The organism is Variovorax sp. 01T432, from assembly GCF_056398605.1.
In genome coordinates this window covers 1-55,103 of record NZ_JBFTPS010000025.1, presented here as the reverse complement: position 1 = coordinate 55,103, position 55,103 = coordinate 1, and the positions used below count along the sequence as shown (strand labels likewise).

The following is a 55,103-nucleotide window of genomic DNA, read 5'->3' as shown; positions in this document are numbered from 1 at the left end:
CTGGGCGTGGTCACCGAGATTTGCCTGCGCATCTATCCGTTGCCCGAGGCGGTGTCGGCCGCCATCTGCTCGTTCCCGAGCATCGAGGCGGCGGTGCGCACAACCATCGAGATCATCCAGCTCGGCGTGCCGATCGCTCGTGTGGAGCTCATCGACGTCAACACGGTGCGCATGGTGAACACCTACGCCAAGCTCAACCTGCGCGAGGAGCCCATGCTGCTCATGGAATTCCACGGCTCACCGGCCGGCGTGAAGGAACAGGCGGAGACGGTGCAGGAGCTGGCCAGCGGCCACGGCGGCAATGCCTTCGAATGGGCCAGCACGCCGGAAGAACGCACCCGCCTTTGGACCGCGCGGCACAACAGTTACTTCGCGGCCGTGCAGTCGCGCCCGGGCTGCCGGGTGATTTCCACCGACACCTGCGTGCCGATTTCGCGGCTGGCCGACTGCCTGCTCGAATCTGTGGCCGAAGCCGACGCCAGCGGGATCCCCTACTTCCTCGTCGGCCACGTTGGCGACGGCAACTTCCACTTCGGCTATCTGCTCGATCCGAACGCGCCCGAAGAGCGTGTGACGGCCGAGAAACTGAACCACGCCCTGGTGTCGCGCGCCCTGGCGCTGGAAGGCACCTGCACCGGCGAGCATGGCGTGGGCCTGCACAAGATGGACTTCCTGGTGACCGAAGCCGGCGCCGGCGCGATCGACATGATGCGCACCATCAAGCGCGCGCTCGATCCCAAGAACATCATGAACCCGGGGAAGATCTTCAGTCTCTGAGCTCCGCCGTCTGGCGTATGCGGTCTATCAGTCCGTTGAGCGCGTCGAGCGAGCCGAAGTGGATGGCGAGTTCACCGCTCTCCTCGACCCGGCCGCCGCGCTTGCTGCGCTTCTTGATGCGCACCTCGACTTCCGCCGCCAGGAGGTCGGCCAGTTCTTCCTCGACCCGCTGCAGATCGCGCGACTTTTCGCCCGGCCCGCGCCTCGGCGACGGCGTGAGGCTGAATTCGGCGGCGAGCTTCTTGACCAGGGCCTCGGCCTCTCGCACCGACATCTTCCGGGCGGCAATCTGATTGGCCGCGGTGATCTGCGTGCCCTTGTCGAGCGACAACAGGGCGCGGGCGTGACCCATGTCGATATCGCCGGCCATCAGCATGGCCTGCGCCGGTTCTGCCAGATTGAGCAGCCGCAGCAGATTGCTGGCCGCACTTCGCGAGCGCCCCACTGCCTGCGCCGCTGATTCGTGAGTGAGCCCAAACTCGGCGACCAGACGCTGGAGGCCTTGGGCTTCTTCCAGGGGGTTGAGATCTTCGCGTTGAATGTTCTCGATCAGCGACATGGCCGCGGCGGCCTCGTTCGGCACGTCGCGCACGAGCACGGGCACGCTGTCCAGGCCCGCGAGGCTCGCGGCGCGGAAACGCCGCTCGCCGGCAATGATTTCGAACTCGGCGTTCTTGGCCTGCGCCGCGTCCGGATCGAGGCGGCGAACCAGGATCGGCTGCATGATCCCCTGGGCCTTGATGCTCTCCGCCAGTTCATAGAGCGCGCCCTCGTCCATGCGCGTGCGCGGCTGGTAGACACCGGGCACCATCTGCTCGAGCTTCAGTGTGGTCGGGTTGGGGGGCGCGGTGTCGTCGGTGGCCGATGCGTCCGGGCCGTTGAAAGTCGGGCCCAGCAGGGCTTCGAGTCCGCGGCCGAGGCCCTTGGGTTTTTTGGTGGCCATCGAGTCAATCTTCTTTCAGTAGGTCATTCAGAATCTGTCGGCCTTCGGGCCAATCACCCAGGCCAGATTCACTGTTGATGTGGCCGCGCGCGCCGGCCTCGATGTAGCTCGCACCCCAGTTGCGCGCCATCTCACGGGAACGCCGAGCGTCGCAGTAGGGGTCGTCATGGGCGGCGATCAACACGGCGCGGAACGGCAGGGGCTGGCGCACGATGGGGGACCAGCCGGGGATCATCTGGCGCAAGTCGTCCCGCTCCAAGTCGCCCGGGGCCACCAGCAGCGCACCCCGCACCTTGCAGGCGTTGCGGGAATGGGCGGCCCAGGCGGCCACGAGGATGCAGCCGAGGCTGTGCGCCACCAGCGCAACCGAACCCGGAGCGGCCAACACCACCTCCTCCAGGCGCGCCGACCAATCGCCGCGCAGCGGTCGAGTCCAGTCATGCTGCTCGACGCGATGATCGCCGTAAATGGCCTCCCAGCGGCTTTGCCAGTGGGCCGGGTCGCTGTTCTGCCACCCAGGCAGCAAGAGGATCGTCGGAACGTTCATCGGCCCTGAGATCAAGAACCGGTGAGGCGCCGGTGGCGGAGATCAGAGTCCATTGGGATCCTGAATCGCAACGACCGGCGCGTCCATGGGCACAGGCGAGGCGGGCAACGGCGCATCACCCGCCATCGCGCTGGCGGGCGGCATCTTCTCGACCAGTTCCTGGGCGAAGGCGATGAAAGCCTGGCTACCCTTGGCCGGCGGGTCGAACACCACCCCTGGGAGGCCGTAGCTCGGCGCCTCTGCCAGACGCACATTGCGTGGGATCACGGTGTCGAACACCTTGTCGCCAAAGTGCGCCTTGAGCTGTTCGCTGACCTGCTGCTGCAAGGTGATGCGCGGATCGAACATCACGCGAAGCAAGCCAATGATCTGCAAATTCTTGTTGAGATTGGCGTGCACCTGCTTGATGGTGTTGACGAGATCGGTGAGTCCTTCGAGCGCGAAATATTCGCACTGCATGGGCACGATCACGCCGTGCGCCGCGCACAGGCCATTGAGCGTAAGCAAGCTCAGGCTTGGCGGGCAGTCGATCAGGATGAAGTCGTACTCGGCCCCCACGCCTGCCAGTGCTGTGCGCAGACGCTTTTCGCGGCGGTCCAAGGCAACCATCTCCACCTCGGCGCCGGCCAGCTCCCGATTGGCACCCAGAACGTCATAGCCACACTTCTCGGAGTGCACCCGCGCCTCGGCGACCGACGCGGACTCGAGAAGCACGTCATAAACGGTCGTCTCCAGCTGGCGCTTGTCGATACCCGAGCCCATGGTGGCGTTGCCCTGGGGGTCGAGATCGATCATCAGGACCCGTTGGCCCACTTTTGCCAAGCCGGCAGCCAGATTGACGGTGGTCGTGGTTTTACCGACGCCGCCCTTCTGGTTTGCGATGCAGAAGATCTTGGCCATGCTACCGGGACACGGCGAGTTTGACGCCGAAACCGATCAGGAAGACACCCGCCAGCTTTTCGAGAGTGCTCGAAATCCGCGGATTGGCCCGCAGACGCTCGGCCAGGAAATGCGTGAGCAGGGTCGCAATGAGTCCATAGGCGAAGGTCAGCGTCGCAATCGTCAGGGCCATGACGCCGAATGTCGTCAGACCTTGGTGGCGTGCGGGGTCCACGAACAGCGGAAAGAATGCCATGTAGAAGACGATCGCCTTGGGGTTCAGCAAGGTGATCATCAGCGCCTGACGGAAAAACTGGCGCGGGCGAATGTTGAGAATGGGCGCGGCACCAGGCTTCGCCGTCAGCATCTTGAATCCAAGCCATGCGAGGTAGCAGGCCCCCAACCATTGGACGGACTTGAATGCGGTCGGGTACGCGCTCAGCAGTGCAGCGACGCCGGCGACAGCCGCCCACATCAACACCTGGTCGCCGGCGATCAGACCCAAGGTGGCAGCGAGGCCGCCGCGAATCCCACCCTTGCCGGTGGAGGTGATCAGCGCCAGATTCCCGGGCCCGGGAATCGCCAGAAAGAGAATGATGGCCGCGACGAACGCGCCGTAATCAGCGATGCCGAACATGGGATTTGCCTGAGATGGGAGAGCGTCGAGTCTAAGCGAGGTCGGCGCGCGGGAGATCGATCAGACGGCGCGTTTTCGGATCCACACGATGCAACGCTCGGCATCAAGACCTGGAACGATGAGATGTTCCACGTGAAACACATCGACTTCGGCCGGCAGCCGTGCGATTTCATCCGTGGGCACCTTGCCCTTCATCGCGAGCCAGAGGCCTCCCGGCGCAAGCAAATGAGCGGAGCCAGCGACGAAGTCTTGAAGCGAGGCGAAGGCGCGTGAGCTGACAAGCTCGTAACTGCCCTGCAGGGCTTCCACGCGCGCGTGCAGGCCTCGCAGGTTCGGCAGCTTCAATTCGGAGGAGACCTGCTGGACAAAGGCCGCCTTCTTGGCAACGGCGTCCAGACAAGTGACATCGATGTCCCCACGCAGGATGGCGATCACCACGCCCGGCAAGCCTGCGCCAGCGCCCACATCCAGCAGCTTCGCCCTCCCCGGCCACTCCCGGCCCAGCGGCGCCACCACCGAAAGGCTGTCGAGCAAGTGGTGCGTCAGAACCGTCGCAGGGTCGCGCAAGGCCGTCAAGTTGTAGACCTTGTTCCACTTCAGGATGAGCGCGCGGTAGACCAGCAGCTGCGAACTCTGGGCATCCGTCAGTTCGAGGCCAAGCCTCCCGGCCCCCTCGCGGAGCAGCTGATCCGGGCTCATTCGGCCGCTTGCGGTTCGACCAGATGCGCCGATGCTTCGCGTACAAAGGCGCGGTGACCGCCCTTTCGAAGATGGATCGTCAGCAAGGAGATGGCCGCCGGCGTAACGCCGGAGATCCGTGAGGCGATACCCAGAGTCTCCGGCCGATGCTTCGCGAGCTTCTGCCGGACCTCGAAGCTCAGTGCGGGCACCTGGCTGTAGTCGAGATCAACAGGCAGCCGGAGATTCTCGAAGTGCGCGGCACGCTCGACCTCATCCTGCTGACGGTCGATGTAGCCCGAGTACTTGGCCGCAATTTCGATCTGCTCGATTTCCGTTGCACCCAGAGGCTCATCGGCGCTGTACTTGCCGCCGTCCAGCGACATCAGCGACGCGTAGCTGATATTGGGCCGGCGAAGCAGATCTCCCAGGTTGTACTCATGGTCGATCGCCTTGCCCAGGACACGCTCAGACTCCGCGGGCGGAAGGTTCCGGGGATTCACCCAGATGGAACGTAGCCGCTCTGTTTCACGTGAAACAACATCGCGCTTGCGCGAGAACGCATCCCAGCGGGCGTCGTCAACCAAGCCCAACTTCCGCCCTGCTTCCGTGAGCCGCATGTCAGCGTTGTCTTCCCGCAGCTGCAGGCGAAATTCAGCCCTGCTGGTGAACATCCGGTAAGGCTCCGTCACACCCTTGGTGATCAGGTCGTCCACCAGCACACCGAGGTAGGCTTCGTCGCGGCGCGGCAACCATGCCTCTTCTCCGCGGCATTGCAGCGCAGCGTTGATGCCGGCAAACAAGCCCTGGGCTGCCGCCTCTTCGTAGCCGGTGGTGCCGTTGATCTGTCCCGCAAAGAAGAGCCCCTGGATCGCGCGCGTCTCGAAACTACTCTTGAGTTCGCGGGGATCGAAGTAGTCGTACTCGATGGCGTAGCCGGGGCGCAGGATATGCGCGTGCTCCAGGCCCGCCATCGACCGCACCAGCTGATACTGGATGTCGAAAGGCAAGCTGGTGGAAATTCCGTTCGGGTAGTACTCGTTGGTCGTCAGCCCTTCGGGCTCCAGAAAGATCTGGTGGCTTTCCTTGTCGGCAAAGCGATTGATCTTGTCTTCGACGCTCGGGCAGTAGCGCGGGCCGACGCCGTCGATCTTCCCGGTGAACATCGGGCTCCGATCAAAACCCGAGCGGATGATGTCGTGCGTGCGGGCATTGGTGTTCGTGATCCAGCAGGGCAGCTGCTGGGGATGCATGTCCGCCCTGCCCATGAAGCTGAACACCGGCATGGGCCCCGCCCCTCCCGGCATGCCGTCACCGGGCTGCTCAACGCATTTCGAGAAGTCGATGCTGCGACCATCCAGGCGTGGGGGCGTTCCCGTCTTCAGCCGACCCTGCGGCAGCTTCAATTCCTTGAGGCGCGCCGACAGGCTGACGGCGGGCGGATCGCCGGCGCGCCCCGCCTGATAGTTGTCGAGCCCCACATGAATGCGCCCGTCGAGAAAGGTCCCGGCCGTCAACACCACCGTCCGCGCGCGGAACGAGATGCCGACTTGAGTGACGGCGCCCACCACGCGATCGCCTTCGATCATCAGATCGTCGACGGCCTGCTGGAACAACGACAGATTGGGCTGGTTCTCCAGCCGCCGACGGATCGCCGCCTTGTAGAGCACTCGGTCCGCCTGCGCCCGGGTCGCGCGCACGGCCGGACCCTTGCTCGAATTGAGGATGCGAAACTGGATGCCGGCTTCATCGGTGGCGATCGCCATCGCGCCACCGAGCGCATCGACTTCCTTCACCAGATGACCCTTGCCGATGCCGCCAATCGACGGGTTACAACTCATCTGCCCCAAGGTCTCGATGTTGTGTGTAAGCAGCAGCGTGCGAGCGCCCATTCGGGCCGAGGCCAGCGCGGCTTCGGTGCCGGCATGGCCGCCGCCGACGACGATCACATCGAATTCTTCGGGGTAAAGCATGGGATTGGCGCACGTACCCGCGCGCTCTCGAAAAGGGGCGCCGATTTTAATCGCCCGAGTGCTGCCGTGCACCCCTTGTGGGCATTGCAGGCATTGGCTCGATTGCTATCCTTTTGATAGCAACATCCTCAGCTGGCGATCGACACACCCTGGTTCGAAGCCTGGGGGCTTTCGCTCCGGGGGAAGACGGGCACGGGCTTCTCGATGCCGACCAGCTGGCCGGTCGGTTCGGGCTCCCTGGGAGACAGAATGCTTTCGTCCTGTCGTTCGCGCACCATCAACTCCTTGCCCGTCATGGCGACGGGTCCGAAGATGGTGCAGAACGCAACATCCTTCGCATCGCGTCCCGTCCCAACGCGCACCAGCCTGTCGGTCTTTGCCATCCGAGTGGCGTCGAAGAGCACCCACTGCCCACCCAGCCAGGCCTCGAACACAGCGTGAAAGTCCTGCGGCGGCTCGTCGAACCAGACGTATCCCACCACCAGCCGCGCCGGGATATTCAGCGCCCGGCAAAGGGTGATGCCCAGGTGCGCGAAATCGCGGCAGACCCCCGCGCGCTCGACAAACACCTCGCGGGCGGTGGTCGTCGAATTGCTGCTGCCGGGTTCATAGCTGATGCTTTCATAGATCCAGTCGGCGATAGCCTGCACCCGGCCGACGCCGGGCGGCAAATCACCGAAGAGCTGCCGCGCGCACCGCGACATCAAATCCGATTCGCAGTAGCGAGTCGGCATCAGGCAATGAAGCACTTCGTTCGGTACCTCGGTCACGGGCACTTCCGCGAGCTGGGGCGGGACCACGACATGCGAGCGGCGCACGCTCGCCTTGTAGCGGATCCTCAACGGGCCGGGCTGCGCGTCGAAGCGGATGAAACGATTGCCGCTGCCCTCGTCGCAAAACGCCTGGATCCGCACGGCTGGCTCGACGACCAGATCTTCGCTGATCAAGGCCTGCGCCGCGCTGCGTGCCGCTTCGATGTTGAGCAACAGATGCGCGGGCGCGGCCACCTCATAGTCGAGCACGGTTTCAATGTGTGAAAGATGCATGTGCTTCCCTGGGCATGGATGGCTCGCGGTCAACGAAGCTGAAGCAGGCGACCAGGGACTGCCCGGGCCCGGCCATCAGTCCAGCGCCTTCTTGACCGCACCCACGCCCAGGGCAGCCAGTACGAGGAACACGATCGCAAGAATCAGGAACAAGCCGAACAAGATCTTGGCGATCCCGGCCGCGCCCGCCGCCACGCCGCCAAAGCCGAGCGCACCGGCAACAAGGGAAACGAGTGCAAAGATGATCGCGTACTTCAACATGGATGAACTCCTTGCCCGCGGCCACCCGCGGCTGCACAGGAGCCTAAGAAGACACGGCCGCGGCCCCGATAGTCACGCTGCCCAAGGCACCGTAGGACGAGAACGCAGGGGGAAAACCGCTAGCATCGGCTTCGCTTTCCAAGAACAAGTCCACCTCGATCCATCCAAAGGAGTATCTCGAATGAAGTTGTACTACTCGCCGGGCGCCTGCTCGCTGTCACCCCACATTGCGCTGCGCGAAGCCGGTCTGGCCTTCGAAGCCGTGCTCGCCAGCACCAAGAGCCACAAGCTGCAGGACGGCACGGACTACTACAGCATCAACCCGCTAGGCTACGTGCCCATGCTCGAACTCGACGACGGCACCCGCCTGCGCGAGGGCCCGGCCATCGTCCAGTACATCGCCGATCTGGCCCCGACGAAGAATCTCGCTCCCGCCAACGGCACCCTTGCGCGCTACCGGCTGCAGGAGTGGCTGACCTTCATCGGCACCGAGATTCACAAGACCTACTCGCCCTTGTTCAACCCGAACATGCCGGAAGAGGCCAAGAACATCTCCAAGGAGAAACTCAAGAGCCGCTACCAGTGGATCAATTCCGCGCTCGAGGGCAAGGACTACCTGATGGGCGATCACTTCACCGTGGCCGACGGCTATCTCTTCACCGTCACCAACTGGGCCAAGCCCTCGAACATCGATCTCTCGCCCTATCCGAACGTGCAGGCGTGGCATGCGCGCGTCGGCGCCCGCCCGGCCGTCCAGGAAGCCCTGAAGGCCGAGGCACCAGCCAAGTAGCCCGGCAGCAGCGGGCTCATCGTCGCAGCAACGGCTTCTGCCTGGAGGCCAGCAGTGCAGCGGCCCACAGCGTGATCGCCGAAGCCACCAGCCCGCGCCCGAGGCCCCCGGCGCCATCGGAAATCCAGCCGGTGACGGTCGGCCCGACAATCTGGCCGAAGGCAAAGACGATCGTGAAGGCGCTGATGCCGGTCGCCCATTGCGCGGGTGGCAGGTTGTGCCTCACCAGCGCGGTGGTCGATGCGACCACCGACAGGAACACGGCGCCGAACAGCACACCGGAGCCCATGGTGACCAGCCACGCGGGACTCAGCACCGGCAGCAGCGTGGCGGCCCCCAGCAGGCCGTTGAGCAGCGCCTGCGGCCCGCCCCCCAGGAAACGATCCAGAAGCCCTGCCCAGAGGCGTGAAGAGGCTACGCAAGCCATGCCGAGCAGCGCGTAGAACATCGTGACCTCAGCCGGGCTTGCACCCTGCTCGCGCAAGAGGGCGATCACGAAAGTCATGTAGCCGATATAGCCGGCGCCGAACAAGCCGTACCCGGCCAGCGCCCAGCCGAAACGAAGCACGCGCACCGGTGCCACGGTCTCCCCGCGAAGCGCCGCAGCGGGCGAAGCATGGGGCTCCACGTGCATCGCGCGCGCCGCGAGACCCAGCACCGCCGTCGCCATGAAGCTCGACAGCGCCAGCGCCCACCATGCCCAGGCCCAGCCATGCGGCTCGCCCGCGGCGGCCTGCAGCACGGCCGGCACCAAGAGCGCCGACAGCGTGATGCCGAAGCCCGTTCCTCCGTAGTAGAGGCCCAACAGGAACCCGGCGCGCGAGGGTTGCAACGCACCCAGCCGCGCCGCGAGCAGACCGCCCGCGACGAACACCCATGCACTCGCCAGCCCCGCCAGCAAGCGCTGCAGCAGCAGGGCCGGCGCCGAAGTGAAGAAGCCGCTCGCCCCCATGAAGAGGCTCGCACACACGGCCCCTCCGACCAACAGGCGAAGCGGCCCGAGTCGCCGTATGAGAGCGGGCGTCATGAGCGCGCCCAGTAGATAGCCTGCTGCATTCGCCGTGTTCATGCCGCCAGCCAGCGTGTAGCTCCAGCCCAGGTCCTCGCGCATCGGCGGCAACAGCAAGCCGTAGGAAAAGCGTGTGATCCCCAGCGACACGGCCGCGCCCAGGGACAGCGCGAGCGCAAGACGCAGGACCTGCGCGGGGGTGGGCGTGGCGACGGGGGATGTCATGAGGCGCGGCCATTCTGCGGCATTCGCCTACCAGCGAGGCGACAACCCCGCGACAGCGCGGCAACCGGGGGTGGTTTACCGTCGACACTCCCGCGTTTCATCACGTTCCACGTTCCACCTCAGGCAGTACGCACCGATGACATCTCTCTTCGACCCCATCAAAGTCGGCGACCTCCAACTCGCCAACCGCATCGTCATGGCGCCGCTCACGCGCAACCGCTCGCCCAATGCAGTGCCGCGTGACATCACCGCCACTTACTACGCGCAACGCGCCAGCGCGGGCCTGCTCATCACCGAAGCAACCGCCATCAGCCAGCAGGGCCAGGGCTACGCCGACGTGCCGGGTCTCTATGGCACGGAGCAGCTCGACGCGTGGAAGCACGTGACCGACGCGGTGCATGCCAAGGGCGGCAAGATCGTGGTCCAGCTCTGGCACGTGGGCCGCATCTCGCACACCGAGCTGCAGCCCGATGGCGGCAAGCCTGTCGCGCCCTCGGCGATCACGGCACGCAGCAAGACCGTCCTCATCAAGGATGGCGTTGCCAGCTTCGTCGAAACCTCCGAGCCTCGCGCGCTGGAAGCCAGCGAACTGCCCGGCATCGTCCACGCCTACGCCGTGGCCGCGCGCAGCGCGGTCGAGACCGCGGGCTTCGACGGCGTCGAGGTGCACGGCGCCAACGGCTACCTGCTGGACCAGTTCCTGAAGAACGGCAGCAACAAGCGCACCGACGACTACGGCGGCAGCATCGAGAACCGCGCCCGTCTCCTGCTCGAAGTCACGCGCGCCGTGGTCGACGCGGTCGGCGGCGGCAAGACCGGCATCCGCCTGTCGCCCGTGACACCCGCCAACGACGTGTACGACGACCGTCCGCAGCCGCTGTTCGACTACGTCGTGAAGCACCTCGCGACGCTCAACCTCGCCTACATCCACATCATCGAAGGCGCCACCGGCGGCCCGCGCGAAATCGAAGACCGCCCCTTCGACTATGAAGCCCTCAAGTCCGCCTACCGCAAGGCCGGCGGCAAGGGCGCCTGGATGGTGAACAACGGCTACGACAAGCCCCTGGCCGAAGAAGCGCTGAAGGAAGGGGACGACCTGGTGGCGTTCGGCAAGCCCTTCATCGCCAACCCCGACCTCGTCCGGCGCCTGCGCGAGAACGCGCCTCTGAATGCGCTCGACAAGGCAACCATGTACGGCGGCAGCGAAAAGGGCTATATCGACTACCCGGCGCTTGCTTGACCTTGCCCCCGTTGGAAGGTCGACACTCCGCCATCCACCCTGATTGAAGGAGCTATGCGATGAGTCAGAAATTCCAGGTTTCGGGCATGAGTTGCGGCCACTGCGTCAGCGCGGTGCAGAACGCCGTGCAGACGATCGACCCCGAAGCACAGGTCACCGTCGACCTCGAGACGGGTCACGTCGACGTCCTGAGCCAGCAGCCGCGCCAGGACATCCTCGCGGCCATCGAAAACGCGGGCTACAAGGTGACGTAAAACCCCGGAGGGGGCGTCGCCAGGCCGCCACAGGCACCGTGAGAAGTTGAATACTTTGTGTTTCAAACGCAAAATGCGCGTTGCATTTGCACACGACAGAAAGTCCTCATGCTCGCGCGTTTGCTGCCCTCCCTGGTTCGCGGATTCGCCTATCGCCGGCGGTTCATGGAGAACCGCAGCGAGAACCTCTTCATGGGTTCTTTCAAGAGCTTCGCAGACGCCCAAGCGGGTGTGCCGGCCCTGCGGGTCCGGCACGATGCCGACAGGCCGCAGATGCCGTATTTCCCGCAGGTCTACTTCAACGACTATCCGAGTGTGTTCTGGCTCGGGCGGTCATTCAGCGAAGGCATGCGCAGCGTCTTCGGCGTGGGCGACCATGTGGGCATCAAGTACTACGCGTTCCGCCGCATGCTGAGATATCCATCCGACCTGCGCTGGACGATCTGCGACAAGCCGGAAGCGATCAGGTTCGGCCAGGAACTCGCCATCCAGCGCGACGTTGCCCACCAATTGGACTTCACCACCGATCTCCAATGCGCGAGCGGCTACGACGTCCTGTACGCATCGGGCAGCCTTGGCTATCTGCCCACGCGCCTCTCGGAAATCATCGCCAGACTGCAGATCAAGCCCAAGCGCATCGTCCTGAACGCCACCGCGGTGCACCCGGACCACACTCTGTACACGCTCAACAGCACCGGTTTCATGGTCTCGCCCTGCCGGATTCAACACCACGACGAGCTGCTCGGTGAACTGGCCGAAGCAGGCTACCAGCGTCGCGACGGTTGGCGCAACGAGGGCAAGCCGATCGTCGTCCCCTTCGTGAAGGGCGGACGCAAGCCCTATTACGCCGGTTGCTGCTTCGACCTCTTCTAGCGCCTTGTCTCTGGAGGGCGCCCGGCCCGGCATCGGCGCGCCGGACTGGACATGCCGGCAGCGGCGGCCCGCTACCATCCGCCCCATGCCTTTCAACCCCCGCATCCTCATCGCCGAAGACGAGTCGGGCATCGCCGACACCCTGCAGTACGTCCTGAAGACCGACGGCTTCGTCCCCGTCTGGTGCGCGACCGCCGAGGACGCCATCGCGCAGTTCTGCGCCGAGCCGCCGGCGCTTGCCATCCTCGACGTCGGGCTGCCGGACATGAACGGCTTCGAACTCTTCAAGCGATTGCAGGCGCTGCCGGGCGGCGCGCAGGTGCCGATGCTGTTCCTCACCGCGCGCAGCGACGAGATCGACCGGGTCGTGGGCCTCGAGCTGGGCGCCGACGACTACATCGCCAAGCCCTTCTCGCCGCGTGAGCTGGTGGCGCGGGTCCGCACCATCCTGCGACGCAGCGTGCGCGGCGGGAACGGCAATGGCATCGCCCCGGCGACCATCCAGGCAACCGCAGCGCCCGTGACGCCCTTCGCGGTCGATGTCGAACGCATGCAGATCCGCTACTACGGGCGCGTGCTCGAACTCTCGCGCTACGAACACGGATTGCTGCGCCTGCTGGTGCAGCGCCCCGGCCGGGTCTTCACGCGCGATGAACTCCTGCGGCTCGTATGGGACGACGCCAGCGACAGCTTCGACCGCACCGTCGACGCGCACATCAAGACCCTGCGCGCCAAGCTGCGCGCCGTGGCACCACAGGTCGAGGCCATCCGCACCCTGCGCGGCACGGGCTACGCGCTCAACGAAGACCTCCCCCTGAGCGTGTGACGCGCCGAACCCGCATCTTCATCGCCATCCTGCTGATCTACTCGGCAGGCATCGCCTTTCTGCTCTACCGCGTCGTCGCCGACATCGACCCGCGCTACCGCGAGTCCGCCGAGGAGTCTCTCGTCGAGACCTCGCAGTTCATGGCCAGCCTGATCGAACAGGACGTGATCGCGGGCGCCATCAACACCACGCGGCTGGAGCCCCTGTTCCGCTCCGTCTATGCGCGCGAGTTCTCGGCCCAGATCTACAACCTCCACAAGAGCCGCGTCGAAATGCGCGTCTACGTCACCGATCGCAGCGGCCGGGTGCTCTTCGATTCACTCGGGCGCCATACCGGCGCCGACTACTCGCAGTGGAGCGACGTCAGCCGCTCGCTCGCCGGCATGTACGGGGCGCGCACCACGCGCGACATCGAGCACGACCCGCTCACCTCGGTGATGTACGTCGGCGCGCCGGTGCGCTGGAACAACGAGATCGTCGGCATGGTCAGCGTCGGCAAGCCGGTGCAGAGCTTCGGCCAGTTCGTCGAGGACGCGCGCGCCCGCACGCTCTGGGTCGGCGTCGGCTCGGGCTTCGCGCTGCTGGTGCTGGCCATCATCGTGTCGGTTTGGCTGGTGCGGCCCTTCGGCCTGATCTCGGACTATCTCGCCTGGATGCGCAACCAGTCGCGCCAGGGCAGCCTGAGCCTGCCGCGCATGGCGCGCCGCGCGGTCGACACGCTGCGTGGAAGCTTTGGCGAGCTGCGCGACGCGCTCACCGGTCGCAACTACGTGGCCGACTACGTGCAGACCTTCACACACGAAGTCAAGAGCCCGCTCTCCGCGATCCGTGGCGCGGCCGAGCTGATGCAGGAGCCCTCGATGCCGCAGGCCGAGCGCGAACGCTTCCTCGCCAACATCACGCACGAGACGCAGCGCATCCAGGAGATCGTCGACCGAATGATGGAACTCACCGCCCTCGAGACGCGGCATGCGCTGGAGCGCACCCAGCGCGTGGCGCTGGTGCCGCTGCTGCACGACGTGGCGACCAGCGCGCAAGCCTCGGCCGCGGCGCGCGATGTGCAAGTGCGCGTGGTCGCCGAGACCGGCGCCACCGTCGAAGGCGATCCCTTCCTCCTGCGGCGCGCCATCAGCAATCTGCTGGACAACGCCATCGACTTCTCGCCTACGGGCAGGGAGGTGGTGCTCGCCCTGAACACCACCTCGCGCCTCGCAAGGATCACGGTCCGCGACCACGGCAAGGGCATCCCCGATTACGCCAAGGAGAAGGTCTTCGAGAAGTTCTATTCGCTCGCACGCCCGCACAGCCAGAAGAAGAGCACGGGCCTTGGCCTGGCCTTCGTGAAGGAGATCGCGGCGCTGCACCGCGGCCGCATCGAACTCGGCAATGCGCCGCGCGGCGGTGCGCTCGCGACGCTCACGCTTCCTCTCACCGGCGCTTGATGCCCCAGCGCCGCAGGCGCGGCTACCGGAACAGATCGAGGATGCGGTTGCGCTCCTCGGGCGGCGCCACCGGACTCACCGGCGCGCCGGCGAGGTCCTCCGCCGCCTGCGTCGGCGCCATGTCGAGGCCCAGGCTCGCGACGCTGCGGCCCGGTGCGTAGTCGTCGTAGTACCACTCGCCGTCCACCTGGACCACACCGGGCGGCGCCTGCAGCTCGGTCACCGGGACGCCCTTGATGGCCGTCTCCATGTAGCCGATCCACATCGGCAGGCTCAGGCTGGCGCCGGTATCGCGGTCTCCCAGCTTGCGCGGCGTGTCGTAGCCCATCCACGCGACCGCCACCATCGTGGGCTGGAAGCCGGCGAACCAGGTGTCGACCGAGTCGTTGGTCGTGCCCGTCTTGCCATAGAGATCGTCCCGCTTGAGCGCCTGGTATGCCCTGCTGCCCGAGCCGCCCTTGACCACGCTCTGCAGCAGGCTGGCCATGATGAAGGCGTTGCGCTGCGGAATCGCGCGCACCGTCTCGTCCAGCACCGGCGGCCGGGTCTCGACCAGCACCTTGTCCTTCCAGTCGGTGACGCGCATCACAAGAGAGGGCTGGACGCGGTAGCCGCCATTGGCAAACACCGCATAGGCCGAGGCCATCTGCATCGGCGTGACCGATCCGGCACCCAGCGCCATCGGCAGGTAGGGCGGGTGCTTGTCGGGCGCGAAGCCGAATCTGCCGATCCAGTCCTGCGCGTAGTGCGTGCCGATCGACTGCAGCACACGGATCGTCACCATGTTCTTCGACTTCTGCAGCGCGCGGCGCAGCGACATCGGGCCTTCGAAGCTGCCCTCGTAGTTCTTCGGCTCCCAGGGCTGCCCGCCGGTCGCGGCGGCGTCGAAGAAGAGCGGCGCATCGTTGACCACGGTGGCCGGCGCGAAGCCCTTCTCGAGCGCGGCCGAGTAGATGAAGGGCTTGAAGCTGGAGCCCGGCTGGCGCCAGGCCTGCGTCACATGGTTGAACTTGTTCTTGCCGAAGTCGAAGCCACCCACCAAGGCCTTGATCGCGCCGTCACGCGGATCGAGTGCGACAAAGGCGCCTTCGACCTCGGGCAGCTGGGTGATCTCCCAGCCGCCCTTCGACATCGCAGCGACGCGGATCACCGCGCCGCGGCGAATCCGGACATGGGCCGGTGCGCGGTCGGCGAGGCCGGAACGCGCGAGCTGGAGGCCTTCGCCGGCGATCCGCAGCACCTCGCCATTGCCGCGCACCGCCTGGACCTCCTTCGGCCCGGCCTCGAGCACGACAGCCGACATCAGGTCGCCGTTGTCCGGGTCGTCGGCCAGTGCCTCGTCGACCGCATCGTCGATTCCCTTGGCATCGGAGGGCAGGTCGACGAAGGCCTCGGGCCCACGATAGACCTGGCGCCGCTCGTAGTCCAGGATGCTCCTGCGCAAGGCCTTGTACGCCGCGGCCTGGTCCACCGCGACCAGGGAGGTGTAGACCTTGAGGCCGCGCGTGTAGGTGCTCTCGCCGTACTGCGCATACATCAGCTGGCGCACCGTCTCGGCGGCGTACTCGGCATGCAGGCGCTTCGGGTCGGCGGGATCGCGCAGGCGAAGCGTCTCCGCCTTCGCGACTGCCGCCTGTTCGGCCGTGATGAAGCCCGCCTCCTGCATGCGCTCGATCACGAGGCGCTGGCGGCTGCGCGCGCGCGTCGGGTTGTTGATGGGATTGTTGGTGCCCGGAGCCTTCGGCAGACCCGCCAGCATCGCGGCCTCGGCGATCGTGACCTCCTGCAAGGGTTTGCCGAAATAGGTCTGCGATGCGGCGGCGAATCCGTAGGCGCGATTGCCGAGGAAGATCTGGTTCAGGTAGATCTCGAAAATCTGGTCCTTCGTGAGCTGGTGCTCGAGCTTGAAGGCCAGCAGCACTTCGTAGAACTTGCGGGTCAAGGTCCGCTCCGAGCTGAGGTACACGTTGCGCGCCACCTGCATGGTGATCGTGGAGGCGCCCTGCTTCCTGCCGCCCCTCATGTTGACGACCAGGATGCGCAGCAAGCCCCTGTAGTCGACACCGCCATGCTCATAGAAACGCGCATCCTCGACTGCGAGCACCGCGTCCTTCATGACCTTGGGGATGGTGTCGATCGGCATGAGCTTGCGGCGCTCTTCGCCGAACTCGCCTATCAACGCGCCGTCCGCCGAAAAGACCTGCAACGGCAGCTTGGGCCGGTAGTCGGAGAGCTCCGAGCTGTCCGGCAGCTTCGGATAGACCACCGCCACCGCAACGGCCGCGACGAGCACCAACATGCCAGCGGCGGCGGCGCCCGCCAGGAGCAGCCGCTTGAACCGGATCAACCAGGGAGACTTGGACATCGCGGACCTTTCAATCATCGCGGTGATGATCGCCGCGCCATCGGAAGCCAGTGTGAAGTCCCGCGGCCACCGCACTTCACACAGGCTTCACACACGGCCTCATCGCCTTCCTATTGGCTTCTCGCCCGGCGCGGACAGTGGCTCCGTGCAAGTTCGCACGGCACCCCGAGTGACCATCGCCATGGAAGCCACCCATACCCTCCCTCCCCCCGACGGCCGCTGGCTCTGGTTCGCAACCGTGAGCCTCGCCGCGAGTTGCTTCGCGCTGCTCATCGCGCGTCCCGTGCATGCACAGGAGTCTGCCGGCCCGCGCCTGAAGACCGAGAGCCCGTACTTCTTCGTCAAGAGCGACGACCCGGGCATCGACCGGCTCCCGCTCAAGGGCACCGAGGTCGATGTGAAGATCGCCGGTGTGATCGCCGACGTGCGCGTGACGCAGACCTACCGCAACGAAGGCCAGCGCGCGATCGAGGCGAAGTACGTGTTCCCGGGCTCGACGCGCGCGGCGGTCGGCGGCCTCAGCGTGCGGCTCGCCGACCGTCTCATCACCGCGCAGATCCGCGAGAGGCAACAGGCGCGCATCGAATACGACAGCGCGAAGCGGGAAGGCAAGACAGCGGCGCTCCTGGAGCAGCAACTGCCCAACGTGTTCCAGATGAATGTCGCGAACATCCTGCCGGGGGACGAGGTGAAGGTGGAACTGCGCTACACCGAACTGCTGATACCGGAAGGCGGCAACTACCAGTTCGTCTTCCCGACGGTGGTCGGCCCGCGCTACAACAGTCCGCAATCGCGGAATGCGGATGCCAAGTGGGTGGCGCAACCGAGCTTGCAAGCCGGCGTCGCCACGACCACCGCCTTCAGGCTCAAGGTCGCCCTCGACATGCCGATGGGCATCAAGGAAGTGCGCAGCGCCACCCATGAGATCGACGTCAGCCAGCGCGACGGCGACGGGCACGCGGACATCACACTCGCCGCCGGCAGCGAGCCCGCCAACGATCGCGATTTCGTGCTCGACTACCGCCTCGCCGGCGAGAAGATCGAATCGGGCCTAATGCTCTACAAGGGCCCGGGCGGAAGCGAGGGCAACAGCGCCGAGAACTTCTTCCTCGCGATGATCGAGCCACCCAAGTCGGTGGCCGCCAGCGCCATTTCGCCGCGCGACTACATCTTCGTCGTCGACATCTCCGGTTCGATGCACGGCTTTCCCCTGGACACCGCCAAGGTGATGCTCGAACGGCTGATCGGCGGCCTGCGGCCCAGCGACACCTTCAACGTGCTGCTGTTCTCGGGCAGCAACAGGATGCTCTCGCCGCGATCGGTGCCGGCCACTCGCGCGAACATCGAGCAGGCGCTCGCCACGATCAAGAACTACAGCGGCAGCGGCAGCGGCAGCACCGAGCTGATCCCGGCGTTGAAGCGCGCCTATGCCGAACCCAAGGGGGAGAACGTCTCGCGCACGGTGGTGATCGTGACCGACGGCTTCGTCACCGTCGAGAGCGAGGCCTTCGAACTGGTGCGCAAGAACCTCTCGAAAGCCAACGTGTTCGCCTTCGGCATCGGCTCCTCGGTCAATCGCCACCTGATGGAAGGCCTGGCACGCGCCGGCATGGGCGAGCCCTTCATCGTCACCGACCCGATCCAGGCACCCGGGCAGGCCGCGCGCTTTCGGCGCATGGTCGAGTCGCCGGTGCTCACCAACGTGCGCGCCCGTTTCGAAGGACTCGACGTCTACGACGTGGAGCCGGCGGTGCTGCCCGACGTGCTCGGCGAGCGCCCGGTGATCGTGTTCGGCAAGTGGCGCGGCGAAGCGAAGGGCCGGGTCGTGATCGAGGGCCAGGGCGCCGACGGGCCCTATCGGCGCGCACTGGCCATCGATGAGCACACGCGCCAGGATGCTGCCGCATTGCGCAGTCTGTGGGCCCGCCACCGCATCGAGAGCCTGAGCGACCAGGAAGCGCTGGAGGGCGGGGACGCATTCAGGCAGCGCATCACCGACCTGGGGCTTCGCTACGGCCTGCTCACGCAATACACCAGCTTCATCGCGGTCGACAAGGTGGTGCGCAACTCCGCGCCGGAGGGCAGCGCCGGCGTCGACCAGCCGCAGCCGCTGCCCAAGGGCGTGAGCGAGCTCGCGCTCGGGCAGAGCCTGGGCGCCGAAGTGCCGAGCACCCCGGAGCCGGAAACCCTGGGTGCCATCGCCGTGGTGCTCTCGGTGCTGGCCATGCTGCGCCGCCGCGCGCGCCGCCACGACGCCCGCCGCTTCACGGCATGAACAAGGAAGGCGCCATGTCTCTCGCTGCACTTGCACAAACGCATCCGCGCGTCATCGATTGGGGCATTCATCTCGACCGCGCGCCCGCGGCCGGCTGGCTGGCCCTGCAGGCCGCCGCGCTCTGGCCCTCCTGGCTCTGGATGGCCGCACGGATGCGCGACGGCTCCGACGACCCACTGGGCCTGCTCGCCCTCGCGGCCCTGGCCGTGCTGATCTGCACGCTGCGGCGCGAGTTGCGCACGGCCCCTGGCCTCGGCTGGCTGGCGCTGGCGGGGCTCGGCACGCTCGTCGCCACCCTGCTGCGCAGCGGCGCGGGCCCGCTGCCCGCGCTGCCGCCTCTCATCGCCAGCCTCGCTGCCGTGCTGGCGCTCGCCTGCGGCCTGCTGGCCTTCATGCCCAAGCGCATGGCCGCGCTCCCGGTCGCTGGCCTCGCGGTGCTCGCGCTCCCGTTGCTCTCGTCGCTCCAGTTCTATGCCGGGTATCCGCTGCGCGTACTCACGGCCGAAGCCGGCCGCTGGCTGCTGGCGCCTGCGTTCGCCGTGGCGCGCGAAGGCAGCAGCCTGCTGGTCGACGGCCGCCTGGTGATCGTGGATGCGCCCTGTTCCGGCGTGCAGATGGTCTGGCTCGGCTACTTCGCCGCCTGCGTGGTGGCCCTGCGGGCCGGGCGCACAAGCCGCGGCTTCCTCGCGAGGCTCCCCGTTGTCGGCTTGCTGGTCCTCGCCGGCAACATCGTGCGCAGCAGCGTGTTGATCGCCTGCGAAGGCGCGGGCCATGCGCTCGCACCCTGGATGCACGATGCGCTCGGCCTGCTGCTGCTCGGCATGGTTTGCGCGGGCATCGCCTGGGTCATGTCCCCTCGGCACGGACCACGGGACTTCGCAGCCGGAGCCCCCATTCCGGGCCTCATCACCGCCACGGGAGGACGCAGTGTCGATACCGCTCATTGAACGCTGGTTCACGAACCGCTTCGTCAACCGCATCGCGCACAAGACGGTCTTCGCGCTCGTCATGCTGCTGTGCCTGCTCTGGTCGGCCGCATCGGCGCTTCATCGGCCTCATGCGAGGGCCGGGAACATCGCCTTCCACGAATGGCCGAGGCAGTGGGATGGCATGCCGCTGCGCCCGCTGGCCCTCGGCGAGGTCGAACAGCGATTCGCAGATCGCTTCCCCGGCGCCATCGCACGCCTGACCGATGGCCGGCAGACGCTGGTGCTGCGGGAGGTCGACTCGCCCACCCGCATGCTGCACCCGGCCGTCGACTGCTACCGCGCGCTGGGCTGGCGCATCGAACAGACGCGGCTGGAACGCGATGCCCAGGAGCGCCTATGGCGCTGTTTCATCGCCGAAGGCCGCCGCTCGCAGAAGTTGCGCGTCTGCGAGCGCATCGTCGACAACGCCGGTGTTGCTTTCACCGACACTTCAGCCTGGTACTGGGCGGCAGCCACCGGTCGGTCGGACGGGCCGTGGCAAGCTGTGACCCTGGCGAGACGGATCGAGTGAGAGAGAGAGACATTTGAAAAAAGCGCTACTTTTCCTCCTTTTCCTGGCCCTGGCCCTGGTGCTGACGGCGGGCGTCGCCGTTTACCTCGTGCTGAAGCTGGCGCTGGCGCCCGGCCCCGACGAATGGCCGGCGCGCGTCAAGGCCGGGCCGCTCACCCTCGACGTCGGCGTCCCGACCGTCATCCGTCTGGCCACCTCCTCGTGGTTTGCGCCATGGCTCGAAGGCCGCACGATGGAAACCGAGCACGGCAGCCTTCGTTTCGGATGGAGCGAGACCACCAACACGCTCGAAATGCGCTGCGCGCCCTGCAGCGCATCGGCGCCCTCCCTAGGCAGCGCGCCGATCCGCCTGGAGAGCCTGCGCATCACCGCCCATCGCGACGCCGGCACGCTCAGCGGCGTGCTCGAGGCAGCACCCGCTGCAGCGCTTCCCCTGACGCCCACCGGCGCGGTCGACCCGTTGCTGCGCGCGCGCTGGGAGGGCCGGCTGTCGCAGAAATCGCTGCAGCTCAACTTCGACGCGCCGGAAGCACCGATCGCGCGCTGGTACGCGGTGCTGGCACCCTCCCTGCCCGAGCTGCAGCGCGCACGCGTCGGCGGCACGCTGGCGGTGCGGGCGCAGCTCGCATTGCCGGCGGGCACCTTCGCCCTGCATCCGCAGATCGGGCAATTCACCGTCGAGGGCCTCGGCACCGAGGCGATGCTCAATGCGCGCAGCAGCTGCGGCGCCCCGGCTCGCCTCGCCACCGACAGCTGGCTGGCACGCGCCGTGATCGCCGCGGAAGACCAGCGCTTCTTCACCCATCCAGGCTACGACCTCGTCGAACTGACGGCGTCCCTCGAGGCCAATCAGAAGGCCCGGCAGGTCGAACGCGGCGGCAGCACGCTCACGCAGCAGCTCGCCCGGCTGCTGGTGACGGGCAGCGAACGCAGCGCCGAGCGCAAGCTGCGCGAGCTGCTCTACGCGGTCGAGATGGAGCAGACGCTGGGCAAGGCGCGCATCCTTCAGCTCTACCTGGACAACGCGCCGTGGGGCGCCGACCTGTGCGGCGCCGAGCCGGCCGCACGCCGCTACTTCAGGCGCGCCGCGCGCAACCTCGAACCGGCCCAGGCGGTCTGGCTCGCCGCCATGCTGAACAACCCGGCAGCCGCGGTCGAGAAATGGCAGCGCGACGGCAACATCGACCCGGAGCGCGCCAAGTGGGTGGCAGAGGGCGTGCGCGGCATCACCCGGGCCCAGCGCGATGCGCTGCTCAGGAGCGTCGCGAACGCGCGCTTCGCACCACCTTGACGAGTTGGCCCAAGGGCCGCCGCCCTTGCGCCGAATTGGTGCGCCGGCGCCCTCCCGATGGCCGGGATCGCTGGCACATGTCTTGCGAAAGCATCCTCAATGGATGCCGTCTCCGCCCCACCGCCCGCAGCCGTTGAAATCGTTGCATTGACGAAGTGCTACGCCGCCGGCTCGCCGGCAGCCGTCGACCAGATCGACCTGCGCATCGCCAGCGGCAGCTACTGCTGCCTGCTCGGGCCTTCGGGCTGCGGCAAGAGCACCACGCTGCGCATGGTGGCGGGACATGAATCGGTCTCGGGCGGCGACATCCTCCTGGACAACCGCAACATCACCAACCTGCCCGCCGCGGCGCGCGGCACGGCGATGATGTTCCAGAGCTTCGCCCTGTTCCCGCACCTCTCGGCGCTCGACAACGTGGCCTTCAGCCTCAAGATGAAGGGCGTCTCGAAGACCGAGCGCCACAAGCGGGCCAGGAACCTGCTCGAGCGCGTCGCGATGGGGCACCTGGCCGAGCGCAAGCCCGGCGAGCTGTCCGGCGGCCAGCAGCAACGCGTGGCGCTGGCACGCGCCCTCATCACCGAGCCCCGCGTGCTGCTGCTGGACGAACCGCTCTCCGCACTCGACCCCTTCCTGCGCATCCAGATGCGCGCCGAACTGCGCCGTTGGCAGAAGGAACTGGGCCTGACCTTCATTCACGTCACGCACTCGCAGGAAGAGGCGATGGCGCTCGCCGACACGATGGTCGTGATGAACCACGGCCTGATCGAGCAGGTCGGCTCGCCCTACGAGGTCTACAACCATCCCGCCAGCGAGTTCGTGGCCCGCTTCATGGGCGGGCACAACGTGTTCGCCGTGCCCGAAGGGCTGATCGCGGTGCGCAATGACCATATGCGGATCGCGCCCGCCGGCGCCGTCCACGGCGACATCGGCGTCGCCGCCCATGTGACCGATGTCGAGTACCAGGGCACCTATGTGCTGCTCGGTCTGCGGCTCACCGGCGCGCGGCCGGAGCGCAGCAGTGTGTCGGTGCTGCTGTCGGAGAAGGTCTTCGTGGTCCATCCCTATGCCGTGGGCGACAGCGTGCGGCTGTCATGGGCCGAGGCAGACGCCCGCCCGCTGGGGCCGGGCGCCGTCCGCCCGAGTGCCCGCTCCGCCCCACCGCCGTCGCGCGGCGAGCCGATGTCCGCGTGGGCTGCGATGGCGGCCTGAGCAGACCCCGCCGCGTAGCGCTCTCGCCACTTCTTCTTCCTTCTTCTTCTTCATCACCGCCTCCCAGGAGACCACCCATGTCCAAGAAAATCGAACACTCCTCCACCGGCGTGCAGCGCCGCACGCTGCTGCAGGGCACGGCAGGCATTCTCGCGTCGGGCGTCTTCCCCGCCATCCATGCGCAGGAAAAGATCGTGCTGCGCTACCTGGGCACCGCGGTCAACCAGGACAAGGCGATCGCCGACAAGTTCAAGGCCGACACCGGCATCGAGATCCAGTACGTGGCCGTCACCACCGACGACGTCACCAAGCGCGCCGTGACCGCGCCCAACAGCTTCGACCTGATCGACACCGAGTACTTCTCGCTCAAGAAGATCGTGCCCACCGGCAACCTCAAGGGCATCGACACGAAACGCGTGAAGAACGCCGACAAGATCACCTCGCTGTTCACCAAGGGCGAAGTCGCCGGCAAGAAGGTGGGCGACCAGGGCACGGCGCCGATCAAGACGATCTATCTCGAAGGCGAAAAGAGCAAGGTGTTCGCGAAGTCGCCGACCCAGTTCATGTCGCTGATCCCGACCACCTACAACGCCGATACGCTCGGCATCCGCCCGGACCTGATCAAGCGCCCCATCAGTTCGTGGGCCGAACTCCTCAACCCCGAGTTCAAGGGGAAGGCGGCGATCCTCAACATCCCGTCGATCGGCATCATGGACGCCGCGATGGTGGTGGAAGCCAAGGGCATCCACAAGTACGCCGACAAGGGCAACATGACGAAGGCCGAGATCGACCTCACCATCAAGACCTTGATCGAAGCGAAGAAGGCGGGGCAGTTCCGGGCGCTGTGGAAGGACTTCAACGAATCGGTCAACCTGATGTCCTCGGGCGAAGTGGTGATCCAGTCGATGTGGTCGCCCGCCGTCACGGCCGTGCGCACGAAGGGCATCGATTGCGTGTTCCAGCCGCTCAAGGAAGGCTATCGCGCCTGGGCCTCGGGCTTCGGCCTGCCCGCCACGCTCTCCGGCAAGAAGCTCGATGGCGCCTACGAGTTCATCAACTGGTTCCTCGACGGCTGGGCCGGCGCGTATCTCAACCGCCAGGGCTACTACAGCGCTGTGCTGGACACCGCCAAGGCCAAGATGGAAGCCTACGAGTGGGCCTACTGGATGGAAGGCAAGCCCGCCGCGCAGGACATCAAGAGTCCGCAGGGCACCGTGATCGCGAAGGCAGGCTCGGTACGCGACGGCGGAAGCTATGAAGAGCGCATGGGCGGCATTGCCTGCTGGAACGCGGTGATGGACGAGAACGAGTACATGGTGCGCAAGTGGAACGAGTTCGTCGCGGCCTGACGGCCGTCATCTGCTCTAATGACGACGGATACGCCCGCCGCCCTCGCCCCGACCCTCTCCCGAAGCGAGAGGGAATCCGGGGCCGGGAACATGAGCGCCGACACCAAGGCAACGACATCCCCGGCCGGCGCCACCAGGGCCTGGTGGCAGGCGGCGCCGTTCGCGCTCGTCTTCCTGCTCTTCTTTCTGGTCCCCCTGGCGCTGATCGCGATGGTCAGCCTCTGGAACTTCAACGAATACGAGCTGATCCCGGCGATCACACTGCGCAACTACTTCAGCATCTTCGAGGGCTGCTCGCACCTCACCGACAACGGCGACTTCTGCGTCACGCTGTCGACCTACATCAGCACACTCAAGTTTTGCTTGCTGGTCTGGGGCATCACGCTGCTCATCGGCTTCGCGGTGGCGTACTTCCTCGCGTTCCACGTGCGCTCGCCGGGCATCCAGACCCTGCTCTTCGTGCTGTGCACGGTGCCCTTCTGGACTTCGAACGTGATCCGGATGATCTCGTGGGTGCCGCTGCTGGGGCGCAACGGGCTGGTCAACCAGGCGCTGGTCGGCGCGGGGCTGGTGGATAGCCCGGTCGAGTGGCTGCTCTTCTCCGACTTCTCCGTGGTTCTGGCCTTCGTTCATCTCTACACGATGTTCATGATCGTGCCGATCTTCAATTCGATGATGCGCATCGACCGATCGCTGCTGGAGGCCGCCAGCGACTCCGGCGCCTCCGGCTGGCAGACGCTGTGGAACGTGATCGTGCCGCTCTCGCGCACCGGCATCCTGATCGGCTCGATCTTCGTCATCACCATCGTCATGGGCGACTTCGTCACCATCGGGGTGATGGGCGGCCAGCAGATTGCCTCGATCGGCAAGATCATCCAGGTCCAGACCTCCTACCTGCAGTTCCCGCTGGCAGCGGCCAACGCGATGATCCTGCTGGCCGTGGTGCTGATGATCATCTGGGGGCTGACGCGCCTGGTCGACATCCGGAAGGAACTCTGAGCATGAGCATGCGCCCGGGCGAACAGCGCAGCCCCGGCTTCTGGCCGCTGGCGATCGTCTTCGCGCTGTTCGTGATCTTCCTCTACGGCCCGATGATCACGATCTTCGTGCTGAGCTTCCAGGGCCCCGATGGCGGCCTCACCTTTCCGCTGCGCGGCGTCTCGCTGTACTGGTTCCACAAGCTCGCCGAAGGTCTGGGCACGGTCGACATCGGCGCGGCGTTCCGGCGCTCGCTGATGCTGGGCGCAGTCGTGATGGCCTTCACCGTGGTGCTCTCGGTGCTGGCCGGCCTCGCCTTCCGCAAGCGGCTCAAGGGCGGCAACGCACTCTTCTTCATCACGGTGGCGAGCCTGATCATGCCGTCCATCATCGTGTCGCTCGGCATCGGCCTTCAATTCCGCCTGCTCGACACCGGCATCAAGGCTTCGCTCGCCTCACTGGGCGCGACCGACATGCTCGAGAACTACGGCACGGCCCTGGGTCTGCTGACATCCGCGCTGGGCGCCCACCTGACGTGGACGCTGCCCTTCGGCCTGCTGATCATGTTCGCCGTCTTCAACCGCTTCAACCCCGCCTATGAAGAGGCCGCCCGCGACCTCGGCGCGACGCCCTGGCAGAGCTTCTGCCACGTGGTGCTCCCGCTGATCGGCCCTTCCGTGGTCGGCATCGGGATGTTCGGCTTCACGCTGAGCTGGGATGAGATCGCGCGCACTTCTCAGGCCATCGGCGATGTCAACACCCTGCCGCTCGAGCTGCAAGGACTGACCTCGACCGTGACCACGCCTTCGATCTACGCGCTCGGCACTGTGACCACCATCGTCTCCTTCGCCGTCATGGCCGTCGCACTCGGCACCGCCGCCCTGCTGCGCCGGCGTGCCAGCCGCCGCTGAGGCTCCATGGTCCGCCTGCTGGTCATCAATCCCAACACCTCCGCCTCGGTCAGTGCGCTGTTGCAGCGGCACTTGCAGGCCGAGGGAGGCGGCGCGCTGGATGTGAATGCGGCCACCGCGCGCTTCGGCGCACCCTACATCTCCTGCGAGGCGACCTACGCGGTCGCCCAACATGCAGTGCTCGATGCGTGGGCTTCCAGCCAGGTCCATGACGCGCGTCCCGACGCCGTGCTGATCGGCTGCTTCGGCGACCCGGGGCTCTTCGCACTGCGGGAGGGCTGCGGTGTGCCGGTCAGCGGACTGGCGGAGGCGGCCTTCATTTCAGCGGCCAGGCACGGCCGCTTCGCCGTGGTGACGGGCGGCGAGCGCTGGCAGCCCATGCTGGAGCGCCTCGCGCATGCGCTCGGCCATGCGCCACTGCTCGCCGGCATCCACACGGTGGCGCCGACCGGCGCGCAACTGGCGGCCGACCCGGCGGGCGCTCGGGCCTTGCTGGCCGAGGCCTGCCAAGAGGCGGCATCGCGCTTCGACGCACAGGTGGTGATTCTCGGCGGCGCCGGGCTCGCGGGCATGGCCGGCGACATCGCCGGCAGCGTGCCAGTGCCGCTGATCGACAGCGTGAGCGCCGGCGCCGAATGGGCACTGCAGGCCACACGCTTCGCAACACCCGGCGCAGCCACCCCCCGAGGTTTTGGCGTCGCCTGGCAAAACGTCTCCTGGGAACTCGAAGCGCTTCGCTGAGCCGAGGCCGGCGTCCCCACCCGTAGCGCGGTCGTCCGGTCCGTGCCACCATGCACGGATGAGCACGCAAAACCACGCCCACCCTTCGCACGCCGTCGAGCCGATTTCACTCGTTCGGCCCCGTGGCATCGACCAGATCGTCGCCGGCGTCTCCACCAGCGATGGCGACGGCGTCAAGCTCACGCGGGTGCTGCACCAGACGCTGCAGCAGAGACTCGACCCCTACCTGATGCTGGACGCCTTCGGCAGCGACAACCCGGGCGACTACATCGGCGGCTTCCCGAACCACCCGCACCGCGGCTTCGAGACGGTGACCTACATGATTGCCGGCCGCATGCGCCACCGTGACAGCGCCGGCCATGAAGGCCTGCTGTCGAACGGCGGCGTCCAGTGGATGACGGCCGGCCGCGGCCTCGTGCACAGCGAACTGCCCGAGCAGGAAGAAGGCCTGATGGAGGGCTTCCAGCTCTGGCTCAACCTGCCGGCCAAGGACAAGATGCGCAAGCCCTGGTATCGCGACATCCAGAGTGAAGAGATCCCCGAATTCACCACCCCGGCGGGCGTGCATGTGCGTGTGATCGCGGGCGCGAGCCATGGCGTTGTCGGCGCGATGCAGCGCGAGCATACCGAGCCGCTCTACCTCGACCTCAGCTTTCCGCCGGGCGCGGAGTTCGCGCAGCCGCTGCCGGACAATCACAATGCACTGGTCTATGTGTTTCGCGAGTCGCTCTACATCGGCAGCAGCGAGATACCGACCAAGCGCATGGCGATCCTCGCCAACGAACCGGACAGCGACGGTGTGGTGCTGCGCGCGCCCGCTTCCAATCACAGCCCGGCGCGCGCGCTGCTGATCGCCGGCAAGCCGCTGCGCGAGCCGATCGCGCAATACGGCCCCTTCGTGATGAACACGCGCGAGGAGATCACCCAGGCCGTGCACGACTTCCAGAACGGCAAGCTGGGCTGAACGCCCACCCGGCCCGAACTAGAGTTCGTCGATCGGCGTCTGCCGCTGTGCCGGCGAGTCATCGCCGGAGATCGCAAAGCGGTCGCGCGTACGCACGTAGAAGCTGGCGCCGAAACGCCCGACCGGGTGGTAGTTTTCGAGGCGCACTCGCCATTGCTGGCTGTCCACCAGGCCGTCGCGCGCATGCAGCCACAGCACGCGGCCGATGAAGATCTGGCGGCTGGCCGTCTCCAGCGTCTCCCACAACACGCATTCGAACGCTACCGGCGCCTCCACGATGCAGGGAGGCGCAACCGCCTTCGATGGAGACGCCCTCAGGCCGACGCGCTCCAGCTCGCTCACATCGGGCGACATACGCTCGCCGCAGCGGTGCATCTGCGTGGCCATCGCCTCATCCGTCAGGTGGACCACGAATTCGCGCGTCCGCACGATGTTCTGCGCCGTGTCCTTGAGCTGGCCGTCGTCGAGCCGATTGACGCTGATCATCACGATCGGCGGCTCCTCGCCCAGCATATTGAACATGCTGAAGGGCGCCGCGTTCACCACGCCGGTGGGGCCCAATGTCGTGACCAGTGCGATCGGCCGCGGCACGATCAGGCTGGCCATGAGCTTGTAGCGCTGGTGTTCGGTGAGGGTGCTGAAGTCGATGTCCATGGCGTGAATTGTCACGAAGCACTGCATATCCCATGCCATCGAACGACGCCACTGCCAAGGGGCCCGATTCATCTATCTTTACGCGCGCTCACGCCGGACTCACGCTCGCGAAACACAGTGCTTCCACACTTGCCTCACCTGCTGCCAATCGGTGGCAGGCTTCTTCGAAAGGAAGCACTCTCATGAATACCGTTCGCACCACAACCGGCAAGGGCCTTTTGTTGGCTGCCCTGCTGGCCAGCGCAACCTTCGCCTCCTCCGGCGCCTTCGCGCAAGCGCCCCAGGCATCGACGACTGCCCCCACGCCGCCCGCGGCCGAGGCCCAGGCCGTCGCGCCAGATCAGGGCAAGCACATGCGGCACACGGGCGCCGACCGCGAGAAGCGCTTCGAGCACATGCAGCAGCGCCGTGCCCAGCACATGGCCGCGTTGAAGGAAAAGCTCAAGCTGACACCGGCACAGGAGGGCGCATGGAGCACCTTTGCCGAAGCGCAACGCCCGCCCGTCCGTCCTGGGGCCGGTGAACCGAGCTTCGACCGCGGGGAGTTCGCCAAGCTGACGACACCGCAACGCCTTGAACGCATGCAGGCCCGCCAAGCCGAGCGCAGCGCGATGTTCGCGAAGCGCGCCGACGCGACGCGCAGCTTCTACGCGACGCTGTCGCCGCAACAGCAGAAGACCTTCGATGCCGAATCGATGATGCCTTTCGGTCATGGAGAACACGGCGAGCACCATCGTCACGGCCCGGCCCCCACCAAGGGCTGATTCGTCCTCCGCCCATTGAATAGCCCGCGATGCTTGAGCGCCGCGGGCTTTTCTTCGTCAGGCGATGCGTGATCGCTGCCTACTGCGGCGTACCTGTGCGGTCGCTAGGGTTGGTCGGCACTTCCGGGCGTTCGCCGCGCTGGCCGAATTGCGGCTTCTGCTTACGGGCTTCCTGGCTCACTTCCATGCGCGACATCTCTCCGGTCGGTTGCGGCACTGCGTTCGGCTGATTGTTGACGGTCGTCGAGGCCTCGCCCTTGGGGACAGGATTGTTGGCGTTGTTGCGGTTGTGGGCACGCGCCTCGGCGCGGACCGCCGCGCGCGAGGCCGGAGCGCTCCCATCCGGTCGCTGCGTCGGGTTCGCCACGCCCGACGGTGCCCTGGTGCTGGCCTGGCCGCCTGCCGACGGGTCGGGCTGCGCCGGGATGGCGCTCGTTTGGGCCAGGGTGGCGGTCGCCAGACCCATCAGCCCCGCGAATACGGTCGATGCGAAAAGTCCTTGCTTCATGGTGGTTCCTTGCGTCTCTGGTTTCGATGGATTCCGAGCCTTTTCCACGAGCTCTGGATTCACCGTAGGAGTGCCTCATCCCGACCCTTGTGGGGATGGGGCAGCCATCCCTGTAGGAACCGGCCGCCGCCCGGCGCAGGCCGGCGCATGAGGTGGCGCGTTCCTACAGCCACGGCTCACTCGGCGACTTACAACAGCATTCGTGAAGCCCTCCTCCCATCCCAGTGCCGTGACGGTCGTTCCAACTTCGACTTCCCTGAAGGTGATGACCGTGAATACCCACAAGGGCTTCACGGCGCTCAACCGCAAGTTCATCCTGCCGGAGTTGCGGGAAGCGGTGCGCACCGTCGGTGCGGATGTCGTGTTTCTCCAGGAAGTGCTCGGCACCCATTCGCGTCACTCGCGCAAGATCGACAACTGGCCCGAGGCGCCGCACTATGAATTCCTGGCCGACACCATGTGGCCGCAGTTCGCCTACGGACGCAATGCCGTCTACCCCAAAGGGCACCATGGCAATGCCGTGCTGTCGAAATTCCCCATCGTTCATTTCAGGAACCATGATGTGACGATCACCGGTCCCGAGAAGCGCGGACTGCTGCATTGCGTGCTACGCCTGCCCAGCCGTCCCGTCGACGTGCACGTGATCTGCGTGCACCTGGGTCTGGCGGAAGCGCACCGCGTTCAGCAACTCGATCTGCTCTGCCACATCGTGCGCGACGAGGTGCCTTCGGACGCGCCGCTGGTGGTGGCGGGCGACTTCAACGACTGGCGCGGCCGCGCGCACCAGATCCTGGAAGAAGGCGCCTCGCTGAGGGAGGTCTTCGTGCAGGCCAACGGCAGCGCGGCAAAGACTTTTCCCGCGCGTTTTCCGCTTCTTTCCCTCGACCGCATCTACGTGCGCAACGCGGGCGTGCATGCGCCGGTGGTGCTTCCGCGCAAGCCCTGGTCGCATCTGTCCGACCATGCGCCGCTGGTGGCGGAAATCGAACTGCCATGAAGGCACGCAGATCAACATGAACCAGCGCTGGATTGGAGGCAATCGCATCGAGTTGCTCGAAAACGGCGAGCAATTCTTTCCGCGCGTGTTCGATGCGATACGCGAGGCCCATCGTGAAGTGGTCGTGGAAACCTTCATCCTCTTCGAGGACAAGGTCGGCAGCGAGCTTCACGCGGTCATGCGCTCCGCGGCGCTGCGGGGCGTCAAGGTGGACATCATGGTCGATGGCTTCGGCTCGCCGGACCTGTCGCCCGAGTTCATCGATGGCCTGGTTTCCGCAGGTGTGAGGCTGCGCGTCTTCGACCCAGCCAGGCGCCTCTTCGGTCAGAGGCTCAATGTCTTTCGCCGGATGCACCGCAAGCTCGTGGTTGTCGACGGCTCACGCGCCTTCGTGGGCGGCATCAACTATGCCGCCGATCACCTGATGGATTTCGGCCCCAAGGCCAAGCAGGACTATGCGGTCGAACTCGCGGGCCCGATTGTTTCGGAGATCCATCGCTTCGTCCTGCAAGCAATCGCGATCGGCGGCAAGGGGCCCGGATGGTTCCGGCGACGGCTGCGGGCCGTGCAACCCGAAGACAATGCACCCACAGGCGGGGCCGAGGTGCAATTCGTGACACGCGACAACCGGCGGCACACCAACGACATCGAGCGCCACTACCGGGCCGCCATACGCAGTGCACGGCAGCGCATTGTGATCGCCAACGCCTACTTCTTTCCGGGCTACCAGCTGATCAAGGAAATGCGGCGCGCCGCCCGGCGCGGCGTCGACGTGCGCCTGGTCTTGCAGGGAGAGCCGGACATGCCCATCGTCAAGGCGGCGGCCAGCATGCTCTATCACCATCTGCTGCATGCGGGCGTCCACATCTACGAGTATCGGGAGCGGCCGCTGCATGGCAAGGTCGCCCTGGTGGACGACCAATGGAGCACCGTGGGCTCGAGCAATCTCGATCCCCTCAGCCTGTCGCTGAACCTGGAGGCCAACGTGATCGTTCGCGACAAGGCCTTCAATCAGACGCTCTGGGCCCGTCTCGATGACCTGATGCGCCACGGCTGCACCAAAATCGAAGCGTCGGATCTCACCGAGTGGAGCGGGTGGCGACTGGTGCGCAGCTTTCTCATCTTTCATCTGCTGCGCTGGTATCCATCCTGGGCGGGCTGGCTGCCGCGCCACGCACCTCGGATCGAGCCGCTCGAAGCGCCGCAGCCTCGCCCCGGCGGTGCGACACGCACGGATATCGCGTAATGACACCGTGGCAAGCGACGCGCGCCGGTCCCGCGCCTGCTGGACCATCTCGCGCCTGGTGGCCTTGGGTGAAGCGTATCGGGACCTGGGTCTTCTTCGGACTCGTCGCATGGCTGCTCGTGGAACAAGCCCGCATGATCGACTGGCACGATGTGCTCGGTTCGGTGCGCGAGATTCCACCGGCGATGCTGCTCAAGGCAGGCGTCCTGGCCGCCTGCAGTTTCGCGCTCTACAGCACCTACGACCTGCTGGGGCGACATATGACAGGCCACGGCCTGCGCAACCGCACGGTGATGGGTGTCGCCCTAGTCAGCTATGCGTTCAATCTCAACCTCGGCGCGCTGGTGGGCGGCGTGGCTTTCCGATACCGCCTCTACTCGCGATGGGGACTGGACGGCAACACGATCACGCGCGTGCTCGGCTTCAGCATGCTGACCAACTGGATCGGGTACCTCGTGGTCGCGGGTGCCTCCTTCTGCTTCTGGCCCTTGTCACTGCCGCCGAACTGGGGAATCGGAAGTGATGGACTGCGCATCCTGGGTGGGGTTCTCTTGCTGGGCTCCGCGGCCTACCTGGTGTTGTGCGGCGTCGCGCGCGAGCGCATCTGGCGCATCCGCGGCCATGAGATTCAAACGCCGGCGTTGCGCATGGCCTTGCTCCAGCTCACGGTGTCCTGCGCCAACTGGTGCTTGATCGGCGGTGTGGTCTGGATGCTGCTGCAGCAACGGCCGGCCTACCCACACGTTCTTTCGGTACTGCTGGTGGCCGCCGTGGCGGGCGTTGTCGCCCACGTGCCCGCCGGACTGGGCGTGCTGGAAGCTGTGTTTGTCGCCTTGTTGTCGCATCAGGTGCCGGTGGACAGGCTTCTTGGCGCGCTGCTCGCCTACCGCGCTCTCTACTACCTGCTGCCGTTGGGCATTGCGACTTGTGTGTATCTCGGCACTGAGCTGCACGCCAGGCGACGACGACGCGGGGCGGCTCAGGCTCGCTAGCCTCGCGCACGGCCACGGCGCCAGTGCAGACCTCTCCCAATTCCGGCTCAAGGCCTACAGGCCGGGTCGGCGCAGCGCCCTAGCGTCCACTCATGCAGCATACCGTGACCCTCGAAGGCGAGATCGACTGGCCCGGCTTCCGTCGCGAAGCAAAGGCCTTTCTTGCGCGCCTGGTACCGCCCGAATGCGTCAGCTGGCACACGCGGCACAGTGCTGCAACGGACCTCTTGGCGCACGGCGCATCGCCGGCCACACATACGGGAACTGCGGTCTCCGGCAGCATGAATCCGGTGGTGCCGCGGTCCTTCATGTCGCTGTGCGAGACCGTCATCCTGCACTGCGATCCCGCGCGCTTCAGCCTCCTTTACCGTCTGCTCTGGCGCTTGGTGCACGAGCCCGATCTGCGCCGCGACCCGCTCGACGCCGACCGTATGCGGGCGCAGCACATGGCGCAGGCAGTGCGCCGCGACATGCACAGGATGAAGGCATTCGTCCGCTTTCGCGCCCTCGACGACGGCGCTGACGCGGGCCCCCTCCACGCGGCCTGGTTCGAGCCCGCGCACCACATCGTCGAGGCGGTCGCACCATTCTTCGTGCGCCGCTTCGCCCAAGTGCGCTGGGCCATCTTCACTCCCGAGCGCAGTGTGCGCTGGGATGGCAACGCCCTCCAATTCGGGCCGGGTAGCCAGAGCGCCTCGCCACTGCCAGGCGCCGGCGAGGCGCTCTGGCTGAACTACTACCGCAGCGTCTTCACCCCCCCACATCTGCGGCTTGCCATGATGGAAGAGACATCGCCTAGTCTGCCGTCCGATCCGGCGCAAGCGCTGGCAAAGCTGCGCACAGCAGCTGATCGCTGCCGTGAATGTCCCATCGGAGAGTACGCAACGCAGGCGGTCTTCGGCGAAGGGCCCGTGAACGCTACGCTGATGGTGGTGGGCGAGCAGCCCGGCGACCAGGAAGATCTGGCAGGCCGCCCCTTCGTGGGCCCGGCCGGCCAGCTGTTCGACCGGGCCATTGCGGAACTGGGTTGGTCGCGTGAAGAGCTTTACGTGACAAACGCCGTCAAGCACTTCAAGTTCGAGTTCCGCGGCAAGCGCCGCATGCACAAGACGCCGGGGCAGCGCGAGATCGCCGCTTGCCTCCATTGGCTGGAAGGCGAAATCGACCAGGTGAGGCCTCGCGCCATCATCGCGCTGGGCGCGACGGCGGCGCGCGCGCTCCTGGGGCGACCGGTCGCCGTGATGCGCGAAAGAGGGCATTGGCACACCAACGCGCGCGGCCAGCAGGTATTGGTAACGCTGCATCCTTCCGCCCTGCTGCGGGGCAACCCTGAAGCGCACGAATCCGCGTACAGGCAGTGGCTGGACGACCTCGCGCTGGCCAGCGCGTATGTCGCCGCAGCGGGGGAGCGCGCAAAGACGCGTGCCGGATGAACGCTCAAAAATGAAAAATGTAGCGCACCCGGAAAAAATTCTCACCCGGATTGGGCGTCTTGATGCCCGCATTCGAAAAGTGTTGGAACCGTATCGATACCTCATGACGGCCCTGCGAACCAAAGCTGCGTCCGACACTGAACTGCTCAGTGAACTGGAAGCGCGTGCTGAACTCGCGATCGACTGTCCGGTACAGCGAATCCATCAGTGTCCCACCCAGGCCAACCTCCACAAACCACGGGGAGGCGCCTTGGTCAAGGCGATAACGCCAGTTGGCGATCGCGCCCGCTTGGGTATAGCTGCGGTGTTCGCTACCAGTGGGCAACAGTGCGCGCCACTGGCTTACAAAGAAATCCAAATACAGAGACGAGGCGCCGCTCTCGAAAGACGAGCTGGGCGTCCATGGAACGACGGCTCCGAGCGTGACCACATCTGCATGGCTCTCGCTGCGGAACGCATGCCCGCTTTCGAAATAGAGGCCGGACGAACGGTCTTCGAAGGCTGCCGCCGCCAGGGAAAGCGAGAAGATGCCCGCGCCAAGGACGACCTTGCAGCCATGCCTGGGCCTGGGAATTCGACTGGTTACGTGATCAAGAGAGTCCATGAAGAACACGACTTTGTTGCGAGGTCCAGAAACTAGCATTTTCCCGACCGCCCAACCCCTGCCAAGTCAAATGCTGCAGCGCAGCAAAATAAGCGCGACAAGCCTATAGTTCGTCATACTCAAGCGCAGAAACCTCATGTCGCCCAGATTTCCCTCCTCCCGCTTTTTCAATCCGCTGATGCTGTGGATCGATGTCGCGCTCAAGACCAATGAGATGTTGATGTCGTCCGGGTCCGTGATCCAGGTACGTACGCAGCGCATGGCCCAGGCCGGACTGACGCCCAGCGACGCCGATGTTGCCGAAATGCAACTGATGGGCCACGAAAAACTGGAAGCAGTCACCGAATCAGGCGCGGCGATGGCAGGCCAATTGCACACGACCCAGTTCGCCCTTGTCAATCGAGCAGTGCGGCAATGGCTGGGCGGCGTGGCCGCTCTTGTTTCGATCACCACCAGCACCAATCCTGCGCAGGCTGTCACGCACGTCAACGCGTTCACCGATGCCGCAACGCGATCTGCGGCAACGCTAAGCCAACTCTCGAGCGCAGGCGCCCGCGTCGCGCAGCGGGGTCTGAAGCCCATTCACGCCAAGGCAACCTCGAACGCCCGCCGCCTCGCGCGTCCACAGGCCTGAAGCGCACAGCGCTGGCCGACCCCCGGTCCTCAGTCGGCCAGGATGAGCCTCAGCAAGGTGATTTCGGACGGCGCGCCGAATCGCTTGGGCGGCCCCCAGTAGCCTGTACCACGGCTCGTGTAGACCCACATCTCCCGTAGCTTGTGCAGTCCGGCCGTGAACGGCTGCTGCAGCGGCACGAACAGGTTCCACGGAAAGAACTGACCGCCATGCGTGTGACCCGAGAGTTGCAAGTGGTAGCCGGCCTCTGCTGCGGCAGGCGCGCTGCGAGGCTGGTGCGCGAGCAGCACACGCGTATGCACCAGAGGAGGCGCGCCACGCATGGCACCCTCCGGATCGCTCGCATGCGCCGCATCGAAATGGACCGCGGTGAAATCGGTCACGCCGGCCACCACCAACGCGCTTTCAAGAATTTCCTCATCCGTCTGTGCGCCTTTCACGTTGCGTGTCTGGAGAACGACATGTTCGTTAAGAAGCACGCACAAGCCGAGCCGGCGCAACTCGTGGACCCAGGCATGCGCACCCGCGTAGTACTCATGGTTGCCGGTCACGACGAAGGTACCGTGGCGTGCGCGCAGATTCGCCAACGGCGCGACGTGATCGCGCAATTCGCTCACCGTGCCGTCGACCAGGTCGCCCGTGATGGCAACCATGTCCGCGCTCAAGCCGTTGACCGCGTTGACGATGCGCTGGATATAGCCGCGCTTGATGGTCGGCCCGACGTGAATGTCGCTGAGCTGCGCGATCGTGAATCCATTGAGCGCGGCCGGTAGATTGCGGATCGGTACGTCGACACGCACCACGCTGGCGGTACGGCGCGCATTAAGGAAGCCGATGAGCGAGATCGCCGTTGCCATGAGCGGGACGGCCGCGGCGCTCCAGCCGAGCCAGCGCTGCCAGTCGAGCAGCGAGCCGCCGCTGGCCAATATGGCCAGCCAGGTCACCAGCAAGCCGAGGTCGCGCACCATCGTCAGGACGAACATGGACGAGAACCAGCCCATGCTCAAGAGCCCGATCCACTTCCAGCCATCGGCGAAGGCTTTTCGCCCCGACCGCATGCCGACGAAGGGCAGCGGCATCGTCGCGGCAGACACCACGAGCGCCGCCCCCAATAGCCAGGGCCAGCCCGGCGCCGCGAAGGCGGCGAGCGCAGGCAGCAGCCGCAGCCCTACATAGACGTGGAGCAGTGCTGTGAGAAGAGTCAGGGGACGGAGCGGCATGAGAGCCTGGCAAGGTGGGCAAAGCCCGGACACACCATGTGCGAGCAGAAGCTCACACATTCAAGGCGCGTGCCACATTGTGGCCGCACTCATCCATTTCCTAGCATGCGGCGCGTCAGTCGCGCACGCCCCCGTCAGGAGTGTGCGCTGACGTCCGTGCCGGCCGGCCAAACGAAAAGAGTCCGGGTCGGCCCGCCTGCCCGAATCTCGACTTGCTGCTTCAAGGTCTGCCCATTCAGCGTGGCCTCGACGTCGTAGCGTCCGGAGTCCAGCCGCGCAACCATGAAGGGGCCGTCAGCCTTGATCTGGCTCAGCAGCACGTGCCCCGAGGAATCCCGCACCGTGACAGCCACTCCAGCCGTGAATTCATTCTTGACACCTTTGACGGTGAATTCGAAGGTCGCCGGCCACCGAGGCGACACATTCTGCATGAGGGCCGCCTCATCGCTGCTGATGCCACCGCTCATGTACTCGATCCCGTTGACCATGTAGATGGGCGGGTTGTAGATCGCATGCGCGGCGAGCGCACCAAGAAGTGACGCACCGCCAATCATCACGGCGGCCGCGGGTCGCCAAAACCGGTTCGTGTTCATCGCTGTGTCCTTTGTTCGATGGGCGCGAAGCTTGACTTCGCGCCCATCACTATCGACAGCGAGGCTTAGGCGAAGCTGAACTGGCCTGCTGCGCCGGCCCTTTCAGTTACCGATGCGTGCGGACGCCTGGCGTTCCGGCATCGGCAAGCCGGCCGCGGCCGCAAAATCCACGTTGGAAGGCCACACAAAGGCCGCGCGGGAGGAGAACCCATTGAATACCGTGAGCGGCTGCAAAAGCGTGATGCCGCTCAGGGTGGCCTCGATCTCATAGGCACCGGGGTCGAGGCGAGCGAGCATGAAACGTGCGTCGGTGGAGGCCTCCATCACCTGCCGGCCCGTATAGCGTTCCCGAACTACCACCTTCACGTCGGACGGAAACTCGCCCGGCTTTGCGCGATTGACCCCGAATTCCAGCGTTGCCGCCCAGCGCGGAGCGACTGTCTGCATGAACGCGGCCTCTGCGTTGCTCTTCCCACCGCACATGTATTCCACGCCCTGTGCCATTTGGATAGGTGGGTTCGTCAGTGCATGAGCTGGAGCCAACGCACCAAAGAAGGCCGAAACCGCCAAGAGCCACGAAAACCGGGTTGCAATCATCGAAGTGCCGTCCTTGCTCAAAATAGTGGCGTGAAGTCCGCCGAGAATTTTGCTTAGCAAGAGTCGGGCTAGGTATAGCGTTTACGCGCAGTGATGCGGCGGTGTCACGCCGAGCATCCCGGCCAATCACGAAACGCATACGCAACGATGCGGCCTGCTGCCTGTTCCATAGGCATGAGGCCGGTAGCTCGAAGCGGCGCTCAGACGTCGATGTTAGCCGCGCGCAATGCGTTCTGCTCGATGAACTCGCGGCGCGGTTCGACCTCGTCGCCCATCAACATGGTGAAGACGCGATCGGCTTCGATCGTGTCGTCGATCTGCACGCGCAGCAGGCGCCGCACGTTGGGGTCCATGGTGGTTTCCCACAACTGCTCAGGGTTCATCTCCCCCAGGCCCTTGTAGCGCTGCCGCGAGGTTGCGTGCTCGGCCTGGCCGATCAGCCAGCGAACGGCCTGGCGGAAATCGTTGACCTTCTCCTCCTTGGCCTTGTCACCTTCGCCACGCCTGACGATCGCTCCGTCGCCCAGCAGGTCTCGGAAGGTCTTCGCGGCCTCGGCCAGCGCAGCGTAGTCAGCGCCGTGCACGAAATCCTGCGTGAGAACACTGCTCTTGATGTTGCCATGATGCCGGCGGCTGATGCGCAGCAGCGGCTTGTCGGTTCGCACATCGAACTCGCTGGCGACCTCGGCCGGCGCGCCTGTGCTGTTCAGTTCGCGCAGCTTCTTCTGCAGGGCAACCGCTGACGCCTCGGCGCTGGCCGTGGTGTCCAGATCGAGCGAAACCCCGTCGGCGATGGCGCGCAGCGCCGCGGCGTCAAGGAAGACGCCGAGCCGAGCGATGACCGCTTCCGCCAGTTGGTGCTTCCGCGCCAACTCCGCCAGTGTGTCACCGCTGATCGTGCTCGGGCTGGCACCACCCGTCATGACGCTGGCGTCCTTGAGCGCGACCTTCAGCAGGAACGCGTCGAGCGCTGGTCCGTCCTTGAGATATTGCTCCTCTTTGCCCACCTTCACCTTGTAGAGGGGTGGCTGGGCGATGTAGATGTGACCTCGTTCGACCAACTCGGGCATCTGACGGTAGAAGAAGGTCAGAAGCAGCGTGCGGATGTGCGCGCCGTCCACGTCGGCATCGGTCATGATGATGATGCGGTGGTAGCGCAGCTTGGCCACGTTGAAGTCGTCGGCACCGCCACCCGCGCTCGTCGCGCCGGCGCGGCCGATACCGGTCCCCAGCGCCGTGATCATGGTCAGGATTTCGTTGCTCGTCAGCAGCTTCTCATAGCGTGCCTTCTCGACGTTCAGAATCTTGCCGCGCAGGGGCAGGATGGCCTGGAACTTTCGGTCGCGGCCCTGTTTGGCCGAACCGCCCGCGGAATCGCCCTCCACCAGGTAGACCTCGCACAGCGCCGGGTCCTTCTCCTGGCAATCGGCCAACTTGCCGGGCAAGCCCATGCCGTCGAGCACGCCCTTGCGACGCGTCATCTCGCGTGCCTTGCGCGCTGCTTCGCGCGCACGCGCCGCGTCGACGATCTTGCCGCAGATGATCTTGGCGTCATTCGGCCGTTCCTGCAGGTAGTCCGAGAGCAGGCGGCCCACGATGTCCTCCACCGGCGCGCGCACTTCGCTCGACACCAGCTTGTCCTTGGTCTGACTCGAGAATTTCGGCTCGGGCACTTTTACGCTCAGCACGCAGCACAGGCCTTCGCGCATGTCGTCGCCGGTGACCTCGACCTTGGCCTTCTTGGCGAACTCGTGCTCTTCGATGTATTTGTTGATGACACGCGTCATCGCAGCGCGCAGGCCGGTCAGATGGGTGCCTCCGTCACGCTGCGGAATATTGTTGGTGAAGCACAGCACCTGTTCGTTGTAGCCACTGTTCCATTGCATGGCGACCTCGACGCCGATATGCGTCCCTGGAATGCCGCCATAGGTATCCGCCGGCTTTTCGCCCATCGCGTAGAACACGTTGGGATGCAAGACCGTCTTGCCCTTGTTGATGAACTCGACGAATCCCTTGACGCCCCCGGCACCCGAAAAATCGTCTTCCTTGCCTGTTCGCTCATCGATCAGGCGAATGCGCACACCGTTGTTCAGGAAGCTCAACTCCCGCAGGCGCTTGCTGAGGATTTCGTAGTGGAAGTCGGCATTTTCCTTGAAGATCTCATCGTCGGGCAGGAAGTGAACCTCGGTGCCACGTTTCTCGGTTTCGCCGGTCACCTTCATGGGCGACACCTCGACACCGTTCGCGATCTCGACGATGCGGTTCTGCACGAAACCCTTGCTGAACTCCAGCGTGTGCACCTTGCCCTCGCGTCGTACCGTCAGGCGCAGCATCTTGCTGAGCGCATTCACGCAACTCACCCCCACCCCGTGCAGGCCGCCTGAAACCTTGTAGCTGTTCTGGTTGAACTTGCCGCCCGCATGCAATTCGGTGAGGGCGATCTCGGCCGCCGAGCGCCTGGGTTCGTGCTTGTCATCCATCTTCACGCCGGTTGGAATGCCGCGACCGTTGTCGGTCACCGACACGGAGTTGTCGGTGTGGATGGTGACCACGATGTCATCGCAATAGCCCGCGAGTGCTTCGTCGATCGAATTGTCGACCACTTCGAACACGAGGTGGTGCAAGCCGGTTCCGTCGGAGGTATCGCCGATGTACATGCCGGGACGTTTGCGCACGGCTTCAAGACCCTCGAGGATGGTGATGGAGCCTTCGCCGTAGGTATCCGCAGCAGGTGTGACTTCGATCGGGATCGCCGTCTCGATTTCAGGGGTGTAAACCGGCTCGGTGTGCGGCACTTCCGGCTTGTTGTCTTCACTCATCAGAATCTTTCTCTCTCGGCAACCCCGGGGGGTGGCGCCGCAATTTCAGAAATACCGCGATCCGGCACAGCCGGACCGTTGTATTGCCCCTTGCCAGGGGGTAGACGTCAATACGAAGTGTGCCAAGCCACGGCCGGGCTAGATGCGCATCGGCATCACGACGTACTTGAACGATGCGTTCTCGGGCACCGTCATCAGCACCGAACTGTTGGAATCGGCGAGGTCCAGCTTCACCATGTCCTGGCTCATGTTGGCGAGCGCGTCGATCAGATAGGTCACGTTGAATCCGATCTCAATGGCATCGCCGCCATAGTCGATGTCGAGTTCATCCTGTGCTTCTTCCTGCTCCGCATTGTTCGACGCAATGCGCAATGTACCGGGTTCGATGTTGAGCCGCACGCCCTTGAACTTCTCGCTGGTCAGGATCGCGGTGCGCTGCAGGCTCGCCAGCAGCGGCGCCCGACCCAGGGTGACGGTGTTCTTGTGGGTCTTGGGAATCACGCGGTTGTAGTCGGGGAACTTGCCTTCCACCAGTTTCGTGACGAACTCCATTCCGCCGAAACTGAACTTGGCCTGATTGTTCGCGAACTGCATTTCGATCGCGCCCTCAGCGTCCGACAGCAGGCGCTGCATCTCGAGCACTGTCTTTCGCGGAAGGATGACTTCCTGGCGCGGTACTTCAACGTCAAGCATAGCCGATGCGAAGGCAAGGCGGTGGCCGTCGGTTGCCACCAGGCTCAACTGCTTGCCCTCGGCCACGAACAAGATCCCATTGAGGTAGTAGCGGATGTCATGCACGGCCATCGCGAACGAGACTTGGCTGAGCAGGTCCTTGAGCGTCTTCTGCGGAACGGCGAAAGCAGGGCCGAAGTTGGCCGATTCCTGCACCAAAGGGAAGTCTTCGGCCGGAAGCGACTGCAGCGTGAACTTGCTCTTGCCGCCCTTGAGTACCAGCTTGCTTGCGCTCGACTCGAGGCTCACGGTTTGGTCTGCCGGCATGGTGCGCAGGATATCGATCAGCTTGCGCGCACCAACGGTGGTCGTGAAGTTTCCTTCGTCGCCGCCGAGCTCGGCGTTGGTGCGAATCTGGATTTCGAGGTCGCTGGTGGTCAGTTGCAGATTGCCGCCCGACTTGCGAATCAACACGTTGGCCAGGATGGGCAAGGTGTGACGCCGCTCCACGATGCCGGCCACCGATTGCAGCGCCGCGAGGATTTTGTCCTGTGTTGCCTTCAAAACGATCATGTCTTACCTCTTCCTTTATTTCTTTAATTCAAATTAGTAGTAGTAGATAAGGGACGCACCGTGCTGTGGACAGCGCCATTTTCCGCTTTCGGGACAAGCACTTGGCGCAGCCCGTCGGCTGTGTGCAGCCATGCTTCGGTGCTGTCGCGCGAAGGCGCACAACTTCGGATCGAGCGCCTCCCCTGTGGATAAGGTCCTTCTTGTGCCGAAACTGTCCCCAGAGTTGTCCTTTGACAGGCGCTCATGAATCTGCGATGACACATCTTCAGCCCTTGAGCGTCTGCTCCAGCACATGCAATTGCTGGTTGAGCTCGGTCAGTTGCTGTCGTTCTCCCGAGATCTTGCGCACCGCATGCAGCACGGTGGTGTGGTCTCGGCCACCGAACAGTTCGCCAATCTCCGGCAGACTCTTCTGGGTCAGTTCCTTGGCCAGGTACATCGCGATCTGACGGGGGCGCGCGATCGAGGCTGGCCGCTTTTTCGAGTACATGTCGGCAACCTTGATCTTGTAGTAGTCGGCAACTGTCTTCTGGATGTTCTCGACCGAGATCTGGCGGTTCTGGATGGACAGCAGATCGCGCAGCGCCTCGCGAGCAAGCGCGATAGAGATCTCTTTTTGGTTGAAGCGCGAGTACGCAAGGATCTTGCGCAGCGCGCCTTCGAGCTCGCGCACGTTGGAGCGCACGTTCTTAGCCACGAAAAATGCGACTTCCTCGGGCATCTCCACGTTCTCGGCGCGCGCCTTGTTGATCAGGATTGCCACGCGCATCTCGAGTTCGGGCGGCTCGATCGCCACCGTCAGGCCGGAATCGAAGCGGGACACCAGGCGCTCATGGATGTCGGCCAAGCCCTTCGGATAGGTGTCGCTTGTCATCACGATGTGCGACTTCTTGGCTAGCAAGGCTTCGAAGGCGTTGAAGAACTCCTCCTGCGTGCGGTCCTTGTTAGCGAAGAACTGGACATCATCGATCAACAGCAAGTCGAGTGAGTGATAGCGTTCCTTGAATTCGTCAAAAGTCTTGCGCTGGTAGGCTTTGACCACATCCGAAACGAACTGCTCCGCGTGGATGTAGAGAACTTTGGAATCGGGTCGGTCCGCGAGCAGGCGGTTACCCACAGCGTGCATCAAGTGGGTCTTGCCCAGACCCACGCCGCCGTAGATGAACAGCGGGTTGTAAAGATGGCCCGGCATGCCGGCAACATGCATCGCGGCAGCACGCGCCATCCGGTTGGCCGTGCCTTCCACCAGCGTGTCGAAAGTGAGCCCGGAATTCAAGCGGTTCTTGAAGGCTGCGGCTGTCGAATCCTCGTTCGATCCAGCCATGTCGCGTGGCACATCGGTTTCGGAAACGATGGCCATTGACACTGGCCGAGTGGCGATTTCACGAGGAGCAAGCGCTAACTCGATGATCACCGGCTGGCCGTAGAGCTTCTCGGCCATCGAGGCAATCTTGCCGGCGTACTGGGCCCGGATCCAATCGAGCTTGAAGCGATTGGCGACGAAGACGGTGACGCGTGAAAGGTCATCCGCAACCCTTGCGGTCAGCGGCTTGATCCAGGTGTTGAACTGCTGTTCGGACAACTCCTGCGCGAGCTGGTCGACGCAGGCCTGCCATAGGCTGTCACCAATGCCGTCACTCGGCATGGGTGCTCTGAAGTATGGTTTGTCCCTCGGCCATCTCTCGTCTTGGTATTGTGGATAGTCGCACCCGCGATGCGCCATCGATTCTAACTTGTCAAAGACTTATCCACACGAATGCACACAGCCTGCCAAGGTCTCGAAAGACCCCGGATTCTTCCCTTTCATTGTCGGGTGCCGGAATGTTTGCGATAATCGCGGGTTTCCCTGAAAACCTTCTTTGTGTGTTTCGGGGGTATCTATGACGCTCTGCGGCACCGAGTCGCGGAACGTCCCTCAGGAAAAGCATCATGAAACGCACCTACCAAGCTTCCAAAGTCCGCCGCGCCCGTACCCACGGTTTTCTCGTTCGCATGAAGACGCGCGGCGGCCGCGCTGTGATCAATGCACGCCGCGCCAAGGGCCGCAAGCGCCTCGCCGTCTAAACCGGCACCCCTCGGCGCTGTTGCCAGCCAACCCGCCATCTCCGACCATCGGCGCTGTTCGGTTGGCTTCCATGCAGCGGCTCAAGACCCGCGCGCAATTCCAGGCCGTCCTCGCTGGTGCCACTGTGGCACGAACCGCCCACTTTGCATTGCACCGCTGCGCGCTTGACGCTCCGTCAGGCGTCGCGCCGCTGTTCGCGGTACAGGATGTGTGGCTTGGCGCGATGGTTCCCAAGCGTTGGGCTCGCCGCGCGGTGACCCGAAATGCGATCAGACGTCAGATCTACAACGTGAGCATTGCCGCGTCCGAAACCTCGCTGCCTCGCGCTGCGCACGTCGTGCGCCTGCGTTCAGCATTCGATCGCAAGGAATTCGTGAGCGCATCCTCCGACAAGTTGAAGGCAGCCGTGCGCGCCGAGCTCCAGCAGTTGCTGGGACTTGCCGCTGCGGCGCGCGCAAGATGATGCGGCGTCTCTTGATCGGTCTCGTGAAGGCATATCGGCTTTTGCTGAGCCCATGGCTCGGGCAGTCCTGCCGCTTTGAGCCCACTTGCTCGGTCTACGCGATTGCTGCGCTCGAAGAGCATGGCGCCTCCATCGGCAGCTATCTGACCTTACGCCGTCTCGCGCGATGCCAGCCTTGGTGCCAGGGCGGCCACGATCCGGTTCCTCCAAAGGCGCAGCGCCAGACCCAACGTTCGGGGTCGCTGTTTTCCTTTCTTCCTCCCGACGACAAGAAGTCTTCTTCATGAACGATATCCGCCGCACCATCCTGTGGGTGATTTTTGGTTTCTCGCTGGTGCTGCTGTGGGACCAATGGCAGGTCTACAACGGCCACAAGCCAACCTTCCTGCCGTCGACCAAGGCGGTCGCGCCGGTGAATCCTCCGGTCGCGCCGACGGCTTCGGCCAATGGCGTCCCGGCGCCGGCAAGCAGCACGGCGGGATCTGCGGTGCCGACGCAAGGCGCAGCGACGGCCGTCGGAGAAAAAGTGGCTGTCTCCACCGACGTATTCAAGGCCGTGATTGACGGCGAAGGCGGCACGCTGACGCAGCTGGAATTGCGCAAGTATGTGGACCAGACGAACAACGGCGGACTCGTGGAATCCGTGCGGCGGCTGTTCGGCTACCCTGTGCCTGCGAACGAGGTCAAGGAAGTGACCTTGATGGAGGATGGCTCGCCCGCGACCCGATACGTTGCGCAGACCGGGCTGATCAATCCGGTGGACAGCGGCGACCGCTTTCCGAATCATCTGACCTTGATGACTGCGCGCAGCGGCCCCCGTGATCTTGCCGACGGGCAGAACTCTCTCGAGGTCGCATTCGAGTCGCAGCCGGTCGGCGGTTTGAAATACATCAAGACCTACGTGTTCCACCGCGGCGACTATTCGATCCGCGTGAAGCATCAGATCGTGAATGTCAGCGATCAGCCGCGCGATGCTCAGCTTTACCTGCAGCTGGTGCGCCACGGGACCGTCGCGGCTGGGACGATGTTCGGCACCAACACCTTCACTGGACCGGCGGTCTACACCGACGAGAAGAAGTTCCACAAGATTGCCTTCACGGACATCGCGAAGAACAAAGTCGATCTACCCGCGCCTGCCAACAACGGTTGGGTGTCGATGGTGCAGCATTACTTCGTGTCGGCCTGGCTGCTCAACGTGCCGGGCAGCGACACCATCAAGCGCGAGTTTCGCGTGGCCGATCTCGGCAACAACCTCTATTCAGTAGCGATGGTGCTGCAACTGGACAAGTTGGCTCCGGGCGCTACGCAAACCATCGACAGCGATCTGTTCGCCGGGCCGGAAGAAGAGAAGAAGCTTGAGGCGCTGGCGCCTGGCCTGGAACTGGTGAAGGACTATGGCATTTTTGCGATCATTTCGAAACCGCTCTACTGGCTGCTCGACAAGTTGCACGGCTTGCTTGGCAACTGGGGCTGGTCGATCGTCGCATTGGTGGTGTTGCTGAAGGCCGCGTTCTATTGGCTCAACGCCAAGGCGTACGCGAGCATGGCCAAGATGAAGGCCATCAACCCCAAGGTCACGGAGATGCGTGAGCGCCTCAAGGACAAGCCGCAGGAAATGCAGCAGGAGATGATGCGCATCTATCGCGAGGAAAAGGTCAACCCGATGGGTGGATGCTTCCCCATCGTGATCCAGATTCCGGTCTTCATCGCCTTGTACTGGGTGCTGTTGTCTTCTGTGGAAATGCGCCACGCGCCGTGGGTCGGTTGGATTCATGACCTCTCGGCGCCCGACCCATGGTTCATCCTGCCGGTCGTCATGACCGCGACCTCGCTGTTCCAGACTTGGCTCAATCCCACCCCGCCTGATCCGATGCAGGCCAAGCTGATGTGGATCATGCCGCTCGCGTTCAGCGTGATGTTCATTTTCTTTCCGGCCGGGCTCGTGCTCTACTGGATCACGAACAACGTGCTTTCGATTTCGCAGCAGTGGTTCATCAACAAGCGCCTCGGTGTGCTTGGCAAGAAATAGCGGCCACTCAGCTCAGCCAATCCGTCCAGGGCCGCATTCGCGGCCCTTTTTTGCTGAAGGGATCCTTGCATGTTCGCTCGCGCCACCCACCCGATCGTTGCCATCGCCACCGCCTCCGGCCGCGGCGCGGTCGGCATCGTGCGTGTGTCCGGTACGCAATTGGCGCCTTTGATCATGGCGATTTGCGGGCGGAGCCTGAGGCCGCGCGAGGCCACGTATCTGCCCTTTTGCGACGCCGTGGGCGCGCCTGTCGACCACGGACTCGCCATCCACTTTCCGGCACCCCACTCGTTCACCGGCGAAGATGTGCTCGAGCTGCAGGCCCATGGTGGCACGGTGGTGCTGCAGCTGCTCCTTGCCCGATGCCTGGAGGCCGCTGCAGAGATCTACGCTGAAAGCGGTTTGCCGCGGCTTGGCGGCCTGCGGGTCGCCGAGCCAGGCGAGTTCAGTCAGCGCGCGTTCCTCAACGGCAAGATCGACTTGGCGCAGGCGGAGGCCATCGCCGACCTGATCGATGCAAGCACCGAAGCCGCGGCGCGCGGCGCCGGCCGTTCGCTCTCGGGGGCGTTCTCGAAAGAAGTCCACACGCTGCGCGATGCATTGATCCACCTGCGGATGTTGGTCGAAGCGACGCTCGACTTCCCGGAGGAAGAGATCGACTTCCTGCAGAAGGCCGATGCTTCGGGACAGCTTGCCTCTCTGCAGGCGCAATTGCGTGCGGTCCAGCAGCGGGCACGCCAAGGCGCGCTGCTGCGCGAGGGCATCAGGGTCGTGATCGCCGGCCAGCCCAATGCCGGCAAGAGTTCGCTGCTCAATGCGCTGGCCGGGGCCGAACTTGCTATCGTGAGTCCGGTCGCCGGCACCACGCGCGACGTGGTGTCGCAGACGATCCAGATCCAGGGCGTCCCTCTTCACGTGGTCGACACCGCCGGCCTGCGCGATAGCGCCGACGAGGTTGAGCAGATCGGCATTGCCCGCGCATGGGGGCAGATCGAGGGCGCTGACGCGGTGTTGTTCCTGCATGACTTGACGCGCGCATCCTCACCCGACTATGCGCGAGCGGATGCAGAAATCATGGCGGGATTGATTGCCAAGCTCTCTAACAGAGTGCCGGTGCTCGACGTCTGGAGCAAACTGGATGCGGTGGCCACAGCGGCGCCTGAGAGGGGCGTGGCACTCTCGGCGAAGACCGGGTTCGGCATCGAATCGCTCCGAGCTCGCTTGCTGGAGATGGCGGGGTGGCAGGCTGTCCCGGAGGGCGCTTATCTGGCCAGGGCACGGCACGTTCAGGCCCTCTTGCGGGTGGACCAGCACCTTGCAATGGCCACGGAACACTTGGGCGCGCGCTCACAGGCCCTCGATCTGCTGGCCGAAGAGCTCCGACTTGCGCAAAACGCCTTAAATGAAATCACCGGTGAATTTGGCTCTGACGACCTGCTGGGTGTGATCTTTTCCCGCTTCTGTATCGGGAAGTAACAAAAAAGTGTTAGTCGATGTGACATGTGTTAGTGTCTTGTTGCGGTATCGCGGATACTTCGACACGCACAGCGGGGGTTTACAACGATGTCATCGACCATTCAGGATCTTTGCCGCGCCATTGCGCAAAACACCAGCTACGATGCCTTTGTGCCCGCGCTCAACCCGCAACAGTGGGAAACGCTCGCCAGCTATTTACAGCCGTTCGACCTGGCTTCAGGTCAGGTCCTGATCGATCAAGGCGCCAACGACCGCACGCTTTTCTTCATCGAAAGCGGGGCGCTCAGTGTGCATCTCATGGGCGAGAAGGGGCAGATGCAGCTCGCCATCCTCAATCCAGGATCAGTGGTCGGCGAAGGCTCGTTCTTCTCGAGAGCGCCGCGATCGGCCAATGTCGTCGCGACAGGGACTGCCCGTGTCTGGCGACTCACAGCCATCCGCTTCGCGGAAATGTCGAATCGGCAACCCAGTCTTGCGCTGGAACTCGTGCTGGCGCTTGGTGCAGTTATCGCCAAGCGACTGGTCAACAGGCAGAAACGCGTCGCAGTGACCTGACTCCTCCGGTCGTCGCGCCATTGCGAACAGATTCGAGGGCATTGAATGGCTATGGTGTGTGGCGACTGCCGTACGGAAAACCGTGACGGCGCCAAGTTCTGCAAGGGTTGCGGGCGGAGGCTGGTTGCACTCGCCGCTGCTGGAACCAAGCACACCGCGCAGGAGGACTGGCCCGAAACTCAGCGTATGCCGCTGCCGCCGGCCGCACGGGCAGGATCGAATTCCGCCGTGCCCAGCCGCAAGGCTGTCAGCATGCCTGCGGCGCACTCGCCTCCAACATCCTTTCGATCACCCTCCCGCGCCCCGACGGCCGCTCGTCCCTCGAAGGGCAGCCGCAAGGGGCCAGCGCATCGGTCCCACGTCCTCCGGATCGGTGCCCTGACGCTGCTTGCGGCAGCGGCTTTGCTCACAGCGGCTGGCGCCTGGTACATCTCCAGCAAGCGAGCCGCCGAAACGCCATTGCCGGCGACGGTGGTCTCCGCTCCGCCCGCCCCTGTCGAGGTAGCCCCCGCGTTGATGGCGCCGGCCGCACCGGTGGTTGAGGCGCCGGCTGCCCCTACAGGCGCAGTCGGGCCAGCGGCCGAGTCCTCTCCTGTCAGTGCCGGTGCGCCGATCGAAGAGGCAAGACCGGCGCCCGCGGCGGCACCTGCCAAAGTCATACGTGCGGTTGCACCGAAGCCGCGCAGCCTCGCGGCCGTCCCTGCGCCCTCTTTGCCGCCCACAACTCCGATAGTCGTCGCTCCGCTGCCCGTCTCCACCCCGGCGCCCGCGCTGGAACCTGTCGGGCCGGTGAGTCCTCAGACGGCGTGCGCCGGTCTCAACTATTTCGCCCAGGCGCAGTGTATGGCCACGCAGTGCACCAAGGCCGAGTACAAGGCGCATTCGCAGTGCGATGCCGTACGACGTCAGCAGCGCATCGACGAGGAAAAGCGCAATCCGAGCCTTTTGAACTGATTCGACCCGAATTGCAGTTCTTCAACCTTTGTGGAGCTTGTCGATCGCCATCGCAAGTGCGCCGGGTTTGCCGGACAAGACCAGCGTGTCGCCATCGGCCAGCACGGTGTCGTCGGAAGCCTCGGCGGCCTTGCCTCCGCGGCGACGCAGGCTCGCAACCCGCACGCCGAGCGTCTGGAGCGCGCGCTTGGGCAGAGGCTGGCCGATCGCCCAGGCCCCCGCTGTGAGTGTGAAACTGTTGAGCCGCTCGTGGTCGAGTTCGTCTGCGTTGTCGTCATCGGCACCGTGGAAGTAGCCCCGCAGCAAGTTGTAGCGCGCATCTCGCTGATCCTGTACCACGCGGATGACGCGCCGCATTGGCACGCCAACCAGGGCGAGCGCATGGCTCGCCAGCATCAGCGAGCCTTCGATCGCCTCCGGGACCACCTCCGCAGCACCAGCAGCCTGAAGCCTTTCCAGATCGCGATCGTCCCTGGTGCGCACGATCACGGGGACCTGCGGCGCGTGGGCGCGTATATTGGCCAGTACCTTGAGCGCACCAGGAATGTCTTGGTAGGTGACGACCACAGCGCTTGCGCGTGCAAGACCGGCGGCCATCAATGCCTGCATCCGCGCCGCATCGCCGAACACCACCGAGTCGCCAGCCGACGCCGCCTGACGCACCCGGTCCGGGTCCAGGTCAAGCGCCAGGTACGGTATGCCTTCGCGCTCCAGGATGCGGGCCAGGTTCTGCCCGCACCGCCCGTAGCCGCAGATGATCACGTGATTGGCGGTGTTGATGGTCTTGCGCGCGATCGTGGTCATCTGCAGGGATTGCTGCAGCCAGTCGCTGGCGACCAGCTTTCGCACGATGCGGTTGCTGTACATGATGATGAACGGCGTTGCGAGCATCGACAGCACCATCGAGGCGAGGACGGGGTTGGCGAGCCAGGGCGGCAGGAGTTCCTGCCCTTGTGCCAGCGTCAGCAGCACGAAGCCGAATTCGCCCGCCTGCGCGAGATAGAGGCCGGTGCGCAGCGATACGCCGGCCGTTGCCCCCAGCACGCGAGCGAGCAATGTGACGACGGCCAGCTTGAAGGCCAGTGGCATCAAGAGCAGAAGCGCGATCAGCACCCAGCGCTCCATCACGATGTGCCAATCGAGAGACATTCCGATCGTGATGAAGAACAGTCCAAGAAGCACATCGTGGAAGGGTCGGATGTCGGTTTCCACTTGATGCTTGTATTCGGTCTCTGAAACCAGCATTCCGGCGACGAAAGCGCCCAGCGCCAGGCTCAAGCCCGCCAGTTCCGTGAGCCAGGCCAGGCCCAGGGTGACAAGCAACAGGTTGAGCATGAAGAGCTCTTCGCTGCGCCGCCGCGCAACCAAAGTCAGCCACCAGCGCATGACGCGTGGACCGCCATACAGCAGCGCGCTGACCAGGAACGTGGCCTTGAGGAGCGCGACGCCGAGCGCCTTCAAGAGAGCCTCGGGCGGCGCGCCGAGTGCCGGAATCAGCACCAGCAACGGCACCACCGCGAGATCCTGGAACAACAGAACGCCCATCACGCGCTTGCCGTGTTCGCTGTCGAGTTCGAGCCGCTCCGCCATCAGCTTGACAACGATCGCAGTGCTGCTCATCGTGAGCGCTCCCGACAGAACGAGCGCGGTTTGCCAGCCCAGGTGCCACTGCGCGGGCAGCTGCGATGAGATCAGCAGGGCACCTGCGGCCGCGATCGCCATGGTCAGCATGACTTGAAGCAGCCCGAGCCCGAACACATGGCGGCGCATCGCTCGCAGCTTGGGCAGGCTGAATTCGAGGCCGATGACGAACATCAGGAACACAACGCCGAATTCACCCAGGTGACGGATGCCTTCAGAGTCCTGCGTCAGGGCCAGCGTGTGGGGCCCGATCAGCACGCCGGCCAACAGGTAGCCCAGCATAGGCGGAAGTTTCAAGTACCGGCAGACGACCACGCCGATCACAGCGGCCAGGAGGAACATCAGCGTGAGATCGAGCGAGGACATGAATGGATGCTAGCAACACGCATGCCCCGCGGATGCAGGAATTCACCCGCGAAGCCGTTGCGCAAGGCCCGGTCTATAAAATCAGTCGATGAGCTCTCGCCCCCCCATGGTCTTCGCAACCGATCCTGATGCGCTCCTGGCGCGTGCCCGGCTGACCTTCGATATCGAAGCTGCCGCAGTGCTCGGCCTCAAGGACCGTCTCGGGCCGGGCTTTCCTCTCGCAGTGAACAAGATTCTCGAAGTACGCGGCCGCGTCGTGGTAATGGGCATGGGCAAGAGCGGGCACGTCGGTCGAAAGATCGCCGCCACGCTTGCGTCCACCGGTACACCGGCGATGTTCGTGCATCCGGCGGAAGCCAGCCACGGCGACCTCGGCATGATCAAGGCGGTCGATCTCGTACTTGCCATTTCCAACAGCGGGGAAGTCGAGGAACTCACGACCATCCTGCCCGTGGTCAAGCGCCAGGGCGTGCCACTGATCGCGATGACTGGCCGAATCGACTCGACGCTCGGGCGACACGCGGACATCGTTCTTGATTCAGGCGTCGACAAGGAAGCCTGCCCTCTCAATCTCGCGCCAACGGCCAGCACGACGGCGCAAATGGCGCTTGGCGATGCCCTGGCGGTTGCACTGCTTGATGCGCGTGGGTTCGGCGCCGAGGACTTCGCGCGATCCCACCCTGGCGGCGCGCTCGGCCGCAAGCTGTTGACGCATGTCAGTGACGTCATGCGCACGGGCGATGATGTGCCGCGCGTCTCAGAGGCGACGAATGTCAGCGAACTCATGCGGGCGATGAGCATTCAGGGCTTCGGCGCTGCCGCCATTGTGGACGCCGACGGTCGCGCGGCGGGTATCTTTACCGACGGGGATCTGCGTCGCCTCGTCGAGGCCGGCGCAGACCTTCGCTCTGCCACCGCCGTCAAGGTGATGCATCGCGCTCCACGAACCATCTGTGCGGACGCTTTGGCGGTGGAAGCTGCGGAATTGATGGAGCATCATGGCATCACCCGCCTCTTTGTGGTCGATCCGGACGGGCTCCTTGTCGGCGCGCTCAATACCCATGATCTGATGCGCGCGAAGGTCATCTGATGCCACTCGAATTCAAGGTGCAAACCTTGCTCGCCGCGCAAGATGTGCGCGTTGCCTTCTTCGACGTCGATGGCGTGCTGACCGACGGCGGCGTCTATTTCAGCGAGCAGGGTGAGACGCTCAAGCGCTTCAGCATCCTAGATGGCTATGGCCTGAAGCTGTTGCGCCAGGCGGGCATCACGCCTGCCGTGGTCACCGGCCGCGACTCCAAACCCCTGCGCGTTCGTCTTCAGGCACTGGGCATCGAGCATGTGCGCTACGGTACCGAGGACAAGCTTCCGGCAGCTCAGGCCATCCTCGCCCTGCTCGGCCTTGATTGGCTGCAGGCCGCCGCGATCGGCGATGACTGGCCCGATCTTCCCGTCCTGAGCCGGGTCGGCTTCGCGGCCGCCCCCGTCAACGCCCACGCCGAGGTGCGTGCCATCGCTCACCACGTCACGACAGCCCGCGGCGGCGAGGGTGCTGCGCGTGAGTTCTGCGATCTTCTGCTGACCGCTACCGGCCACTACCGCAGGCTGCTCGACGCTGCGCGGGGCGCGGCGACATGAAGTCTGCCCTGAGCTATCTGCGCGAGGGCTTCGATCGCGTCACCATCTATCTGCCGATCATCCTGACCGCGGCGCTCGCCTTGGGCACCTACTGGCTGGTCCGCAATGCGCCGAAATTGTTCGAACCCGTTGCGAAGGAAGCGCCGAAGCACGAGCCGGACTTCTTCATGCGCGGCTTCGTCATCAAGAACTTCCTGCCGAACGGCGATCTGCGTAGCGAACTCTTTGGCAAGGAAGGCCGACACTTTCCCGACACGGACACGATGGAAGTCGACCAGGTGCGCTTGCGCTCGATCTCACCCGAAGGGCTGACCACGCGGGCCACTGCCAATCGCGGCCTGTCGAACGGCGACGGTACCGAGATTCAGTTGTTCGGCGATGCCGTCGTCATCCGCGAAGCCGCCACCTTGCCCGATGGCAAGCCCATTCCTCGGCTGGAATTCCGAGGTGAATTCCTGCACGCATACACGGACACCGAACGCGTGAAGTCGAACAAGCCCGTCACGCTCATGCGCGGCGCGGATCAGTTCACGGCCGACTCGCTGGACTATGACAGCCTGACCGGTGTCGCCGATCTCAAGGGCCGCGTGCGAGGCCTGCTGATGCCTGTTCCGGCAGCGACGGGGGCACCGCGCTGACAACGCCGCTTGTCTTCATCACCGGCGCATCGAGCGGGATCGGGCAAGCGCTGGCGGCTCGCTTCTACAGGTCAGGCTTTCGCTTGGCCCTCGTCGCGCGGCGCACCGTCGACGTCGAAGTGTGGGCCCGTGCCCTGCAGATCCCTGCAGATCGGTACCAGATCTATGGCGCTGATGTGGCGCAGATTGACAGCATCGTGGCGGCTGGCGCTGCGTGCCTGGCCCACCAAGGTCTCCCTGATGTCGTGATCGCCAATGCCGGGATCAGCATTGGCGTCGACACCGCAGATCGTGGCGACCTCGATGTGCTCGCCCAGACTTTCGCGACCAACAACATTGGGCTTGCCGCGACCTTTCATCCTTTCGTTGCGGCGATGTCGGCGCGCGGCAGCGGCCGACTCGTCGGCATCGGCAGCGTTGCCGCCATTCGCGGCCTTCCTGGTCACGGCGCATATTGCGCCAGCAAGGCCGGGGTCATCGCTTACTGCGAGAGCCTGCGCGGTGAATTGCGCTCCACAGGCGTCAAGGTCGTAACCCTCTGTCCGGGTTATGTCGACACGCCGCTGACGCGGGGCAATCGGTACGCCATGCCCTTTCTGATGAAGGCGGATGACTTCGCCGACCAAGCATTCCGCGCGATCGAGGCAGGAGCGAGCTACCGAGTGATTCCGTGGCAAATGGGCGTATTGGCCAAGCTCATGCGCCTGTTGCCGAACCCCTTGTTTGACAGAGCGGTTCAAGGCCGCGGCCGCAAGAAGCGACGGGGCGAATAGGGCGGTGCACTATCAATTCGAGACGCGATCAAAGAGGCATCGGGATAGGGGGCAGTCTTCCTAGACTGCGCCCCTCCCACACCACCCGGCATGCGGGTCCGCACCGGGCGGTTCGAGAGTTTTAGGTCATGAGAGTCTGGGTAGTCCCATACGGTCAAACCAGGCGATGTTCAGCACGCTGTTGAGAAACCAGGCGATGTTCAGCACGCTGTTGAG

At 64.9% G+C, this 55,103-nt stretch carries 52 protein-coding genes and 1 pseudogene (1 of these 53 running past the window's edge); 33 read left to right on the top strand and 20 right to left on the bottom strand.

Features of this window, described 5'->3' with window-relative positions; translation table 11 throughout:
- Positions 1-777 carry the 3' portion of an FAD-binding oxidoreductase gene (locus AC1DNF_RS19425; protein WP_478150241.1) on the top strand. It extends 648 nt beyond the left edge of the window, so 777 of the gene's 1,425 nt are visible here — the last part of the coding sequence; its start codon lies beyond the left edge, outside the window; it ends in the stop codon at positions 775-777.
- Here AC1DNF_RS19425 and AC1DNF_RS19420 read toward each other — a convergent pair.
- From AC1DNF_RS19420 to AC1DNF_RS19385, 8 genes are all read right to left on the bottom strand, one after another.
- Complete coding sequence (locus tag AC1DNF_RS19420) at positions 767-1,720, bottom strand: ParB/RepB/Spo0J family partition protein (protein ID WP_478150240.1); 954 nt, start codon at positions 1,718-1,720, stop codon at positions 767-769. The genes AC1DNF_RS19425 and AC1DNF_RS19420 overlap by 11 nt on opposite strands.
- A gap of 4 nt (positions 1,721-1,724) precedes the next feature.
- Positions 1,725-2,267, bottom strand: coding sequence for an RBBP9/YdeN family alpha/beta hydrolase (locus AC1DNF_RS19415; RefSeq protein ID WP_478150239.1), 543 nt, complete (start codon positions 2,265-2,267; stop codon positions 1,725-1,727).
- A gap of 42 nt (positions 2,268-2,309) precedes the next feature.
- Entirely contained in the window at positions 2,310-3,167 is an 858-nt protein-coding gene (locus AC1DNF_RS19410) for a ParA family protein (RefSeq protein WP_478150238.1), read from the bottom strand.
- Position 3,168: 1 nt separating this feature from the next.
- Positions 3,169-3,783, bottom strand: coding sequence for a LysE family transporter (locus AC1DNF_RS19405; RefSeq protein WP_478150237.1), 615 nt, complete (start codon positions 3,781-3,783; stop codon positions 3,169-3,171).
- Positions 3,784-3,843: 60 nt separating this feature from the next.
- Positions 3,844-4,482, bottom strand: coding sequence for a 16S rRNA (guanine(527)-N(7))-methyltransferase RsmG (gene rsmG / locus AC1DNF_RS19400; RefSeq protein ID WP_478150236.1), 639 nt, complete (start codon positions 4,480-4,482; stop codon positions 3,844-3,846).
- Entirely contained in the window at positions 4,479-6,434 is a 1,956-nt protein-coding gene (gene mnmG, locus AC1DNF_RS19395) for a tRNA uridine-5-carboxymethylaminomethyl(34) synthesis enzyme MnmG (RefSeq protein ID WP_478150235.1), read from the bottom strand. Before mnmG ends, rsmG begins: the two co-directional genes overlap by 4 nt.
- 128 nt (positions 6,435-6,562) lie before the next feature.
- Complete coding sequence (locus tag AC1DNF_RS19390) at positions 6,563-7,480, bottom strand: transglutaminase-like domain-containing protein (RefSeq protein ID WP_478150293.1); 918 nt, start codon at positions 7,478-7,480, stop codon at positions 6,563-6,565.
- A 75-nt stretch (positions 7,481-7,555) separates the two neighbouring features.
- On the bottom strand, positions 7,556-7,741 hold the full coding sequence (locus AC1DNF_RS19385) for a DUF1328 family protein (protein WP_478150234.1): 186 nt from the start codon (positions 7,739-7,741) through the stop codon (positions 7,556-7,558).
- A gap of 181 nt (positions 7,742-7,922) precedes the next feature.
- Between AC1DNF_RS19385 and gstA the strand changes: the two genes are divergently transcribed.
- Positions 7,923-8,531: a glutathione transferase GstA gene (gene gstA, locus AC1DNF_RS19380; RefSeq protein WP_478150233.1), complete on the top strand. Its 609-nt coding sequence runs from the start codon at positions 7,923-7,925 to the stop codon at positions 8,529-8,531.
- 16 nt (positions 8,532-8,547) lie between these two features.
- Here the strand turns inward: gstA and AC1DNF_RS19375 are convergent, their stop codons facing one another.
- A complete protein-coding gene (locus tag AC1DNF_RS19375) occupies positions 8,548-9,765 on the bottom strand; it encodes a YbfB/YjiJ family MFS transporter (protein ID WP_478150232.1) in 1,218 nt (405 codons plus the stop codon).
- Between the two features lie 136 nt (positions 9,766-9,901).
- Between AC1DNF_RS19375 and AC1DNF_RS19370 the strand changes: the two genes are divergently transcribed.
- The 5 genes from AC1DNF_RS19370 to creC all read left to right on the top strand — a co-directional run bounded on the left by AC1DNF_RS19370 (position 9,902) and on the right by creC (position 14,400).
- A complete protein-coding gene (locus AC1DNF_RS19370) occupies positions 9,902-11,005 on the top strand; it encodes an alkene reductase (RefSeq protein WP_478150231.1) in 1,104 nt (367 codons plus the stop codon).
- A gap of 59 nt (positions 11,006-11,064) precedes the next feature.
- Positions 11,065-11,259 carry a heavy-metal-associated domain-containing protein gene (locus AC1DNF_RS19365; RefSeq protein ID WP_478150230.1) on the top strand — a complete coding sequence of 65 codons (195 nt, stop codon included), beginning with the start codon at positions 11,065-11,067 and terminating at the stop codon, positions 11,257-11,259.
- 108 nt (positions 11,260-11,367) lie between these two features.
- Positions 11,368-12,132, top strand: coding sequence for a methyltransferase, TIGR04325 family (locus tag AC1DNF_RS19360; RefSeq protein ID WP_478150229.1), 765 nt, complete (start codon positions 11,368-11,370; stop codon positions 12,130-12,132).
- An 85-nt stretch (positions 12,133-12,217) separates the two neighbouring features.
- Positions 12,218-12,958, top strand: a complete 741-nt coding sequence (gene creB, locus AC1DNF_RS19355) for a two-component system response regulator CreB (protein ID WP_478150228.1) — start codon at positions 12,218-12,220, stop codon at positions 12,956-12,958.
- Positions 12,955-14,400 carry a two-component system sensor histidine kinase CreC gene (gene creC, locus AC1DNF_RS19350; protein WP_478150227.1) on the top strand — a complete coding sequence of 482 codons (1,446 nt, stop codon included), beginning with the start codon at positions 12,955-12,957 and terminating at the stop codon, positions 14,398-14,400. The genes creB and creC overlap by 4 nt, the downstream gene beginning before the upstream one ends.
- 22 nt (positions 14,401-14,422) lie before the next feature.
- On the opposite strand, the gene AC1DNF_RS19345 is transcribed toward creC, so the two are convergent.
- Entirely contained in the window at positions 14,423-16,765 is a 2,343-nt protein-coding gene (locus AC1DNF_RS19345; protein ID WP_478150226.1) for a penicillin-binding protein 1A, read from the bottom strand.
- A 181-nt stretch (positions 16,766-16,946) separates the two neighbouring features.
- On the opposite strand from AC1DNF_RS19345, the gene AC1DNF_RS19340 reads away from it, so the two are divergent.
- From AC1DNF_RS19340 to AC1DNF_RS19295, 10 genes are all read left to right on the top strand, one after another.
- Complete coding sequence (locus AC1DNF_RS19340; protein ID WP_478150225.1) at positions 16,947-19,040, top strand: VIT and vWA domain-containing protein; 2,094 nt, start codon at positions 16,947-16,949, stop codon at positions 19,038-19,040.
- 14 nt (positions 19,041-19,054) lie between these two features.
- Entirely contained in the window at positions 19,055-19,987 is a 933-nt protein-coding gene (xrtQ, locus tag AC1DNF_RS19335; protein WP_478150224.1) for an exosortase Q, read from the top strand.
- Positions 19,968-20,540: a hypothetical protein gene (locus tag AC1DNF_RS19330; RefSeq protein ID WP_478150223.1), complete on the top strand. Its 573-nt coding sequence runs from the start codon at positions 19,968-19,970 to the stop codon at positions 20,538-20,540. The genes xrtQ and AC1DNF_RS19330 overlap by 20 nt, the downstream gene beginning before the upstream one ends.
- Positions 20,541-20,553: 13 nt before the next feature.
- Positions 20,554-21,831 (top strand): biosynthetic peptidoglycan transglycosylase, encoded by a 1,278-nt coding sequence (locus tag AC1DNF_RS19325; RefSeq protein WP_478150222.1) that lies wholly within the window; start codon positions 20,554-20,556, stop codon positions 21,829-21,831.
- A 99-nt stretch (positions 21,832-21,930) separates the two neighbouring features.
- Positions 21,931-23,040, top strand: coding sequence for an ABC transporter ATP-binding protein (locus AC1DNF_RS19320; RefSeq protein ID WP_478150221.1), 1,110 nt, complete (start codon positions 21,931-21,933; stop codon positions 23,038-23,040).
- A 77-nt stretch (positions 23,041-23,117) separates the two neighbouring features.
- Entirely contained in the window at positions 23,118-24,389 is a 1,272-nt protein-coding gene (locus AC1DNF_RS19315) for an ABC transporter substrate-binding protein (RefSeq protein WP_478150220.1), read from the top strand.
- 90 nt (positions 24,390-24,479) lie between these two features.
- The gene (locus AC1DNF_RS19310) at positions 24,480-25,388 is read left to right on the top strand and encodes an ABC transporter permease (RefSeq protein ID WP_478150219.1); all 909 of its coding nucleotides are present in this window, start codon (positions 24,480-24,482) and stop codon (positions 25,386-25,388) included.
- Between the two features lie 2 nt (positions 25,389-25,390).
- Positions 25,391-26,278 (top strand): ABC transporter permease, encoded by an 888-nt coding sequence (locus AC1DNF_RS19305; RefSeq protein WP_478150218.1) that lies wholly within the window; start codon positions 25,391-25,393, stop codon positions 26,276-26,278.
- 6 nt (positions 26,279-26,284) lie between these two features.
- On the top strand, positions 26,285-27,019 hold the full coding sequence (locus AC1DNF_RS19300) for an aspartate/glutamate racemase family protein (protein ID WP_478150217.1): 735 nt from the start codon (positions 26,285-26,287) through the stop codon (positions 27,017-27,019).
- A gap of 58 nt (positions 27,020-27,077) precedes the next feature.
- A complete protein-coding gene (locus tag AC1DNF_RS19295) occupies positions 27,078-27,983 on the top strand; it encodes a pirin family protein (RefSeq protein ID WP_478150216.1) in 906 nt (301 codons plus the stop codon).
- 18 nt (positions 27,984-28,001) lie between these two features.
- Here AC1DNF_RS19295 and AC1DNF_RS19290 read toward each other — a convergent pair whose 3' ends face one another.
- Complete coding sequence (locus tag AC1DNF_RS19290; protein ID WP_478150215.1) at positions 28,002-28,637, bottom strand: flavin reductase family protein; 636 nt, start codon at positions 28,635-28,637, stop codon at positions 28,002-28,004.
- A gap of 182 nt (positions 28,638-28,819) precedes the next feature.
- Here AC1DNF_RS19290 and AC1DNF_RS19285 point away from each other — a divergent pair, with 182 nt between their 5' ends.
- The gene (locus AC1DNF_RS19285; RefSeq protein WP_478150214.1) at positions 28,820-29,401 is read left to right on the top strand and encodes a Spy/CpxP family protein refolding chaperone; all 582 of its coding nucleotides are present in this window, start codon (positions 28,820-28,822) and stop codon (positions 29,399-29,401) included.
- Positions 29,402-29,480: 79 nt separating this feature from the next.
- Here the strand turns inward: AC1DNF_RS19285 and AC1DNF_RS19280 are convergent, their stop codons facing one another.
- Complete coding sequence (locus AC1DNF_RS19280; RefSeq protein WP_478150213.1) at positions 29,481-29,909, bottom strand: serine/threonine protein kinase; 429 nt, start codon at positions 29,907-29,909, stop codon at positions 29,481-29,483.
- A gap of 265 nt (positions 29,910-30,174) precedes the next feature.
- Between AC1DNF_RS19280 and AC1DNF_RS19275 the strand changes: the two genes are divergently transcribed.
- The 4 genes from AC1DNF_RS19275 to AC1DNF_RS19260 all read left to right on the top strand — a co-directional run bounded on the left by AC1DNF_RS19275 (position 30,175) and on the right by AC1DNF_RS19260 (position 34,577).
- Positions 30,175-30,906, top strand: a complete 732-nt coding sequence (locus tag AC1DNF_RS19275; RefSeq protein ID WP_478150292.1) for an endonuclease/exonuclease/phosphatase family protein — start codon at positions 30,175-30,177, stop codon at positions 30,904-30,906.
- Positions 30,907-30,922: 16 nt separating this feature from the next.
- Entirely contained in the window at positions 30,923-32,152 is a 1,230-nt protein-coding gene (gene clsB, locus AC1DNF_RS19270; RefSeq protein ID WP_478150212.1) for a cardiolipin synthase ClsB, read from the top strand.
- A complete protein-coding gene (locus AC1DNF_RS19265) occupies positions 32,152-33,144 on the top strand; it encodes a lysylphosphatidylglycerol synthase domain-containing protein (RefSeq protein ID WP_478150211.1) in 993 nt (330 codons plus the stop codon). Before clsB ends, AC1DNF_RS19265 begins: the two co-directional genes overlap by 1 nt.
- 92 nt (positions 33,145-33,236) lie before the next feature.
- Complete coding sequence (locus tag AC1DNF_RS19260; RefSeq protein ID WP_478150210.1) at positions 33,237-34,577, top strand: UdgX family uracil-DNA binding protein; 1,341 nt, start codon at positions 33,237-33,239, stop codon at positions 34,575-34,577.
- Between the two features lie 4 nt (positions 34,578-34,581).
- On the opposite strand, the gene AC1DNF_RS19255 is transcribed toward AC1DNF_RS19260, so the two are convergent.
- Positions 34,582-35,181, bottom strand: a complete 600-nt coding sequence (locus AC1DNF_RS19255; protein WP_478150291.1) for an acyloxyacyl hydrolase — start codon at positions 35,179-35,181, stop codon at positions 34,582-34,584.
- A 178-nt stretch (positions 35,182-35,359) separates the two neighbouring features.
- On the opposite strand from AC1DNF_RS19255, the gene AC1DNF_RS19250 reads away from it, so the two are divergent.
- On the top strand, positions 35,360-35,815 hold the full coding sequence (locus AC1DNF_RS19250; protein WP_478150209.1) for a polyhydroxyalkanoate granule-associated phasin: 456 nt from the start codon (positions 35,360-35,362) through the stop codon (positions 35,813-35,815).
- A gap of 29 nt (positions 35,816-35,844) precedes the next feature.
- Here AC1DNF_RS19250 and AC1DNF_RS19245 read toward each other — a convergent pair whose 3' ends face one another.
- The 6 genes and pseudogenes from AC1DNF_RS19245 to dnaA form a co-directional block, all read right to left on the bottom strand.
- A complete protein-coding gene (locus AC1DNF_RS19245; protein ID WP_478150208.1) occupies positions 35,845-37,035 on the bottom strand; it encodes a metallophosphoesterase in 1,191 nt (396 codons plus the stop codon).
- Positions 37,036-37,169: 134 nt separating this feature from the next.
- Positions 37,170-37,628 carry a hypothetical protein gene (locus tag AC1DNF_RS19240; protein WP_478150207.1) on the bottom strand — a complete coding sequence of 153 codons (459 nt, stop codon included), beginning with the start codon at positions 37,626-37,628 and terminating at the stop codon, positions 37,170-37,172.
- 102 nt (positions 37,629-37,730) lie between these two features.
- Complete coding sequence (locus AC1DNF_RS19235) at positions 37,731-38,225, bottom strand: hypothetical protein (RefSeq protein ID WP_478150206.1); 495 nt, start codon at positions 38,223-38,225, stop codon at positions 37,731-37,733.
- 200 nt (positions 38,226-38,425) lie between these two features.
- Positions 38,426-40,948: pseudogene (gene gyrB, locus AC1DNF_RS19230) on the bottom strand (DNA topoisomerase (ATP-hydrolyzing) subunit B); the annotation flags it as partial.
- Positions 40,949-41,182: 234 nt separating this feature from the next.
- Positions 41,183-42,289, bottom strand: coding sequence for a DNA polymerase III subunit beta (dnaN, locus tag AC1DNF_RS19225; RefSeq protein WP_478150205.1), 1,107 nt, complete (start codon positions 42,287-42,289; stop codon positions 41,183-41,185).
- Positions 42,290-42,554: 265 nt separating this feature from the next.
- Positions 42,555-43,934, bottom strand: coding sequence for a chromosomal replication initiator protein DnaA (dnaA, locus tag AC1DNF_RS19220; protein ID WP_478150290.1), 1,380 nt, complete (start codon positions 43,932-43,934; stop codon positions 42,555-42,557).
- A 284-nt stretch (positions 43,935-44,218) separates the two neighbouring features.
- On the opposite strand from dnaA, the gene rpmH reads away from it, so the two are divergent.
- The 6 genes from rpmH to AC1DNF_RS19190 all read left to right on the top strand — a co-directional run bounded on the left by rpmH (position 44,219) and on the right by AC1DNF_RS19190 (position 48,877).
- Positions 44,219-44,353 (top strand): 50S ribosomal protein L34, encoded by a 135-nt coding sequence (rpmH, locus tag AC1DNF_RS19215; RefSeq protein ID WP_007834827.1) that lies wholly within the window; start codon positions 44,219-44,221, stop codon positions 44,351-44,353.
- 71 nt (positions 44,354-44,424) lie between these two features.
- A complete protein-coding gene (locus tag AC1DNF_RS19210) occupies positions 44,425-44,817 on the top strand; it encodes a ribonuclease P protein component (protein ID WP_478150204.1) in 393 nt (130 codons plus the stop codon).
- A complete protein-coding gene (yidD, locus tag AC1DNF_RS19205; RefSeq protein WP_478150203.1) occupies positions 44,814-45,104 on the top strand; it encodes a membrane protein insertion efficiency factor YidD in 291 nt (96 codons plus the stop codon). The genes AC1DNF_RS19210 and yidD overlap by 4 nt, the downstream gene beginning before the upstream one ends.
- Entirely contained in the window at positions 45,101-46,846 is a 1,746-nt protein-coding gene (gene yidC, locus AC1DNF_RS19200; protein ID WP_478150202.1) for a membrane protein insertase YidC, read from the top strand. Before yidD ends, yidC begins: the two co-directional genes overlap by 4 nt.
- A 69-nt stretch (positions 46,847-46,915) precedes the next feature.
- A complete protein-coding gene (gene mnmE, locus AC1DNF_RS19195) occupies positions 46,916-48,322 on the top strand; it encodes a tRNA uridine-5-carboxymethylaminomethyl(34) synthesis GTPase MnmE (protein WP_478150201.1) in 1,407 nt (468 codons plus the stop codon).
- Between the two features lie 87 nt (positions 48,323-48,409).
- The gene (locus AC1DNF_RS19190; protein WP_478150200.1) at positions 48,410-48,877 is read left to right on the top strand and encodes a Crp/Fnr family transcriptional regulator; all 468 of its coding nucleotides are present in this window, start codon (positions 48,410-48,412) and stop codon (positions 48,875-48,877) included.
- 975 nt (positions 48,878-49,852) lie between these two features.
- Here AC1DNF_RS19190 and AC1DNF_RS19185 read toward each other — a convergent pair.
- A complete protein-coding gene (locus AC1DNF_RS19185) occupies positions 49,853-51,838 on the bottom strand; it encodes a monovalent cation:proton antiporter family protein (protein ID WP_478150199.1) in 1,986 nt (661 codons plus the stop codon).
- An 88-nt stretch (positions 51,839-51,926) separates the two neighbouring features.
- On the opposite strand from AC1DNF_RS19185, the gene AC1DNF_RS19180 reads away from it, so the two are divergent.
- The 4 genes from AC1DNF_RS19180 to AC1DNF_RS19165 are packed head-to-tail and all read left to right on the top strand — an operon-like array spanning position 51,927 to position 54,887.
- The gene (locus AC1DNF_RS19180; protein WP_478150198.1) at positions 51,927-52,928 is read left to right on the top strand and encodes a KpsF/GutQ family sugar-phosphate isomerase; all 1,002 of its coding nucleotides are present in this window, start codon (positions 51,927-51,929) and stop codon (positions 52,926-52,928) included.
- Complete coding sequence (locus tag AC1DNF_RS19175; protein ID WP_478150197.1) at positions 52,928-53,476, top strand: KdsC family phosphatase; 549 nt, start codon at positions 52,928-52,930, stop codon at positions 53,474-53,476. The genes AC1DNF_RS19180 and AC1DNF_RS19175 overlap by 1 nt, the downstream gene beginning before the upstream one ends.
- The gene (gene lptC / locus AC1DNF_RS19170) at positions 53,473-54,114 is read left to right on the top strand and encodes an LPS export ABC transporter periplasmic protein LptC (protein WP_478150196.1); all 642 of its coding nucleotides are present in this window, start codon (positions 53,473-53,475) and stop codon (positions 54,112-54,114) included. Before AC1DNF_RS19175 ends, lptC begins: the two co-directional genes overlap by 4 nt.
- Positions 54,111-54,887, top strand: coding sequence for an SDR family oxidoreductase (locus AC1DNF_RS19165; RefSeq protein WP_478150289.1), 777 nt, complete (start codon positions 54,111-54,113; stop codon positions 54,885-54,887). The genes lptC and AC1DNF_RS19165 overlap by 4 nt, the downstream gene beginning before the upstream one ends.
- The last annotated feature ends 216 nt before the right edge of the window (positions 54,888-55,103 follow it).

Coding starts and splice junctions, on each gene's coding strand:
- AC1DNF_RS19420 (WP_478150240.1), bottom strand. CDS start 1,720: ATGGCCACCAAAAAACCCAAGGGCCTCGGCCGCGGACTCGAAGCCCTG.
- AC1DNF_RS19415 (WP_478150239.1), bottom strand. CDS start 2,267: ATGAACGTTCCGACGATCCTCTTGCTGCCTGGGTGGCAGAACAGCGAC.
- AC1DNF_RS19410 (WP_478150238.1), bottom strand. CDS start 3,167: ATGGCCAAGATCTTCTGCATCGCAAACCAGAAGGGCGGCGTCGGTAAA.
- AC1DNF_RS19405 (WP_478150237.1), bottom strand. CDS start 3,783: ATGTTCGGCATCGCTGATTACGGCGCGTTCGTCGCGGCCATCATTCTC.
- rsmG (WP_478150236.1), bottom strand. CDS start 4,482: ATGAGCCCGGATCAGCTGCTCCGCGAGGGGGCCGGGAGGCTTGGCCTC.
- mnmG (WP_478150235.1), bottom strand. CDS start 6,434: ATGCTTTACCCCGAAGAATTCGATGTGATCGTCGTCGGCGGCGGCCAT.
- AC1DNF_RS19390 (WP_478150293.1), bottom strand. CDS start 7,480: ATGCATCTTTCACACATTGAAACCGTGCTCGACTATGAGGTGGCCGCG.
- AC1DNF_RS19385 (WP_478150234.1), bottom strand. CDS start 7,741: ATGTTGAAGTACGCGATCATCTTTGCACTCGTTTCCCTTGTTGCCGGT.
- gstA (WP_478150233.1), top strand. CDS start 7,923: ATGAAGTTGTACTACTCGCCGGGCGCCTGCTCGCTGTCACCCCACATT.
- AC1DNF_RS19375 (WP_478150232.1), bottom strand. CDS start 9,765: ATGACATCCCCCGTCGCCACGCCCACCCCCGCGCAGGTCCTGCGTCTT.
- AC1DNF_RS19370 (WP_478150231.1), top strand. CDS start 9,902: ATGACATCTCTCTTCGACCCCATCAAAGTCGGCGACCTCCAACTCGCC.
- AC1DNF_RS19365 (WP_478150230.1), top strand. CDS start 11,065: ATGAGTCAGAAATTCCAGGTTTCGGGCATGAGTTGCGGCCACTGCGTC.
- AC1DNF_RS19360 (WP_478150229.1), top strand. CDS start 11,368: ATGCTCGCGCGTTTGCTGCCCTCCCTGGTTCGCGGATTCGCCTATCGC.
- creB (WP_478150228.1), top strand. CDS start 12,218: ATGCCTTTCAACCCCCGCATCCTCATCGCCGAAGACGAGTCGGGCATC.
- AC1DNF_RS19345 (WP_478150226.1), bottom strand. CDS start 16,765: ATGTCCAAGTCTCCCTGGTTGATCCGGTTCAAGCGGCTGCTCCTGGCG.
- AC1DNF_RS19340 (WP_478150225.1), top strand. CDS start 16,947: ATGGAAGCCACCCATACCCTCCCTCCCCCCGACGGCCGCTGGCTCTGG.
- xrtQ (WP_478150224.1), top strand. CDS start 19,055: ATGTCTCTCGCTGCACTTGCACAAACGCATCCGCGCGTCATCGATTGG.
- AC1DNF_RS19320 (WP_478150221.1), top strand. CDS start 21,931: ATGGATGCCGTCTCCGCCCCACCGCCCGCAGCCGTTGAAATCGTTGCA.
- AC1DNF_RS19315 (WP_478150220.1), top strand. CDS start 23,118: ATGTCCAAGAAAATCGAACACTCCTCCACCGGCGTGCAGCGCCGCACG.
- AC1DNF_RS19310 (WP_478150219.1), top strand. CDS start 24,480: ATGAGCGCCGACACCAAGGCAACGACATCCCCGGCCGGCGCCACCAGG.
- AC1DNF_RS19305 (WP_478150218.1), top strand. CDS start 25,391: ATGAGCATGCGCCCGGGCGAACAGCGCAGCCCCGGCTTCTGGCCGCTG.
- AC1DNF_RS19300 (WP_478150217.1), top strand. CDS start 26,285: ATGGTCCGCCTGCTGGTCATCAATCCCAACACCTCCGCCTCGGTCAGT.
- AC1DNF_RS19295 (WP_478150216.1), top strand. CDS start 27,078: ATGAGCACGCAAAACCACGCCCACCCTTCGCACGCCGTCGAGCCGATT.
- AC1DNF_RS19290 (WP_478150215.1), bottom strand. CDS start 28,637: ATGGACATCGACTTCAGCACCCTCACCGAACACCAGCGCTACAAGCTC.
- AC1DNF_RS19285 (WP_478150214.1), top strand. CDS start 28,820: ATGAATACCGTTCGCACCACAACCGGCAAGGGCCTTTTGTTGGCTGCC.
- AC1DNF_RS19280 (WP_478150213.1), bottom strand. CDS start 29,909: ATGAAGCAAGGACTTTTCGCATCGACCGTATTCGCGGGGCTGATGGGT.
- AC1DNF_RS19275 (WP_478150292.1), top strand. CDS start 30,175: ATGACCGTGAATACCCACAAGGGCTTCACGGCGCTCAACCGCAAGTTC.
- clsB (WP_478150212.1), top strand. CDS start 30,923: ATGAACCAGCGCTGGATTGGAGGCAATCGCATCGAGTTGCTCGAAAAC.
- AC1DNF_RS19265 (WP_478150211.1), top strand. CDS start 32,152: ATGACACCGTGGCAAGCGACGCGCGCCGGTCCCGCGCCTGCTGGACCA.
- AC1DNF_RS19260 (WP_478150210.1), top strand. CDS start 33,237: ATGCAGCATACCGTGACCCTCGAAGGCGAGATCGACTGGCCCGGCTTC.
- AC1DNF_RS19255 (WP_478150291.1), bottom strand. CDS start 35,181: ATGGACTCTCTTGATCACGTAACCAGTCGAATTCCCAGGCCCAGGCAT.
- AC1DNF_RS19250 (WP_478150209.1), top strand. CDS start 35,360: ATGCTGTGGATCGATGTCGCGCTCAAGACCAATGAGATGTTGATGTCG.
- AC1DNF_RS19245 (WP_478150208.1), bottom strand. CDS start 37,035: ATGCCGCTCCGTCCCCTGACTCTTCTCACAGCACTGCTCCACGTCTAT.
- AC1DNF_RS19240 (WP_478150207.1), bottom strand. CDS start 37,628: ATGAACACGAACCGGTTTTGGCGACCCGCGGCCGCCGTGATGATTGGC.
- AC1DNF_RS19235 (WP_478150206.1), bottom strand. CDS start 38,225: ATGATTGCAACCCGGTTTTCGTGGCTCTTGGCGGTTTCGGCCTTCTTT.
- dnaN (WP_478150205.1), bottom strand. CDS start 42,289: ATGATCGTTTTGAAGGCAACACAGGACAAAATCCTCGCGGCGCTGCAA.
- dnaA (WP_478150290.1), bottom strand. CDS start 43,934: ATGCCGAGTGACGGCATTGGTGACAGCCTATGGCAGGCCTGCGTCGAC.
- rpmH (WP_007834827.1), top strand. CDS start 44,219: ATGAAACGCACCTACCAAGCTTCCAAAGTCCGCCGCGCCCGTACCCAC.
- AC1DNF_RS19210 (WP_478150204.1), top strand. CDS start 44,425: ATGCAGCGGCTCAAGACCCGCGCGCAATTCCAGGCCGTCCTCGCTGGT.
- yidD (WP_478150203.1), top strand. CDS start 44,814: ATGATGCGGCGTCTCTTGATCGGTCTCGTGAAGGCATATCGGCTTTTG.
- yidC (WP_478150202.1), top strand. CDS start 45,101: ATGAACGATATCCGCCGCACCATCCTGTGGGTGATTTTTGGTTTCTCG.
- mnmE (WP_478150201.1), top strand. CDS start 46,916: ATGTTCGCTCGCGCCACCCACCCGATCGTTGCCATCGCCACCGCCTCC.
- AC1DNF_RS19190 (WP_478150200.1), top strand. CDS start 48,410: ATGTCATCGACCATTCAGGATCTTTGCCGCGCCATTGCGCAAAACACC.
- AC1DNF_RS19185 (WP_478150199.1), bottom strand. CDS start 51,838: ATGTCCTCGCTCGATCTCACGCTGATGTTCCTCCTGGCCGCTGTGATC.
- AC1DNF_RS19180 (WP_478150198.1), top strand. CDS start 51,927: ATGAGCTCTCGCCCCCCCATGGTCTTCGCAACCGATCCTGATGCGCTC.
- AC1DNF_RS19175 (WP_478150197.1), top strand. CDS start 52,928: ATGCCACTCGAATTCAAGGTGCAAACCTTGCTCGCCGCGCAAGATGTG.
- lptC (WP_478150196.1), top strand. CDS start 53,473: ATGAAGTCTGCCCTGAGCTATCTGCGCGAGGGCTTCGATCGCGTCACC.